We start from the raw sequence: 55,525 nt of genomic DNA on the forward strand, positions 1-55,525 counted from the left end.
CAGCGCCGATACCCAGTCGGGCGGGACAACGTGCTGGTGGACATCAATGCGTTGAACAGTTGACATATCAGATACCTCACAGAGTGTTATAACCAGTGCATTGCTAACTTTAAGGCGCCCCTATTCATTATACAAATTCATTAGTATCATCAATAAATGCCTTAAAAGCATAGGTTAGAATGCAGATCAGGTACCTGAAATATTTTGCCGCCGGATGGCATCTTGTCGTGCGCTGAACAGGCAGATGCGGGATCCGAAAAGCGATCTTCAGACGTGAAGGCCGGGAGCGGTATTTTACGAGGAGGCCTGGAGCATGCAGCGCAGGTTAAGATTGGCGAGTTGCTCCGCCGGGAGGTGGGCGGCACAGAAACAGGACGCTGTGGGATCTTTTCGGTTGAGGCATCGGGATCGGCGCCCGTCATGTTATGACGGGCGCCGATCCCGATGCCTCATTCACCCTGCCCGCTTATTTCGCCAGGCGCGGGAACAGCGACCTGCCGGTCAGCTGGTTGATCTGATCAAGTTCGCCGTCGCGGAAATCGGGGTAGCTATCCAGCATATGCGTAAAGGAGGTCCCCACCGAGGCCGGCGCGTAGGGAAAGTCGCTACCAAACAGCACGTGCCCCGGGTGGGCAAATGCCAGCAGAGACTTCAGCGCAACGTCGCTGCCGGACAGCGCCGTGTCGAAATAGAACGTCTTGAGATCTTCCAGAACCTGCGCTTTCGTCAGCTGCGGATCGAGTCCCGGCATCACTTCCGCGAAGCGGTAGCTGGCAAAGGGTACAAAGCCCCCGGCGTGGGAAAGGATCACCTTGATGTGCTTATAACGGCTCATCACACCGTTAGTCACCATATGCAGCGCCGTGCGCGTGGTGTCCATCGGATAGTCCACCAGCGGCCCGGGCAGACCGGGGATAACGTCCATCGGCGGCTTCGCCGGATGGATAAAAACGACGGCGCCCAGTTCGTCCAGCGCCTGCCACAGCGGCGCATAGCTCGCATCACCCAGATAAACGCCGCGGTAGTTGGTGAGCAGCACGACGCCATCGGCGTGCAGGTGCTCAAACGCGTAGCGCAGTTCCTCGAGCGAAGCCTCCATGTCCGGCAGCGGCAGGGTCACAAAGTTGCCAAAGCGCGTGGGGTGCTGGCTGACCAGTCCCGCCGTGTACTCATTGACCCGCCGCGCCATGTCGACCGCCGCCTTGCCGTGCCAGCCGGTGACGCCGGGCGCAGTCAGCGACAGAACGCCGGTGCGGATCTGCAGCGAATCCATAAAATCGATCGCGCTCTGCGGCGACCATGCGGGGCTTTTCCAGCCTGACGGATCGCCGCCGTGGGACGGCAGCGCCGATACCCAGTCGGGCGGGACAACGTGCTGGTGAACATCGATGCGTTGAACAGTTGACATATCAGATACCTCACAGAGTGTTATAACCGTTGCATTGCAAACCTTAAAGCGGTTTCATTCATTACACAAATTCATTAGTATCATCAATGAATGCCATAAAAGCATAGGTTAGAATGGAACTTAGACATCTCAAATATTTTGTCACCGTCGCCGAACTGCTGCACTTTGGCCGCGCGGCCGACAGGCTGCACATTGTCCAGTCGGCGCTGAGCAGGCAGATCCAGGATCTGGAGAGCGAACTTCAGACGCAGCTGCTGATTCGCGACAGCCGCAACGTGCGCCTCACCGAGGTCGGGGCGGTTTTTTATGAGGAAGCCAAGGCCATACTGAGCAAGCGCGATCGTGCGATACAGTTGGTGAGATCCCTCGCCCAGGGCTACAGAGGCCGCCTGAAGATCGGCTTTGTCGGCATGGCCGGAGCGTCAGGCGTGCTGCCGTCCTTTCTGACCTTTTTTCGCGCCCGGCATCCGCAGTTGCTCATCGAACTGATGGAAGCCGAGAACCATACCCAGCTCCGGCGTCTTGAGGAGGGCGAGCTGGACGTCGCGATCGTGACCTTCCCCGACAACGCCAGTAATATGACAGAGTGCCATCCCTTACAGGCTTCCCGCTGGGTAATGGGCATGAGCGCCGACGATCCGCTCAGTGCGCATCGCGAACTCACGGCCCCGCTGCTCCAGGACCGTGATTTCATCCTCTATGGCAATCCCGACGCGGAATCTGCGCAGCGGGCGCTGATTGCCTCTCTGCTGGGCGCCGAGCCCCATATCGTCAACTATGCTAACAGCACCCTCAGCACCCTGACGCTGCTTGCCGCCGGATACGGGATTGCCCTGGTGCCTGAAAGTATGCGCCAGGTCGGCGTTCCTGGCGTGATATTCCGCCCTCTGTGTGGATTAACCCAAACCGTTGACGTCAGCGCCTGCGTGCTGCGCAATAACACCTCACCGCAGGTTGCTCACTTTCTTTCGGCGCTGACCGCCTTCCGCGCAGCGGCAGCAGATTTATCCGTAATGGCCGAAAATGGGAGCCCCGACACGCGAGAAAGCAAATAATAGGCTAAGGTTTTGAACAGGTTGGCGCAGCAGCAGCGCTGTGCGATTAAAAGGAGAACAACCAATGACAAAACCTGCTTTGCGCCACGTTGCGCTTCTCTCTGCGCCTGCGGCACTTCATATTGCACTCGGCGGCCTCCTGCTTACCGCCGCGTTAGCCGCCCGGGCGGATGAAGCCCGAACGCCGCAGCCGCCGGATATTCTGCTGGGACCGCTGTTTAACGACGTGCAAAGCGCGAAGCTGTTCCCCGACCAGAAAACATTTGCCGATGCGGTGCCGAAAAGCGATCCGCTGATGATCCTCGCCGACTACCGAATGCAGCGCGGCCAGCGCAGCTTCGATCTGCGCCACTTCGTTGACGTCAACTTCAGCCTGCCGCAGGAGAAAGAAAAGTACGTCCCACCGAAAGATCAGAGCCTGCGCCAGCACATTGACGGACTCTGGCCGGTGCTGACCCGCACCACCGGCACGCCGGAGAAGTGGGATTCGCTGCTGGCGCTGCCGAAGCCCTACGTGGTCCCCGGCGGCCGCTTTCGCGAAGTCTACTACTGGGACAGCTACTTCACCATGCTCGGGCTCGCGGAGAGCGGACACTGGGATAACGTGGCGGATATGGTGGATAACTTCGCCTACGAGATCGATACCTGGGGCCACATTCCCAACGGCAACCGCAGCTACTATCTGAGCCGCTCGCAGCCGCCCTTCTTCGCCATGATGGTGGAGCTGCTGGCAACCCACGACGGCGACAGCGCGCTGAAAAAGTACCTGCCTCAGATGAAAAAAGAGCACGACTACTGGATGGCGGGCAGCGAGGGTCTGGAGAAAGATAGCGCGGTAGCGCGGGTTGTCAGAATGAGCGACGGCAGCCTGCTTAACCGCTACTGGGACGACCGGGACACGCCGCGCCCGGAGTCGTGGCTGGATGATATCACCACCGCCAAAAGTAACCCCGACCGCCGGGCCGCCGATATCTATCGCGATCTGCGCGCCGCCGCCGCGTCAGGCTGGGACTTCAGCTCGCGCTGGATGGACGATCCGCACAAGCTCAGCACCATCCGCACTACCAGCATCGTGCCGGTGGATCTTAACGCCCTGATGTTCCGGATGGAGAAGATAGTCGCCCGCGCCAGCAGCGCCGCCGGTGATAACGATAGCGCGCAGCGCTACGAGGGCTATGCCGCCGCCCGCCAGAAGGCGATGGAGAAGTATCTGTGGAATGAGAAAGCGGGCTGGTACGCCGACTACGATCTGAAAAATCACCGGGTGCGCGGCCAGCTGACCGCCGCCGCGCTGTTCCCGCTGTACGTCAACGCCGCGTCGAGCGCGCGGGCGGCGAAAATGGCCGCCGTCACCGAGTCGCAGCTGCTGAAGGCGGGCGGCATTGCCACCACCACCGTCAGCAGCGGCCAGCAGTGGGACCTGCCCAACGGCTGGGCGCCGCTGCAGTGGGTCGCCGCCGAGGGGCTGCAGAACTACGGCAATCAGAAAGTGGCGATGGAGGTCACCTGGCGCTTCCTCACCAACGTGCAGCACACCTATGACCGTGAGAAGAAGCTGGTTGAAAAGTATGATATCACCCGCACCGGGACCGGCGGCGGCGGCGGTGAATATCCGCTGCAGGACGGCTTCGGCTGGAGCAACGGCGTCACGCTGATGATGCTGGATAAGGTTTGTCCGAAAGAAAAGCCCTGCGACAATGTGCCGGATAGCCGCCCGGCTGAGGCCGCGGCACCCGCAACCGGAGCCGCTAAGTCGTGATCTGCTGCGGAGCAGCGCGACGGCTGCTCCGCTGCTCCCTCCCCGCCTCATTGATAGCAATAGTTACGTTCGATCTCGCAAAACGGCGTTTTTAGACTTGATTGATATAAAGCGAACAAGAATAATTCGTATTCTTTTTTGCGAAAAAGGATTTTTCCTTACCTTTATGACAGCCCGCGCAGGAGCGTGACTCGCTGTATCCGGAATGATGTTAATGATCCACGCCTGTAAACTTAAACGCGCGCCGCTGCTTTGTACCCTGGCGCTGGCATTCCCGCACGCGTCGTTCGCCGACGATACGCTGGTGGTGACCGCCGCCCCCGCATATACGGCCCTCTCCCCCACCCGTGGCTATACGGCAAAAACGTCCTCCGGGGCGACCAAAACCGACCGACCGCTGGTGGAAACGGCGCAGAGCATTTCGGTCGTTACCCGCCAGCAGATGGAAGACCAGGGCGCCGCCAACGTCGGCCAGGCCCTGAACTACACGCCCGGCGTTAACAGCGGCTTCGGCGGTGCTTCCAGCCGCTTTGACGCCATCTCGCTGCGCGGTTTTCACGGCGGCGACGTCGATAATATTTTCCTCGACGGCATGCGCCTGATGAGCGACGGCGGCAGCCACAACGTGCTGCAAATAGACCCCTGGTTTATCGAGCGCGTTGACGTGATCAAGGGCCCCTCTTCCGCGCCCTATGGCCAGAGCGTGCCCGGCGGGCTGGTCAACCTCACCTCAAAACGTCCGCAGTTCAAATCGGAAGGGCATCTGAGGGCCTTTGTCGGCAGCCAGGCGACCAAAGGGCTGGCGTTTGACTATACCGATGCCATCAACAGCCAGTGGGCGTACCGCATAACCGGCATCACCCGCAATACCAACACCCAGTACAGCGATACCCGCGAGGAGCGCTACGCCATCGCGCCTTCCCTGTTGTGGCAGCCGGATTCCGATACCAGCCTGCTGCTGCAGGCCTATTTGCAAAAAGATCCCTCCGGCGGCTACCACGGCTCGCTGCCGCTGGACGGCACGCGCTATAAGCACAACGGCCGTCGGTTGCACCGGGACGTAAACGAAGGCGACAGCGGCGACGGCTATCAGCGCCGGCAGCAGATCTACAGCTACGCATTCGATCACCAGTTTAATGACGTCTGGTCCCTACACTCCAGCGCCAGCTACAGCCACATTAATGCCAGCCTCGATCAGGTGTACCAGACCGGCTGGATCGGCAGCGGCAATACGCTGTCGCGCGGCTACAGCGGCTCCAGGGGCTCGCTGGACGGCTGGTCCACGGATAACCGGCTGCAGGCCGACTTCAGCACCGGCGCAGTGGGCCATACGGTGACTGTCGGCGGCGAATATCATCGCCTGCGCAACGATCTGTGGAGCGGCTGGGGCAGCGCGTCGCCGCTCGATCCGTGGAGCGGCTATACCGCCAGCCGGGGGCATACCGTGACCGGCAGCGACGACAACAACCGCCGCTACTACCAGACGGGGGCCTATCTGCAGGACGAGATGACGTGGAACCGCTGGCATCTCGACGTGGCCGGACGCTACGACCGCATCGTCTCCCGCCAGGTCAGCGATACCTACCATACCTCCAGCCGCCGGTCAGACGACCGCGTTAGCGGGCGCGGATCGCTGCTGTACGCCTTTGAAAACGGCTTTTCACCCTATTTCAGCTACAGCCAGGCGATCACGCCGGCGATGCTGCCCGGCGCTGACGGCACACTGCTCAAACCAACCACGTCGCAACAGGTCGAGGCGGGACTGAAGTATCAACCGCCGGGCACCGCCGATCTCTACAGCATTGCCGTTTACGATCTGACCCAGAAGGACGTGGCGACCCGCGATCCGAATATCGCTACCGCTACCTACATTCCCGCCGGCAAAGTGCGCTCTCAGGGCGTGGAGCTGGAGGCGCGCAACCAGCTCACGCCGCGCCTGAGCACTATCGCCGGCTATACCTGGAACCGCCTGCGCTTTCACGATACCGACGACGGTACTGCGCATAATACTCCGCAGCTTACGCCGAACCAGATGGCCTCCCTGTGGGCGCGCTATCAGTTTGATTACGGGCTCAGCGCCGGCGCGGGCGTGCGCTATATCGGCAGGCAGTGGGCCGATGATGCCAACAGCGAGCGGCTGCCGTCGGTGACGCTGTTTGATGCGATGGTGCGGGCGGACGCCGGCGCGTGGTCTCCGGCACTGAAGGGCGCCTGGCTGCAGGTGAATGCCAATAACCTCGGCGATCGCGAGTACGTCTCCGGCTGTTACGGTACCACTAACTGCTACCGGGGCGCGGAGCGCTCGGTGATGGCTACCGTAGGGTATGATTTCTGAGTCAGAACGCCGGGAGGCGCGGGCCTCCCGGCAGGGCATCAGTCGATAGCGTCCATCGCTTTCTGCACTTTCCAGATGTAGCGCGGCGCCTGGGAAGAGGGATGATTTTTGACGATGTAATCAAAGAACTCCTCCTTATCGAGGCCGTTGATCTCGCGGATGGCCTTTTTGCGATCGGAGGAGAAGGTGCGCAGCAGCGCCCCGGCGCCGTTGACGTAGGAGACCACCAGCGCGTACTGCATAACCTGCGGATCCTCAATGCCCGCCAGCGGGCCGTGCTCAAGGATACTGAAGTAGGCTGCGCCCATCGAGATATTGCGCTCGGGATTTTTCAGTTCGCTGGTAGAGGGCTGGCCGCGCCAGCCCATGTAGCGATAGACTTCGCGCCCGGCGGTCGAGGCCTTGAGCTGCATCAGACCAACGGCATTGGACTTACTCACCGCGTTGGGATTACCGCCGGACTCTACCGCAATGATGGCGGTGATAAAGCGCGGGCTCACGCCCCAGGCGGCGCCGGCTTTCTCGCTTATCGGCATCCACTGCATCGCGCGCTGAACGGGGATCGTGGGGTCGTACGGCGGATTTCTGTAATCATGCTTCGGTTTTGAGCTACAGCCGGCCAGCAGAACAAATAATATCACCAGGAATCTGAATTTCACGCCTTTATCCTTTTACTCAAGTGTGCCGTGCGTAATGACAATCAGTCATTGAGGCGGCATCATAACTGTTTCAAACTCATCAAGGAAATGCCATGTCTCTGATTCATCTGATAGCCCCCTCGGGTTACGCCATCAATCAGCAGGCGGCCCTTCGCGGCGTGGCGCGCCTCGAACAGGCGGGACATGCGGTAGAGAACCAGCGGGTCATCACCCGCCGTCAGCAGCGCTTTGCCGGCAGCGACGCCGAGCGCGCCGCCGATCTCAACGACCTCGCGCAGCTGGCGGGGCCGGATACCATCGTGATGCCGGTGCGCGGCGGCTACGGCGCCACCCGCCTGCTCGATCAGATCGACTGGCAGGCGCTGTGCCGCCGCCAGCAGCGCTCGCCGCTGCTCATCTGCGGCCACAGCGACTTCACCGCCGTGCAGATGGCGCTCCTGAGCCGCGGCAACGTCATCACCTTCAGCGGCCCGATGCTGACCGGCAACTTCGGCGCAGAGACGCTGAACGACTTTACGGTTGAGCACTTCTGGCGCGCCCTGCGCCATCCGCAGTTCACCGTGGAGTGGCAGAGCAGCGGTCCGCAGTGCGACGTCGAAGGCACGCTGTGGGGCGGCAATCTGGCGATGCTGACCTCGCTGGTCGGTACGCCGTGGCTGCCGCAGATCGACGGCGGCATTCTGGTGGTCGAGGACGTCAACGAGCATCCGTTCCGCGTCGAGCGCATGCTGCTGCAGCTCTTCCACGCCGGGATCTTAAGCCGCCAGCGCGCGCTGGTGCTGGGCAGCTTCAGCGGCGCGGAGCCAAACGACTACGATGCCGGATACGATTTGCCGACGGTCGCGGCGTACCTGCGCTCGCGGCTGGCGATCCCGGTGATCGACGGGCTGGATTTTGGCCACGAACAGCGCACCGTGACCCTGCCGCTGGGGGCCCGCGCCCGGCTGATAAATCAGCGCGAAGCGGCAACGCTGACCCTGAGCGGACATCCGGTGCTGGGGGAATAAAAAAGTTCGCTATCATGCTGATTAACCCGCTCTTTACTCACGCTTATGTGTTAACGTCATAACCCTCATATCACGCGAATAAAGGAGTCGTCGAACGTTGGATGCCGCGGCAATTATCAGTCTGTTTATTCTGGGCTCGGTGCTGGTCACCGGCAGCATTTTATTGAGCTCATTTTCATCCCGTCTCGGTATTCCGATTCTGGTGATATTTCTTGCCATCGGCATGCTGGCCGGCGTTGACGGCATCGGCGGGATCCCCTTCGATAACTATCCTTTCGCCTATATGGTCAGTAACCTCGCCCTGGCCGTGATCCTGCTCGACGGCGGGATGCGCACCCAGGCGAGCTCCTTTCGCGTGGCCCTCGGTCCGGCGCTGTCGCTGGCCACCGTCGGCGTACTGATCACCTCCGGCCTGACCGGCATGATGGCAGCGTGGCTGTTTCACCTCAGCCTGATCGAAGGGCTGCTGATCGGCGCGATCGTCGGTTCGACCGATGCGGCGGCGGTCTTCTCCCTGCTCGGCGGCAAGGGCCTCAATGAGCGCGTCGGCGCGACGCTGGAAATAGAGTCCGGCAGTAACGATCCGATGGCGGTGTTTCTGACCATCACGCTGATTGAGATGATCCAGTACAACCAGGCGCAGCTGAGCGCCGCTTTTGCGCTGGATATTATTCAGCAGTTCGGACTGGGTATCGCGATCGGCCTCGGCGGCGGCTGGCTGCTGCTGCGGATGATCAACCGCATTACGCTCCCGGCGGGTCTCTATCCGCTGCTGGCAGTCAGCGGCGGCATTCTGATTTTCGCCGTGACCACCACGCTTAACGGCAGCGGCATTCTGGCGGTTTACCTGTGCGGCTTCCTGCTAGGTAACCGGCCGATCCGCAACCGCTACGCCATCCTGCAAAACTTTGACGGCCTGGCGTGGCTGGCGCAGATCGCCATGTTCCTCGTGCTGGGGCTGCTGGTGACGCCGTCCGATCTGCTGCCGATTGCCGTTCCGGCCCTGCTGCTCTCAGGGTGGATGATCTTCGTCGCCCGCCCGCTGTCGGTGTTCGCCGGGCTGCTGCCCTTTAAGGGCTTCAACCTGCGGGAGCGCGTGTTTATCAGCTGGGTGGGCCTGCGCGGCGCGGTGCCGATCATCCTTGCGGTGTTCCCGATGATGGCCGGACTGGAGCACGCCAGGCTGTTCTTCAACGTCGCCTTCTTCGTGGTGCTGGTGTCCCTGCTGCTGCAGGGCACTTCGCTCTCTTGGGCGGCGAAAAAAGCCAAAGTGGTGGTGCCGCCGGTGGGCTGGCCGGTCTCCCGGGTGGGGCTGGATATTCATCCGGAAAACCCCTGGGAGCAGTTTATCTACCAGCTCAGCGCCGACAAGTGGTGCGTGGGCGCGGCGCTGCGCGATCTGCATATGCCGCGCGATACCCGCATCGCGGCGCTGTTTCGCGATAATGTGCTGCTGCATCCCTCCGGCAGCACCCGCCTGCGGGAGGGCGACGTGCTGTGCGTGATTGGCCGCGAGCGCGATCTGCCGATGCTCGGCAAGCTGTTCAGCCAGTCGCCGCCGGTGGCGCTGGACCAGCGCTTCTTTGGCGACTTTATCCTGGAGGCCAGCGCGAAGTTTTCCGACGTGGCGATGATTTACGGCCTCGACGGCGGTGAAGAGTACGCCAACAATACCCAGTCGCTGGGCGAGATTATTCAGCATCTGCTGGGCGCCGCGCCGGTCGTCGGCGATCAGGTTGAATTCGCCGGCATGGTGTGGACCGTGGCGGAGAAAGAGGACAACGCGGTGCTGAAAGTCGGCGTGCGCGTGGCCGATGAGGAGCCTGCCTGATCGCCCGCTAGGGCAGCAGCGTCAGGTCGAGCCAGCCGTCCGTGCGCACGCGCTGCCGCGGGTGGCTCTCCTGCCCGCTCAGCAGCGGCTCCAGCGTAAGGCTCAGCGTCAGCAGCCTGCCCCGCGCGGGCGCGCCGTGACGCAGAACGACAAAGCCCTCTCCGGGACGCAGCTGAAGGCGGCTGACGGCATCGCCCGTCCGGCTATCGCCCGCGATGATGCGCGCGAGCTGCACGTCGTCGCCGTCCAGCAGCGCCCGCTCAATGTGGATCCTCAGCGTACCGCCGCCCTCGCCCCAGCGAAATGCCGCCCCGCTCGCCGGGCCGTCGGCCCGCAGCCGCATCTCCTGCGCCAGCGTGCAGCTGACGCTCACCATTAGCCTCCGGACGCCCGGCGTCATTCCGCCTGCGGTGGGCCGTAGCTGCGCCGGGCTGCTGCGGCCAAAGTCGACCTGTCCGCCGCCGGCGCTCAGGCTGCACTCGGGCACAGTCGGCTGCGGGATGTCAGGCAGGGCGCCGCTTGCCGGGCTCAGCGCCAGCGCCAGGAGGTACGACATCATACGCAGGTTCATTCTCGCTCCTTACCGGCACAGGCCGGTGGTCGTCTCATACAAATCACGCTCACGGGCGGGGGCGTCCGGCAGCTTGTCGAGCCTGATGCGGCACTCACCCGGCGCCAGATCGACCGTCACCTCCATGCCCGGACGGGCGTCGGGCAAAAAGAGCGCGCCCTGCTCGTCCACCACGGTAATAAAATTGTCCTGCGCATCGTACACCGCCGCGCCGCGGGGCAGCGGCTGGCCGTTCGCGCGCCCTGCGCTCACCAGCACCCGGCGCGACGAAATGGTCTGAAAATCCACCCGGCTGACGGCGCCTCTGGCGGGCATCACTTCCTGCGTGCCGTTGACGACGTCCGCCCGCCGCCCGAGGCTGCGGGTGTCCACCTCAATCAGCGAGGTGCTCCAGCCGCTGAGCGAGGGCAATACCGCATAGCCGCCGCCGTCGGTCCACACCGGCCCGGCGGGCGTCTCCAGCCTGACGCCGCCTTTGTTGCCCACCCGCGCGATGCCGAACGTATCTCTGACCTGATACGGTGCGGGCGTGACGCCATGCCCGTGGGCGACGACGCTGCCCGAGGCCTGCAGCGACAGGCTGCGGCTGCTCGCAGAGTCGGCGGACAGGTTACCGGAGAGATCGCTCCAGCGAGTGACCGTGCTGAAAGCGCCGGTGGCCGCGCTGAGGCCGCGGCCCTGGTCGCGTTCGGCCGCCAGGCTCCAGCTGCGGTCCTGGCTGAGGCGCTGGTCGAGGCGCATCCCATAGCGGTTACCGCCGCGGCCGTGGTTCGCCGTGCTGCTGACCGTGGTGCTGTCGCCGAGGGGCATCTGCAGCGAAAGGTAGAGCCGGTCTTCCCGCCCGTAGCGGCCGCCGCTCTGCTGATGCGCCGCGTTGAGATTGAGGGACACGCGCCCGAACTGCCGCCCCCAGCTTATCTGCGCCCAGCCCGTCGGCGCACCGCGGGTCTGGGTGCTGCGCCCGGCCGCAACGCTGAGACTGCCGAGCAGCGCGTTTGCCCAGCTGACGCCCGCGCCGTACTGATCTCTGTTACGGGCGTAGTCGCCCCGCGCGCTGAACTGCTCTTCGCTGAATTCGCGATAGCCTGCCGCCTGATGCGAGCCGCTGAGGTTCACTGAGAGGCTGCCGCCGATCGGCTGCGTCAGAGTCAGGGCGTTGAGGAAGCCCCGGCGATCCCCGCGCCGGGCCCGCGCGAGGGTACTTTGCAGCGAGAGGCTCGTGCGCCAGGGAAGAACGCTCTCCAGGGTTGCGCCGAGCGCCTGATAGTTCTCCGCCCACAGTCCGCCAAGCTGCAGCGCCGCGCGCGGCGAGAGCTGAACGCCGCGCGCGGCGGTGGCCAGCAGCGGCTTTTTATCCGCCCCGCGCAGATCGTAGCGTCCGAGTCCCCAGCTGATGCCCGGCGTAATGACGGCGCCGTCGCGCGCGTAGGCGGCGGCGGACACCAGATAGCGCCGCACGCCGCCGTCGGCGCCCGTCACCGTGACGCTCAGATCGCTTCGCGTATTGAGCAGCGAAAAGCCGCTGAGGCTGAACGGCCCCGCGGGGACGGTGGTGTGAAACACCGGGACGCCCAGTTGGCGGATTTCCACCACGGAGGGGGTATCGGCCACGCCCGCGACGACCGCGCTACCGCTTTTGCCGTACAGCGCCTGTTCGGGGGTCATCTGCACGCCCAGCACCTGTCCGATACCGAACAGACCGCCGGAAAGCGGGATCTGTCCTAGCTGCAGCGTACTTTTCAGCCCGGTAAACGTCCGCCGGGCGTAGGCGTTCTGATAGTCGGTCTGCGCTTTTTGCCCGAAGCGATAGAGGTTTTGATTGCTGCGCACTATCCAGTCCCCGGCGTTAAAGCCCAGCTCCGTCTGGATCTGCCAGTAGTTCATCCTGCTGCCCGGCGCGCGGCTGCCCATAAGCTGGGCTGCGTAGTTCAGCAGCGCGGCCGTACCGTCGTGCTGCCAGCGGGCGTTATCCGTCCGCGGCTCCAGCGCCGACTGCGGCACCAGCAGCGTGAGCGTTGCGTCCGCGGGGCTGGGGATCGCCGACAGCTGCGGCCAGAAGGCGCGCAGGTCGCGGCAGGCATCTTCCCGCCCGCCGCTGGCATCGGGAAAACCGGCGGGGATCTTGAGGCCGGCCTGCCTGAGCAGCGCGGTATCCGGACAGAGGCGCCCCTGGCTGTCAAAGGTGACCTGCAGCCTGCCGCGCGATTCGCCGTTGACGAAAAGCGCCACCGCGCTGACGCCCGGCGGAAACCTCGCGGCCTGCCTGAACTGCCCCGCAAGCCCCGCATCGAGGCCCTGGGCGCTGAGCGCCTCGGCATCAAAAATAACGTCATCGGCGAAAGCGGGCTGTCCGGCCGCGGCAATCAGCGCCAGCGGCAATGCGGTGCATCGTAATCCTGGCAAGACGAGAGTGCGCACGTTCGCCTCCGCTACAGGTAAACGATCTGCAGCGCGCTCAGGCCGTCGAGGCCGATCGCGCGGTTCAGCTCCAGCTCAGCGGTTTTATTGATCGCGGCCTGGACGGTTAAGCGGGCGGTGAGCGTGGTAAATGCCGCCGGTACGGCACTCCCCTGACCGATGCTGCTGACTTTGGCGCCATCGCTGTACAGCCACACCGCGCTGTCCGTGGTCCAGACCGTACCGCCGTCGGTGGAGACCAGCCCCGTCAGGCCCGGCGGTATCTGACCATCAATGTTCACATCCTCAAGCCGCATAGCGTAAACGCCGGTTTTACTCGCCCCCGCCATGCCAAGACCGAAGAACTTGCCTTCACTCGCGGAGGCGATGGCAAAGGGCGCGGTGCGCGGGTTATCGGGCACCGCCAGCGAGTTTTTGCGCACATCGTTGACCCTGAACTGCACTTTGGCGGGCGCGGCGCAGGCAATAGCAAAAGTGAGGCTCTTTTTCTCCAGCAGCGTGAAGGTATTCGCCGATAGCCGTGCCGCCTTCAGCGTGCCGTAATCAAAGGTTGCGCCGCCGCCGATCTTCGGTTTGCAGGCGGAAGGGATGCTTTCACCGGTTATCTGAATATGAACACTGCGGCCAGCGGCCATCGTCTGCCCGGCCAGAAGCGCCAGCAGGGCCACTTTTGTAAGAGAGTTCATTGGCATCGTCCTTGTCAGCCCGTTGACATCAGCCCCTGCAGCAGGGGCTGATGTTGCCGTAGTACGCTAGAGGTAGACGACCTGAATCGTGGCCTGGCCGTCGAGATTGATGACGTGGGCCAGGTTGAGTTCAGAGGCCTTATTCACCACCGCCTGTATCGAAATGGTTCCGGAAAAGGACTTCACCGCCAGGGGAGCCTTCACGCCGGGGCTGGACACAGTGACCAGATGCTGAGGCAGCGAAGCCTGTCCCAGATCCAGATTTGGCCGCGAGACCCACGTTTTACCGCTATCCGCCGAGTGCAGGTAGCCTACGGCGGTATTGTCATCCGCGGTCACCTCCTTAATGATCGAGACATAGCCGCCTATTTTTTTCCCCTCTGCCGTCCCGAGGCCGAACACGGGCGTATTAGAGGCCACCGGCACGCCGAGCAGCACTTTCCCCACCGGCACCACGGCGCTCCCCGCCCGGGCATCAAAGGTTCTGAGCGCCACCCTGGTGGAGGCATCGCAGGTCAGGACAAAGCTCAAATCTTTCTGCGCCAGGATGGTATAGTCGTCAGTCCCGTGGACAACCTCGCTGGCAGGGATCGTGCCATAGTCAAAGACCGCGCCATCGCTGACGCTCGGCGTACAGCCGGCGGGAACAATGTGGCCGATGACTTTAATGTCCACGCTGTCTTGGGCCACAGCGCTCCCCGCCGCTGCCGCCAGGGCGGCGGCAATCAGCGCTATTTTCATCAATTGCATGTTTAACACCTTTATTATGCAGGCGTTGCCGTCAGCTATTCACGCCCGCCGACTGCCTCACAGATAGTAGAGCTGAATCGTCGATAGCCCGTCGAGGTTGACGGCTTTACTCAGATCCAGTTCAGCGCCTTTATTGATCACCGCCTGCACGTTGAGCGTGCCGGAAAGCGTCTTAAAGGCAACGGGCACCAGGTCGCCAGATTTGCTCCAGCTGTAGATGTTTTTGCCGCTACCGCCGAGCCAGGTATCGCTGAGCGTGGATTTAGCCCAGGTGTGGCCGCTGTCGCCGGACCAGATAGCATCAGTCGCCGTCGTTTCGCCGTCCAGCTTGACGCTGCGGCCAATGGTCATACCGTAGGCGCCGATGTCTTTACCGTCCGCCTGGCCAAGCCCCATCAGTTCTGTGGCCTCCGTTACGGAGACACCCAGCACCGATGAGCCTACGGGCCTTACGGCGCTGCCCGCGCGCGCGTCGGTGGAGCGCAGGGCAACTTTTGCCGGCGCGTCGCAGGTGATGGAGAAGTCCAGGCTTTTACTCTCCAGTACCGTAAACGCATCCGCTTTGAGGGTATCGGCTTTGATCGTCCCGTAATCTACCGTTGCACCGCCGCTCAGCGCCGGCTTGCAGGCCGCGGGTACGATCTGACCAATGACTTTAATATCAATGCTGTCGCTGTCCGCCATGACGGAGCCGGCCGAGGCGGCGAGGAGCGCCGCCAGCAGCGTTTTTTGAATTACTTTCATTTCAGTTCCTTGTTTGCATGTTTCACTGTATTACCGTCCGTTGGCAAAGGAGACGCGCCCCTTCTGCACTGAGGTAATTCTTTAATTCTTTAATTCGTTACTGCGACAGCGGCGCATCCCAGCTATTTACCGAATAGCCCCAGGTGGTTGCCGGCGAGATGCGCACCTGGCGGGTGCCGACAAGCGATTTACCCTCGGGCGCTGCCAGCGTCAGATTCTCGCCCGGTAATATATAGCTCTGCGGCAGGGTTAATATTATATTCCTCGGCAGAGTCTGCACATTTTGCGCCAGGCGAACAACATATGGCGAGTTATTAGCAACGACCAGATGATTATCTACCACTTTCCAGGTAAGGCGCTTCCAGGGGGATTCATCTCTGGGTAATCCTGCCGGGCGAATAATAACGGGAAGATTCTGACTGATGCTCATTCTGACTTCATTTTTATCTTTGCTGCGCGGCGGTATACCGCTAAAAATAACCCGGCGCAGGCGCTCCGTTTTTAACGGCGCGGACGCATGCAGCAGAAAACGCACCTTTTGCGTTTTGCCGCCCTCTACGCGAATGGCGGGCGGCGAGACCAGCAGCAGGGCTTCGTTATCCTGCCTGATAGACTGCAGCGTCGTGGTTAACAGCAGCGGATAGCGGTCGGTGTTGGTTACATTCATGGCGGCTTCGCCGTCAGACTCTTCAATCACCACCACGGAGGATTCCGGCACCATGCCGGTGGCCTCTGCCGAGAGAGGTATAGTAACGAACGCGCAGGCGATAAGTGTCCTGAGTGAAGCGGAGAATCCTTTCATATTATTCACTTTATTAGCGAGAGCACAGCGTGACTCCTCACCGCAATATGGCAGGCGGTGACATTCAAACAATAAACCCTGTCTGTTATTTCAGAAACACCGTATGCAGAAGCGGAGAATAGTCACCCTGAGCAATTTATTTACAGAGATACATTGGCAATGAATTTAATGATGATAAAACCCAACGTTCATAGCCGCAGCAAAAGTGAGCATATAATAAATACTGCGACATGACAAAGGATTTTATGTGCTATTTCCGCAACTCGCCTAATTCATTGCCCGGGATTAAGAAAAATACCCAGGATAAATATGAAAGATTTATCTGAGTTATTAAATTAAATAAATGGAGTGGTTATTAATAATACTTGACCGGGAAATATCTGATAAAGAAATGTCCCGGCGGTGATGGCAGGTTACTCTCCGCGATGCGGATGATTGATAATGTGGTCTTCCCAATCGCACACTTCTGACTCCTTGACGGCAATGTGGCGCACCGAGATGCGTTCGCCGTGCATCGCCGCTTTCGAGCCGGTAAGCAGCGGGTGCCACTGCGGCAGCGGTTTTCCCTCCGCCAGCAGGCGGTAGGCGCAGGTGTGCGGCAGCCACTCGAAAGTCGGCAGGTTCTCGCGGGTCAGCTTGATGCAGTCCGGCTCATACTCAAAGCGGCGTTCATAGTTGCGGCACTGGCAGGTTTTGATGTTCAGCTGCTTGCAGGCGACGTTAGTAAAGTAGATCTCGTCGCTGTCTTCATCCATCAGCTTATGCAGGCAGCACTGGCCGCATCCGTCGCACAGCGACTCCCACTCGGCGTCGGTCATCTGCTCAAGGGTCTTGCTTTGCCAGAAAGGGTTGTCGGTCATCGCTCTGTCCGCGTTAAAAAATGAAGGGCACCTTATAACGAGTCTGGCAGAGGGATGCAAGTTTTGCCGCCCAAATGAGCGGCAAGAGAGGCTTACAGTACGCGGGTGGAAAGTGCGTAGCGGCTGAAGCTGACTTCCAGCTCGTCGCCGCTGGCAAGCGGGCCGACACCTTCCGGGGTGCCGGTAAGGATAACGTCCCCGCTTTTAAGGGTGAAGAAGCGGCTCATATAGGCGATAAGCGGCACGATTTTATGGATCATGTCCGCGGTGCTGCCCTGCTGACGCACTTCGCCATTGATCTTAAGCGTAAGGGGCGTGTTCTGCGGGTCATCGTGGAATTCGGCGGCGGGAATAAAGCCGGAGATGGGGCAGGCGTTGTCGAAGCCCTTGGCCTTCTCCCACGGGCGGCCCGCCTTTTTCAGCTGCGCCTGCACGTCGCGCAGGGTCAGATCCAGCGCCACGCCGTAGCCAACGATAGCCTTATGGACGTGCTCTTCCGTGGCATGACGCAGCGTGCTGCCAATCAGCACCGCCAGCTCCACTTCATGGTGTACGGAGCCGAGGCCTTCCGGCAGCGCCAGCGGCTGGCGAATATCGCACAGCGCCGTTTCCGGTTTGATAAACAGCACCGGCTCTTCCGGCGTGGCGCTGCCCATTTCCTGAATATGCTTCGCGTAATTACTGCCCACGCAGACCACTTTATTGACCGGGTAATCAAGAAGCGCACCCTGCCAGTTATGATGCTGATACATGTTACACCCCAAATGTTGCGTTATTGTTCTCCGCTGCCCTGAAGATGCTGCTTTAATAAGTCCTCAGGAGGTGGCGGAAGCTGAAGATAATAGCCCTGCGCGACCAATGCCTCTTTGACCTTGTCGGGATCGGCATTGGCCAGCTTCTTACGACCGTCCAGCATCAGCGCCATGGCGAACTGCGGCTGGCCGAAGCTTTGCATTAACGCTTCCGGTACGCGGGAAAAATCGTCTTTTTTTTCGACATATAAATAGGTCTGGTCACGCTTGTTGCTACGATAAATTGCACAAAACATTACTTTTACTCTGAATTGGACGGTGGTTACTTGCCTCTCTATATCAGTGACTATAACATGCCCTGTAGTCTTCGGAATATCGCCGCAGCCGCGCGGCCGATAAATTGAAAATTGAGTAAGGCCAGGATGTCAAACACGCCAATCGAGCTTAAAGGCAGTAGCTTCACCTTATCAGTGGTTCATTTGCATGATGCAAATCCCGAGGTTATTCGTCAGGCGTTAGAAGATAAAATCGCCCAGGCTCCCGCTTTCTTGCGTCACGCGCCGGTGGTGGTGAATATTGGCGCCCTGGCCGATGTTGCGCAGTGGCAGCCCCTGGCGCAGGCCATTACTGCCACCGGGCTGCGGATTATGGGCGTTAGCGGCTGTAAAGATCCGGCGCTGAAAACAGAAATTGACCGGGCGGGCATACCCTTACTGACTGAAGGGAAAGAGAAAACCGCCCGCCCTGCTCCGGTCCCGGAGCCAGCACCTGAACCTGAACCAACTGTTACCCCCGTCACAAAAACGCGATTGATCGACACACCCGTACGCTCTGGACAGCGCATTTATGCGCCAAACTGTGATTTGATTGTGACAGGGCACGTCAGCGCGGGCGCAGAGCTCATTGCTGACGGCAACATTCATATTTATGGCATGATGCGTGGGCGCGCGCTTGCGGGCGCCGGCGGCGATAAAGAAGCACAAATTTTCTGTAGCCACCTGACGGCGGAGCTGGTCTCTATCGCAGGTACTTACTGGCTGAGCGATAACATCCCGGCCGACTATTATGGCAAAGCGGTGCGCCTGCGTCTTAGCGACGCCGCTCTGACAATTGAACCGTTAAACTAATCCCTTTTTAACAAGGAATTTCTATGGCACGCATTATTGTTGTGACTTCGGGTAAAGGGGGCGTAGGCAAGACTACCTCCAGCGCGGCCATCGCGACTGGTTTGGCCCAGAAGGGAAAGAAAACCGTCGTTATCGACTTCGATATTGGTCTGCGTAATCTGGACCTGATCATGGGCTGCGAACGTCGCGTGGTTTACGACTTCGTCAACGTGATTCAGGGTGACGCCACCCTGAATCAGGCGCTGATTAAAGACAAGCGCACCGACAATCTCTACATTCTTCCCGCTTCCCAGACCCGCGACAAAGATGCCCTGACCCGCGAAGGCGTCGAGAAAGTGCTCGACGAACTGAAGAAGATGGCGTTCGACTTTATCGTCTGCGACTCGCCGGCCGGCATCGAAACCGGTGCCCTGATGGCGCTGTACTTCGCCGATGAAGCGATTATCACCACCAACCCGGAAGTCTCTTCCGTGCGCGACTCCGACCGCATTCTCGGTATTCTGGCATCGAAATCACGCCGCGCCGAAAATGGCGAAGAGCCGATCAAAGAGCACCTGCTGCTGACCCGCTACAACCCGGGCCGCGTAAGCCGCGGCGACATGCTGAGCATGGAAGACGTGCTGGAAATTCTGCGCATTAAGCTGGTGGGCGTTATCCCCGAAGATCAGTCGGTGCTGCGCGCCTCCAACCAGGGCGAACCGGTTATTCTGGACGCTGAAGCCGACGCCGGCAAAGCCTATGCCGACACTGTCGATCGCCTGCTGGGCGAAGAACGCCCTTTCCGCTTCATAGAAGAAGAGAAGAAAGGATTCCTCAAACGCCTGTTCGGAGGATAAGTTATGGCCTTACTCGACTTTTTTCTCTCCCGAAAAAAGAGCACAGCCAACATCGCGAAAGAACGTTTACAGATTATCGTCGCGGAGCGTCGCCGCAGCGACGCCGAGCCGCACTACTTACCGCAGCTCAGAAAGGATATTCTGGATGTTATCTGCAAATACGTGCAGATTGATCCGGATATGGTGAGCGTTCAGCTTGAGCAGAAAGATGGCGACATCTCGATACTCGAACTTAACGTCACTCTCCCGGAAGCGGAAGAGTCGAAATCCTGAAAAAAAACCCTGGCGCGCCAGGGTTTTTTATTGCCGCTTAGCGGGGATAGTTGGCCAGCAGGGAATTAAGTCGCCCGGCCATCATTTCACCGCGCCAGCCGGAAATCAGCTCCGGCTGCGTAGCCTGCGGCTTGAGTCCCCAGTGGGCGTTGAGCAGCTGGTTTACCTGGCGGCGGGAGGCCAGCAGCTCGGCGCTGACGCCCTTCTCTTTGCTGACATCCTGCACCAGCACCTTGATCTCTTTAAACACTTTGCGATAGCCCGGCATATCCATCAGGTTCAGCAGCGGCTCCGGCAGAGCCTCCTCCGGGAGGGCTTTGGCTTTTTCGACCAGGCTCAGCAACGTTTTGCCGTGGAAGCGAATTTCGCTGCCCGACAGGCCGAGGCTGTCCAGCTCGCCCATGCTGCCCGGCATGTAGCGCGCCACGCTCCACAGATGCTCCTCGCGCACCACGAAGTTCACCGCCATGTCGCGCTCCCGCGCCTTGCGCAGCCGCCAGTCGGCCAGCAGCTGCAGGCAGGCCAGCTGGCGGGTGCGCAGCTGCCAGGCGTTAGTGATGTCGCGCCAGGCCTCGGCGGGATCGGCCACGTCCTGACGGCGCTGCTTCATCAGATTGCATTCGTCAAGCGCGGCGGGCAGCCAGCCGCTGGTGTCGGCTTCCGCCAGCAGCTTGCGGGCGATGGGCAGCAGATACCAGACGTCGGCCGCCGCATAGTCGCACTGGCGCTCGCTCAGCGGACGCGCCAGCCAGTCGGTGCGGGACTCGCTCTTGTCCAGCGCAATGCCGGTGTACTCTTCAACCATCGCCGCAAAGCCCCAGGACATCGGACGGCCGCAGAAGGCGGCGAGGATCTGGGTGTCGATCAGCGGATCGGGCAGCACGCCAAAGGCGTTGAGAAACACTTCAAGATCCTCGCTGCCCGCGTGCAGGTATTTGGTGACGTTCTTATTGACCAGCAGATCGCGCATCGGCGTCCAGTCGCCGATGGTCAGCGGATCGATAAGCACCACCGTTTCGCCGTCGAACATCTGGATCAGGCCAAGCTGCGGATAGTAGGTGCGGGTGCGGACAAACTCGGTGTCCAGCGCAATGGCGGGAACGCTGCTGGCCGCGTCACAGGCGGCTTTCAGGGCAGCGTCATCGGTTATCATCTGGTAATTCAATCTGCATTCTCACTGGTTTGCGCCCATAAAAAACGCCGGATCACCCGGCGTTTTTGGCGACTCACGCGTAGCTTCAGCCTTTATTGTCCACTTTAGCACGCGCTTCGTCACGCAGTTCTCGCCGTAAAATCTTGCCAACGTTCGATTTTGGCAGCTCATTGCGGAATTCAACCAGCTTCGGCACCTTGTAGCCGGTGAGCTGGCGGCGGCAGAAGGTGATCAGCGCCTCTTCGGTCAGCGAGGCGTCCTTTCTGACGACGAAGATCTTCACCGTTTCGCCGCTGTTCTCTGACGGCACGCCGACGGCGGCCACTTCCTGCACGCCGGGGTGTTCCATCACCACGTCTTCAATTTCGTTGGGATAGACGTTAAAGCCGGAGACAAGGATCATGTCCTTCTTGCGATCGACGATGCGCATGAAGCCTTCATCATCCATCACCGCGATATCGCCGGTGTGCAGCCAGCCGTCTTTAATAATTTCGTCGGTGGCGTCCGGGCGCTGCCAGTAGCCGAGCATTACCTGCGGCCCCTTGACGCACAGCTCGCCCGGCTGGCCGAACGGGACTTCATTATCATCATCGTCCACCATCTTAACCTCGGTGGACGGCACCGGCAGGCCGATGCTGCCGGTGTGGCGATCGACATCCAGCGGATTGACGCTCACCAGCGGCGCGCACTCGGTGAGGCCGTAGCCCTCCAGCAGATAGCGGCCGGTCAGCTTAACCCAGCGTTCGGCCACCGCGTGCTGGACCGGCATCCCGCCGCCTGCCGCCAGCCGCAGGGAGGAGAAATCAAGCTGGGCAAACTCTTTATTGTTCAGCAGAGCGTTAAACAGCGTATTGACGCCGGTGATCGCCGTGAAGGGGTATTTTGCCATCTCCTTCACCAGCCCAGGAATATCGCGCGGGTTGGTGATAAGCAGGTTGTGGCCGCCAATTTCCAGGAACAGCAGGCAGTTCATGGTCAGGGCGAAAATGTGATAGAGCGGCAGCGCGGTCACCACCAGTTCATGGCCGGGTTTGAACAGCGCGCCATAGGTGGCGTGCACCTGAGCAAGGTTAGCCAGCATATTGCGGTGGGTGAGCATCGCGCCTTTAGCCACGCCGGTGGTGCCGCCGGTATATTGCAGAAAAGCCAGGTCCTCCCGGACGACGTCCGGTCTGACGTACTGCATCCGGTAGCCCTGCTGCAGCGCGCGGCGAAATGAGATGGCGTCCGGCAGGTGATATTTCGGCACCATCCGCTTGATGTACTTGACGACGAAGTTGACCAGCGTGCCTTTTGCCGATGAGAGCTGATCGCCCATGCGGGTGAGGATCACGTGGCGCACCTGGGTTTTGGCCACCACTTTTTCCAGCGTATGGGCAAAGTTGGAGACGATAACGATGGCGCTGGCGCCGCTGTCGTTAAGCTGATGCTCCAGCTCGCGCGGGGTATACAGCGGGTTGACGTTCACCACCGTCATGCCGGCACGCAGAATGCCGAACAGCGCCACCGGATACTGCAGCAGGTTAGGCATCATCAGCGCCACGCGGTCGCCTTTTTTCAGCCCCAGGCCCTGCTGAAGATAGGCGGCAAAGGCGCGGCTGCGCTCCTCCAGCTTGCGAAACGTCATTACCTCGCCCATGTTGACGAACGCGGGCCGGTCGGCATAGCGGGTCGTTGCCTGTTCAAACAGATCTACCAGGGATTGATAACGGTCAGGATCGATCTCCGCCGGGACGCCGGCGGGATAGCGGTTTAGCCAAACCTTTTTCAACACATCACCTCTGAATTGAGAATTCGTCGTCATCACAACCCCATCAATAAACAAGTCGTTAACACTATATTAACTTATCCTACCAGTTTATTAATTAGTCGCATTTAAGGCTGAGAAGCACGTCACTATTTATTTTTGTTCTCCGCCGGCGATCCGGGCCGGCAAAAAGAAACAGCGGCCGGGCCGCTGTCTCTTAATCTTTTAATTCAATAAGTTACTCTACAACGACCGATTCCACGCGCGCGGGGCCCGGGCTGTACCAGCCGCCGCCGTAGCCCCATCCGCCGTAGCCCCAGCCGCGATGCCAGGGATAAGGACCCATGCCCCAGTAGGGATCCATGTAGCCCGGCGGGGTCATCACCTCCTGCACCACGCGCCAGCGTTTGTAGCCGATGACCTGCATCACCATGTAGCGGTAATCGGTGCTGCCGATTTTCCCCTGCTCGGTGCCGGTAATCGGCCCGACCACGGTGACCAGCTGGTTGCGAAAATCAACCGGATCGAGGAAGCCGCTGACGTCGGCGTAGATGCGTCCGCGCGACGGTGCGCCCAGCGCCGGGCGCGCGGAGGCGTCAAGCGGCACGGTGGCGATTTCCAGCCGGGTCTTGCCCTGCTCGTTTTTGACGCCGATGACCTTGCCGCCGAAGCGCGCTTCCTGCCCGACGTACAGCTGCGGCGCGGCCATCACGCGCACCAGATCCTGCTGCGGCGTCGGGCTGGTGCCGCGAATCGATTCCGGCACCGATGCGCACCCGCTTAATACTGCCATGACCAGTCCAGCCAGTAACCCGCGTACTACCTTTGTTTGACTCGCCATAAAGCGGCTCCTTTCAATCCCGAAGTTATACTATGTTATAACACTGAGATTCATTCCCGGCCCGGAAGTTTCTTCCACGCGACGGTATTACGCAAATAAACCGGCTCGGCGTTTTCCACCGCCACCGTGTCGCCCTGCGCCAGCAGCCGGCGGGCAATGGGCAGCATGTCCTCCGCCGCTGGCAGCGTGGTCTCGCCGTCGGCCAGTTCGGCAAGGCTGCCGCTGCTCATCTCCGGCCACGCCTGCCAGCCCGTGCCTACAGTAGCCCACTGGCCTTCAAGCTGCTTCAACCGCGCGTTAACGGCCTCCGGTTTCAGCACCGCTTCAGACGCTTCTCCACGCCAGGCGCCCGCATCGTCGCGGACGTACTCCGCCCAGTAGACTTCACCCATCCGCGCATCGATGGCGGCCAGCACCCGGGTGGCGCCGGTTTTCCGCCACGCGCCTTCGGCCATGGTCATCAGCGTGGAGACGCCGATCATCGGCAGCCCGGCGCCGAGGGCCAGCCCCTGGGCGATGCCGATACCGATGCGTACGCCGGTAAAGCTGCCCGGTCCCCGGCCGTAGGCCAGGGCATCAATCGAGGTCAGCGCCGCGCCGCCGGCGGCAAGAAGATCCTGCACCATCGGCAGAATGCGCTGAGTGTGTTCGCGGGGACAAAGCTCGAAGTGAGCAGAGACTGTACCGTCGCTCCACAGGGCCGCAGAACAGGCCTCCGTGGCGGTATCAATAGCCAGAATTCGCATAGGACGTCGCGCTCTCGCAGTAGCAGATCAACAAAATGGCGCGCATCTTAACACAATTCACCAAAGATTACTTATTGCTGAGCCCGGCGAGAAAGCGCACTGCGCGGCTGATGTCGCGAGTGCGCGGCGCCGGCGGCAGGCTGGCGACAAAGGTCGCCCCGTAGGGGCGCATCACCAGCCGATTATCGCAGATGACCAGCACGCCGCGATCGGTAACGTCGCGGATCAGGCGGCCGACGCCCTGCTTGAGGGTGATCACCGCATCCGGCAGCTGTACCTCGTCAAACGGATCGCCGCCGCGCAGGCGGCAGTCCTCCATCCGCGCCTTGAGCAGCGGATCTTCCGGCGAAGTGAACGGCAGCTTGTCGATAATCACCAGCGACAGCGCGTCGCCTCGCACGTCAACCCCCTCCCAGAAGCTGCTGGTGGCTACCAGCAGGGCGTTGCCGGCCTTCACGAACTGGGCCAGCAACTGACCTTTGCTGGTCTCGCCCTGCATCAGCACCGGCAGATCGAGTATGGCGCGAAACTGCTCCGCCAGCTCGCGCATCATGGCGTGCGATGTGCAGAGCATAAAGCAGCGGCCGTTGTTGGCCTCAATCATCGGCCGCAGCATGGTGGCCAGCTGGCGCGCGCCGCCGCGCTGGTTGGGCAGCGGCAGGTTGCGCGGCACGCAGAGCAGCGCCTGCTTTTCATAGTCAAAGGGGCTGGGTAGCAGCAGGGAGTTCGCCTCTTCGATACCCAGCCGGGCGGTGAAGTGACGCAGGTCGTCGTTCACCGACAGGGTGGCGGAGGTAAAAATCCAGCTGCCCTTTTTCCCGGCCATCACCTCCTGAAATTTGTCCGCCACCGTCAGCGGCGTCAGGGCGAGGGTGAAGTGGCGGGAGGTGCATTCGTACCAGTAGCTGTAGCCCGGCTGATTGATCTCCTTGAGGCGCTTGAGGCGCGCCCGGTAGAGCGTGGCCCGCTCGAAGGCGGCGTCAAGCAGCGGCGAGCGGCCGAGAGAGAGCTTCGCCACGTCGTAGCACAGCTCCAGGGCATCATCGAGCAGCAGCAGCGCCCGCTGAATACCGCTGTCCGCCAGCAGCTCGCGCAGGTTGCCGCGATAGCCCGGCTCCCCGAGCTGCAGGCGGAAATCCTGGGTGGCCTGCGCCAGCCGGTCGGCGCACTTCTGCAGCTGCTGGGTATCTTTAAGCTCGGTGCGGTAGGCAATGGTGATATCTTTCGCCATGTCCAGCAGCTGGCGGCTGGAGAGCGACTGGCCGAAATACTGGCTGGCGATATCCGGAAGCTGGTGGGCCTCGTCGAAAATCATCACCTCGGCCTCGGGGATCAGCTCCGCGAAGCCGCTCTCCTTCACCACCATGTCGGCGAGAAACAGATGGTGGTTGACCACCACCACGTCGGCATCCATCGCCTTTTTACGCGCCTTGACCACGAAGCACTCTTTATACAGCGGGCAGTCGCTGCCGAGGCAGTTGTCGTTGGTGCTGGTGACCAGCGGCCAGGCCTGGGAGTCTTCGGCAACGCTGACGCAGGTGCTGATATCGCCGTCGGTGGTCTGATTCGCCCAGCTGCGCAGCATAATCACGTCGCTCAGCGCGTTGACCGGCAGGTCGCCGCCGGCCAGCGCCTGCTGCTCCAGACGCTCCAGGCAGAGATAGTTGGAGCGCCCCTTCAGCAGCGCGGTTTTACCGGTGAACTTCAGCGCCTTCGCCACTGTCGGCAGATCGCGGGTGTAGAGCTGATCCTGCAGCGCCTTCGAGCCGGTGGAGATAATCACCTTTTTCTTTGCCCGCAGCGCCGGCGCCAGGTAGGCGTAGGTTTTCCCGGTGCCGGTGCCCGCTTCCACCACCAGCGGACGCGCTTCATCAATGGCCTCATTGACCGCCTTCGCCATCAGACGCTGCGGCTCGCGCGGCTTAAAACCGGGTATCGCTTTGGCTAACTGGCCATCTGTTGCAAAATCGTCCGTCACGCTTCCCCCTGGATATCTGGACAGTGATTATGTCAGCGCCGCTCACGTTGTACCAGCCAAAGTGGTGACGATGGTGCGGGTTTTATGGCACTCTTGCGCCTTTCGAATGGAACAGAGAGAGGAAACAGAAAATGACGATTACGCGCATTGATGCCGGCGCCCGCATGTCCGAAGTGGTGATTCATAACAATACCATCTATTACACCGCCGTTCCGGACAACCTGGACGCCGATGCATTTGAGCAGACCGCCAATACCCTGGCGCAGATTGAAGCGGAGCTGGAAAAGCACGGCAGCAGCAAGACGCGCATTCTCGACGCGACGATCTTTCTGGTCGACAAGGCCGACTTTGCGGCGATGAACAAAGCGTGGGACGCGTGGGTGGTGGCCGGGGAAGCGCCGGTGCGCTGCACGGTGCAGGCGGGGCTGATGAATCCGCGCTATAAGGTGGAGATTAAGGTAGTGGCCGCGCGCCAGGCGTGAGGCCGCGCTTGCCCCCTCATCCTAACCCTCTCCCCAGGGAGAGGGAACAGGCCGACCCGCCCTACTCCTCGTCATCCTCATCCTCAAACCGTGCCACAATCCGCTCGCCGGTATGGCTGGCGCGCAGCTCGTCCGCCACCTGTGAGATGGCCTGGCCGCTGCTCATGCCCTGGGCCATCAGTTCCTGAATGCGCTCAACCGCTTTCTGCTGCTGCTCGTGGCTCAGTGAAGGTAAACCTGCAAACATCGCTAACTCCTGCTACATTGTGGGCGCCTATTATTTCACGCCGCCTGCGGGTTAGCCAGCGGTGGCGCAACCCGGAACGAGGTCCATGTTGTCCCCTGCTGTTATTTCGCTGCCCTGGCAGGCCGATGCCGCCGAACGCTATTTTGCGCCGCTCGCCGGTACGCCGTGGGCGATGCTGCTGCACTCCGGCTTTGCCGACCATCCCCACAGCCGTTTTGATATCGTGGTCGCCGATCCGCAGGCCACGCTGGTCACCCGCGGCGCGCGCACGGAAATTACCGCCGGTGGCGTTACGCAGGTCTCGCCGGAGGATCCGCTCACTCTACTCAGACATCAGTTAGAGCAGCAGCAGCTGGCGGTGGACGCCAGCGAAAACCTTCCCTTTCAGGGCGGCGCGCTGGGCCTGTTCGGCTACGATCTTGGCCGCCGCTTTGAGTCACTGCCCGACTCGGCTGAGGCCGATATCGCTACCGCCGATATGGCGGTGGGGATCTACCGCTGGGCGCTGATTGTCGATCACCACCGGCAGCGCGTGACGCTGCTCAGCCATGACGATCCGCGCCAGAGGCTGGCGTGGCTGACGTCGCAAATTGCGGCTGCCAAAGCGCCGTTCGCCCTGACCTCTCCCTGGCAGTCGAACATGAGCCGGGAAGGCTACGGCGAGCGCTACCGCCGGGTGCAGGACTGGCTGCAGAGCGGCGACTGCTACCAGGTCAACCTGGCCCAGCGTTTTCAGGCGCAATATCGCGGCGACGAGTGGCAGGCGTTCACCCAGCTCAACCGGGCAAACCGCGCGCCGTTCAGCGCCTTCTTGCGCCTGCCCGACAGCGCGGTGATGAGCCTGTCGCCGGAGCGCTTTATCCTGCTGGATCGCGGCCACATCCAGACCCGACCGATTAAGGGCACCCTGCCTCGCCTCGACGACCCCGAAGCGGACGCGCGCCAGGCGGAGGATCTGAAGCACTCGCCGAAGGATCGGGCGGAAAACCTGATGATCGTCGATCTGATGCGCAATGATGTCGGCCGGGTGGCCACGCCCGGCAGCGTCAGGGTGCCTGAGCTGTTTGTGGTCGAGCCTTTCCCGGCGGTGCATCACCTGGTCAGCACCATCACCGCCGAGCTGCCGCCGGCCCTGCACGCCACCGACCTGCTGCGGGCGGCGTTTCCCGGCGGCTCGATTACCGGCGCGCCAAAAGTGCGCGCCATGCAGATCATCGACGAGCTGGAGCCGCACCGGCGCAACGCGTGGTGCGGCTCTATCGGCTATATCAGCTTCTGCGGCAATATGGACACCAGTATTACTATCCGCACGCTGACCGCCAGCGGCGGCCAGATCTACTGCTCCGCCGGCGGCGGCATCGTCGCCGACAGCGATGAAGAAGCGGAGTATCAGGAAACCTTCGCGAAAGTTAACCGCATTTTGCAGCAGCTGGAGCAGTAACCATGGCGTACCCGGATTTTTCCCTCAACGAATTTATCGCCCGCTTCCAGCTGATGCGCCCGCAGCCTGCGCCAGCGGCGCACAATCGACGCCAGGCCGCGGTGCTGTTGCCCATCGTCCGCCGCCCGGAGCCGGGGCTGCTGCTGACCCGCCGCTCGCCGCAGTTGCGCAAACATGCGGGCCAGGTGGCTTTTCCCGGCGGCGCGGTTGACGCAACCGACGCCTCGCTGATTGCCGCCGCTCTCAGGGAGGCCGAGGAAGAGGTCGCCATTCCGCCCTCATCAGTGGAGATCCTGGGCGTACTGCCGCCGGTGGACAGCGTGACCGGCTTTCAGGTAACGCCGGTGGTGGGCGTGATCCCGCCGGACCTGCATTACCGCGCCAGCGAAGACGAGGTCGCCGCGGTGTTTGAAATGCCGCTGGCGGAGGCCCTGCGCCTGAGCCGCTACCATCCGCTGGATATTTACCGCCGCGGTAACTCGCACCGGGTCTGGCTCTCCTGGTATCAGCATTACTTCGTCTGGGGGATGACCGCGGGTATTATTCGTGAGCTGGCGTTACAAATCGGCATCAGGCCTTAGCTATACTCGTCCCAGCGTTTGTGCATTTCGCCGCCCGGCATTAGTTAACCCGCGGTAATGCATTAGTTTAATTCATGTGAATAGTTAAGCTGCCCGCCGTGTTCCCTCTTACACTATGCGCAGTTATAACATCGTTGCCGGTATGCCCCGGCAGCCCTGTCAGGAGCGTTAACGTGATTAGTATATTCGACATGTTCAAGGTAGGGATCGGTCCCTCCTCTTCCCATACTGTTGGTCCGATGAAGGCCGGGAAGCAGTTCGTCGATGATCTGGTCGATATGGGGCTGATTGATGACGTGACCCGCGTGGCGGTAGACGTCTACGGATCGCTCTCATTAACCGGTAAGGGTCACCATACCGATATCGCCATTATCATGGGTCTCGCCGGAAATATGCCGGATACCGTTGAGATAGACGCCATTCCGGCGTTTATCCGCGATGTCGAAAACCGCGGCCGCCTGCTGCTCGCCCACGGCCGCCGCGAAGTGGACTTCCCTCCTGACAACGGGATGCGCTTTCACAGCGATAACCTGCCCCTGCACGAGAACGGCATGACCATTCACGCCTGGGCCGGCGAGCAGGAAGTGCACTGCAAAACCTACTACTCGGTCGGCGGCGGCTTTATCGTTGACGCCGAACACTTCGGCCAGGACCTGACCGGCGACGTTAGCGTGCCTTATCCCTTCGCGTCGGCGAAAGAGATGCTCGGCTACTGCAAAGAGACCGGTCTCTCGCTTTCCGGCATGGTGATGCAAAACGAGCTGGCGCTGCATACGAAGCAGGAGATTGCCGACTACTTCGCCAACGTCTGGCAGACGATGCAGGCCTGTATCGATCGCGGCCTGAATACCGAAGGCGTGCTGCCCGGCCCGCTGCGGGTGCCGCGCCGCGCCGCGGCGCTGCGCCGGATGCTGGTAAGCCAGGACAAAACCTCCAGCGATCCGATGGCGGTGGTGGACTGGGTCAATATGTTCGCCCTGGCCGTTAACGAAGAGAACGCCGCCGGTGGCCGGGTGGTAACCGCCCCGACGAACGGCGCCTGCGGCATCGTGCCGGCGGTGCTGGCCTACGTGAACCAGTTTATTGAACCGGTGACGCCGGATATTTACACCCGCTACTTTATGGCCGCCGGCGCTATCGGCGCGCTGTATAAGATGAACGCCTCCATTTCGGGCGCCGAAGTGGGCTGCCAGGGTGAAGTCGGCGTAGCCTGCTCAATGGCCGCCGCCGGGCTGGCGGAGCTGCTGGGCGCCAGCCCCGAGCAGGTGTGCGTAGCCGCGGAAATCGGCATGGAGCACAACCTGGGCCTGACCTGCGACCCGGTTGCCGGGCAGGTGCAGGTACCGTGCATTGAGCGCAACGCTATCGCCTCCGTGAAGGCGATCAACGCCGCGCGCATGGCGATGCGCCGCACCAGCGAGCCGCGCGTCTCTCTTGATAAGGTCATTGAGACGATGTATGAAACCGGCAAAGATATGAATGCCAAATACCGGGAAACATCCCGGGGCGGACTTGCCATAAAGGTGCAGTGCGACTAAATTTTTTCTCTTCCGGCCCGCCTCTCGCAGACGGGCTTTTTTTTCCGTCCAGCGCTACACTTGCTCTATAAGCAACAGCGGACCGGCTAGCGCGCGCTGGAGTAAGCGTCATTCATGCAAACAGCATCCCTGGTCATCAAACAATACCGCCGCAGACGGATCGCCCTGTGCCTGGCCGTCGCCCTGATCACGCTCCTGCTCTCCTTCGGCCAGCGATTTATTTCGCAGCGTAACTTAAATCAGCAGCGCATTAATAGCTTTACGGCGCACACCGTAGAGACGCTGGATAAGGTGATGAGTCCGCTGGAAGAGAGCCGCGGGGCCCTGCTCCGGCTGGTGGGGCAACCTTGTGATGAGGTCAACGCCGAGCTGCGCCGGCAGTCCGCCGTGCTGCAAACTCTGCGCTCCATCTCGCTGGTCAGGCAGGGTATTATTTACTGCTCAAGCGTGCTGGGCAGCCGTCACGTATCGCTCAACGCCCTGCAGCCGCAGCTGCCGACGCCGCGGCCCAGCCTGATCCTGACCACTGACCATACGTTCCTTAAGGGCTCTCCGCTGCTGCTTCAGTGGTTTCCGGCCACCGCCGACGGCCAGGACGGCGTACTGCTGGGTATTAATATTCACCTGCTGGGCACGCTGCTGCTCGAACCGCAGCCGCCGCTGATTCAGCAGGTTATTCTCTCGGTGAATGGCCGGAACTATACCGATCCTGACGGCGTTTTGCAGGAGAGTGCGCAACAGGGCGCGAAGGGGCTGGTCACCCGCCATTCAGCGCGGTTTCCCTTCAGCATCAGCGTGAAAACCCCCGGCGCCACCCGGCTTGCCCTGGCGTGGCTGCCGACTCAGACGCCGCTGGTCGCACTGATTACGCTGCTGTTCACCGCTATCGCCTGGGTCAGTACGGCGGGGCGCATGAGTTTCTCTCGCGAGATAAACCTCGGGATCGTCGGCCGCGAATTTGAGCTTTTTTGTCAGCCGCAGATAGACGCCCGCACCCGCCGCTGCGCCGGCGTTGAAATTCTGCTGCGCTGGCAGAACCCGCGGCTGGGCCGCATTTCGCCGGACGTATTTATTCCGGTCGCGGAGAATAACAGCCAAATCGCGCCCCTGACCCGCTACGTGATTGCTGAAACGGTACGTTCGATTGATCTCTTCCCCGACAGCGCCGATTTTCATATCAGCATCAACGTCGCCGCCAGCCACTTCCTGAAGGGAGAGCTGCTCGATGATATTAATACCCTGTGGTTTAGCCAGCCGTGCCGCCAGCAGCTGGTGCTGGAGCTGACCGAGCGCGACGGCCTGCAGGGCGTTGATTACCGGGTCGTGCACGAACTCCACCGCAAAGGGGCCCTGCTCGCTATTGACGACTTCGGTACCGGCAGCAGCTCGCTGCTGTGGCTGGAGCAGCTCCATCCCGACATACTCAAAATCGATAAGTCATTCACCGGCGCCATCGGAACCGATGCGGTGAACTCTACGGTGACGGATATGATTATTGCGCTGGGGCAGCGCCTCAATATCGGGCTGGTGGCGGAAGGGGTTGAAACGCCGGAGCAGGCGGACTACCTGCGCCAGCGCGGAGTGCATATCCTGCAGGGCTATCTCTATGCCGAACCGATGCCGGTGGCGGACTTTCCGCGCTGGCTGGCGGAAAGCACACCACCGGCAGTGGATCACTCCTCTTCGTCGTCGTAAGGCGAAGGTTCTTTCACGACGCGAACTAAATCGACCCGATAGTCGTTGGCCTCAACAATGGTGACGATCAGCGGCGCGATATTCAGCACGTCGCCCCGGCGGGGAATGTGGCCGTTTTCCGCAATCACCAGTCCGGCGACGGTGGCTACGTTCTGCTCCTCGTCGACCAGTCCGTCAAGAGCCAGCACCTGCTGCAGCGCGTGCAGGTCCGTGGAGCCTTTTACCAGCCAGCCGTCGCCGTCCACCACGATTTCCGGCGTTTCGTCGGCATCGGGGAACTCGCCGGCGATCGCTTCCAGCACGTCCAGCGGCGTGACCAGCCCCTGCACCACGCCAAACTCGTTAGTGACGATGACGAAGCTGCCCCGGGCCCGGCGCAGCACGCCGAGCAGATTAATCGGATCCAGCGTTTCCGGCACCACGATCGCCGGCGACTCGGCGGCAATCGCCGCAACATCCTCATCGGCCTCAAGGGCGACCAGCAGCTCTTTCGCCCGCACGATGCCGATAATCTCATCCAGCTCGCCCCGGCAGACCGGAAACAGGCTGTGCGGCGAAGAGAGCAGCTGTTCGCGGATCGCCGATTTACCCAGGGTAGCATCCACCCAGCTTATCTCGCCGCGCGGCGTCATCATGCTGCGCAGGGAGCGGGAAGCCAGGGTCAGCACGCCATTAATCATATAGCGCTCTTCATCGGCGAAGGCGCCTTCCGGCACCGGCACCGCAGCGGAACTCTCCGCCTCGTGCCCACTTGCGCTCTGCCTGCGGCCGCCCATCAGGCGCAGGATAGCGTCGGCGGTGCGGGCGCGCAGCGGCTGGCTGGACTGGTGGCGAATGAAGTTGCGGCGGGCTATCTGATTAAACAGCTCAATAATTATCGAGAAGCCGATGGCCGCATAGAGGTAGCCCTTCGGAATATGGAAACCGAAGCCTTCCGCCACCAGGCTCAGGCCGATCATCAGCAGGAAGCTCAGGCACAGCACGACCACCGTCGGATGCTGGTTGACGAAATTGGTCAGCGGCTTCGACGCCAGCAGCATCATACCCATCGCTATCACCACCGCCGCCATCATGACCGGCAGATGGTTCACCATACCCACGGCGGTGATCACCGCATCCAGCGAGAAGACGGCGTCCAGAACCACAATCTGCAGCACCACAACCCAGAAGCTGGCATAGCCTTTGCCGTGGCCGCCATCGTGCTGCTTATTCTCGAGCCGCTCGTGCAGCTCCGTGGTGGCCTTGAACAGCAGGAAGATACCGCCCAGCAGCATGATCAGGTCGCGGCCCGAAAACGCGTAGTCACCAACGCTGAACAGCGGCTTGGTCAGCGTTACCATCCAGGAAATAACGGAAAGCAGCCCCAGTCGCATGACCAGCGCCAGCGACAGGCCGATAAGGCGCGCCTTGTCGCGCTGCTTTGGCGGCAGCTTGTCGGCAAGAATGGCAATAAATACCAGGTTGTCGATACCAAGAACGATTTCCAGCACGACCAGGGTCAGCAGGCCTGCCCAGATAGAGGGATCCATTAACAGTTCCATGTTGCGCTCCGGCTATCAGAATGAAATGCGTCGGCATGACGAGAGGGGAGGTAAACGCGTGTTGAGATGGCCGGGGGCCAAAGGCTGAAATGGCGTCGATGACGGTCCATATTGCGGGCTACGCCCTGTACTCCTGTCTAGTTAAACGGAAGCTAAACATAACAGAGAGAGAGACGAAACGGCAAAAATTTACCGCACTTTGCACTCTGCTGCAGATTTTTTGCGCCCCAAAATTATTGCTTACAGATGAGTAATTTACCGACCTTCATCACATTAATTATTTTTTCACTATCTAAAATAATTCGCGGTTGTGTGATTTTTTATTTCTAACCCTCGTCTGAATCGATTCGGTTCATGATACATCCGCCTGACGGATGTCACGATAATAAAGGAGGTAGCAAGTGACGATTGCTATTGTAATAGGCACACATGGTTGGGCGGCAGAACAGCTGCTGAAAACAGCTGAAATGCTCCTCGGCGAGCAGGAAAACGTCGGCTGGATCGACTTCGTTCCCGGCGAGAATGCGGAGACGCTGATCGAGAAGTACACCGCACAGCTGGAGAAACTGGATACCAGCAAAGGCGTGCTGTTTCTGGTCGATACCTGGGGCGGTAGCCCGTTCAACGCCGCAAGCCGGATGGTCGTCGATAAAGAGAACTATGAAGTGGTCGCCGGCGTCAACATCCCGATGCTGGTTGAGACCTTCATGGGCCGCGATGATAACCCCAGCTTCGACGAACTGGTGGCGCTGGCGGTTGAGACCGGACGCGAAGGCGTAAAAGCGCTGAAAGCGAAGCCCGCAGAGAAAGCGGCCCCGGCAGCACCCGCCGCGCCGAAAGCGGCGGCCCCCGCCAGACCGATGGGCCCGAATGACTATATGGTTATTGGCCTGGCGCGCATCGACGACCGCCTGATCCACGGCCAGGTGGCGACCCGCTGGACCAAAGAGACCAACGTTTCGCGCATCATCGTCGTCAGCGACGAAGTCGCCGCCGACAAGGTGCGCAAAACGCTGCTCACTCAGGTCGCACCGCCGGGCGTCACCGCCCACGTGGTCGATATTGCCAAAATGATCCGCGTCTACAACAACCCGCAGTACGCCGGCGAGCGCGTGATGCTGCTGTTCACTAACCCGACGGACGTTGAGCGCATCGTGGAACAGGGTGTGAAAATCACCTCCGTGAACATCGGCGGCATGGCCTTCCACCAGGGTAAAACCCAGGTCAATAACGCGATTTCCGTTGACCAGAAAGACATTGAAGCCTTCCGGAAGCTGAACGCTCGCGGTATTGAGCTTGAGGCGCGGAAAGTCTCTACCGATCAAAAACTCAAAATGATGGACCTGATCGCTAAGGTTGAAAAATAAAGCAGCCTGGCGGGTTTTGATTACTCATCGTTAAGTCTTACGTTACAGGAGAAGTACAATGGAGATTACCACTCTTCAGATTGTGCTGGTGTTCGTCGTCGCGTGTATCGCGGGTATGGAATCCGTACTCGATGAATTTCAGTTTCACCGTCCGCTGGTGGCGTGTACCTTAATCGGTGCCGTACTCGGCGATATGAAAACCGGCATCATCATCGGCGGTACGCTGGAGATGATTGCCCTTGGCTGGATGAACATCGGTGCCGCCGTTGCGCCGGATGCCGCCCTCGCCTCCATCATTTCAACCGTGCTGGTCATCGCCGGACACCAGAGCATCGGCGCAGGTATCGCGCTGGCTATCCCGCTGGCGGCGGCCGGTCAGGTACTGACTATCATCGTGCGCACCATCACCGTGGCATTCCAGCACGCGGCGGATAAGGCAGCGGAGAAAGGCAACCTCACGACCCTTTCCTGGCTGCACGTCTCCTCGCTGTTCCTGCAGGCTATGCGTATCGCCATCCCGGCAGTCATCGTGGCTGTCTCCGTCGGCACCAGCGAAGTGCAGAACATGCTCAACGCCATTCCGGAAGTGGTAACCAGCGGTCTGAACATCGCCGGCGGCATGATCGTGGTGGTCGGTTACGCGATGGTCATCAACATGATGCGCGCGGGCTACCTGATGCCGTTCTTCTACCTGGGCTTCGTGACCGCCGCCTTCACCAACTTTAACCTGGTCGGTCTGGGCGTGATTGGTGCCGTTATGGCCATTCTCTACATCCAGCTGAGCCCGAAATACAACCGCGTGGCGGGTGCCCCGGCGCAGGCTGCTGCTAACGATCTCGACAACCAACTGGACTAACGGGTGAGCAACATGGTTGATATGACTAAAACTACCTCGGTGAAAAAACTCACTCCGGGCGATATTCGCGGCGTGTTCATCCGCTCCAACCTGTTTCAGGGCTCGTGGAACTTTGAACGTATGCAGGCGCTGGGCTTCTGCTTCTCAATGGTCCCGGCGATTAAGCGCCTCTATCCGGAGAACAACGAAGCGCGCCGTCAGGCTATCAAGCGCCACCTGGAGTTCTTTAACACCCATCCTTACGTTGCGGCGCCGGTGCTCGGCGTAACGCTGGCGATGGAAGAGCAGCGCGCCAACGGCGCGGAGATCGACGACGGCGCCATCAACGGCATCAAAGTCGGCCTGATGGGCCCGCTGGCGGGCGTCGGCGACCCAATTTTCTGGGGCACGGTGCGTCCGGTCTTCGCCGCCCTCGGCGCGGGGATTGCCATGAGCGGCAGCCTGCTCGGCCCGCTGCTGTTCTTTATCCTGTTTAACCTTGTGCGCCTGGCGACCCGCTACTACGGCGTGGCCTACGGCTACCGCAAAGGGGTCGATATCGTTTCCGATATGGGCGGCGGCTTCCTGCAGAAGCTGACGGAGGGGGCGTCGATTCTCGGCCTCTTCGTCATGGGGGCGCTGGTCAACAAGTGGACGCACGTTAACATCCCGCTGGTGGTTTCCACTATCACCGGTCAGGATGGCCAGACCCGCGTCACCACCGTACAGACTATCCTCGACCAGCTGATGCCGGGCCTGGTGCCGCTGCTGCTGACCTTTGCCTGCATGTGGCTGCTGCGCAAGAAAGTCAACCCGCTGTGGATCATCGTGGGCTTCTTCGTCATCGGTATCGCCGGCTACGCCGTCGGCCTGCTGGGCCTGTAATCACACATCCGTATCCGCCGGGGGCAAATGCTCCCGGCTTTTTTATTTCCGGAGGCCCTATGTCGCTTACCGACTGGCTGCTGATAGCCTTTATCGCCGCCCTGCTGGCATTCGCCATCTACGATCAGTTCATCCTGCCGCGCCTTAAAGGCCCGGTGCTGCTGGCCACGCCCCTGCTGCGCCGCGGCCGGGTGGACGGCATTATTTTTGTCGGCCTGGTGGCCATTCTTATCTGGCAGAACATCGTCAACCGCGGTCAGCCGATCACCACGTGGTTATTATGTGCGCTGGCCCTGATGGGACTTTATCTGTTCTGGATCCGCATCCCGAAGATTGTCTTTAAATCCAGCGGCCTGTTTTTCGCCGGAGCATGGATTGCCTATTCCCGGATTAAAGCTATGAATTTATCTGAAGACGGCGTGCTGGTAATGCAATTAGAACAGAGGCGGCTGCTTATCCGCGTACGGAATATAAACGATCTGGAAAGAATTTATAAATTACTCATTTCAACTCAATGAGTTACAAACATACCTTGTGCTATATTTGCCGCTGTTTTATACAGTTTATAATATAGCACGGGCTATATTACCCGACCTGATCCCTCATATTTATTAACGTTTTTATTACCATTATTTTTAAATGAAAATCGTTATCAATTAGAGAAATAAATAATATCCCTTGAACATTGTTTTATATTCTAAAATTATGTTAAGGTTGCGCTCGTCGTTGGGGAGTAGCCGATTTCCACACCGGAGATGTACGCGTCAACATACTCGTTGCAAAACGTGGCGCGTACGGACTGTCACTGACAGTCAGGCGAGACCATAGACACACTGCCGCATTACGCCTGAGCGGGCGTATATTTACTGGGGGCAGCGGTGTGTCGTATGGATATTTCCCCGGTCTGGATATGCCATGAACCTCTCAGCTACCCTGCTTCTTGCCTTTGGAATGTCGATGGACGCGTTCGCCGTCTCCATCAGCAAAGGGGCTGCGCTGCATAAACCCAAATTCTCTGAAGCCCTGCGCACCGGACTCATTTTCGGCGCGGTTGAAGCGACGACGCCGCTGATCGGCTGGGCGCTGGGGATGCTCGCCAGCCAGTTCGTGCTGGCGTGGAATCACTGGATTGCCTTTGCGCTGCTGGTATTTCTCGGCGGCCGGATGCTGATTGAAGGCTGGCGCGCCGATGATGATGAAGAGCAAACGCCGCCCCGCCGCCACGGCTTCTGGCTGCTGGTGACAACCGCCATCGCCACCAGCCTTGACGCGATGGCCGTCGGCGTCGGCCTCGCTTTTCTGCAGGTCAATATCATTCTCACCGCGCTGACCATCGGCTGCGCCACGCTTATCATGACCACGCTGGGCATTATGGTCGGGCGCTTTATTGGCCCGCTGCTCGGCAAGCGGGCCGAAATTCTCGGCGGTATCGTGCTGATCGGCATCGGCGTGCAGATCCTCTGGAGCCACTTCGCCGGCTAACCCTCCCGCTGCCAGACCTGGATCAGAAAGTCGGTCTGGCAGGCAAAATGTTCCTGCTGAGTCAGACCTTCCCACACCTGCGGCTTGGCCCGCCACGCAAACGGCGTCATCTGCAGTAGCGCCACCGCTTCCTTACCGCTCAGCTGCATCGGATACGCCAGCGCCTGCTGCGCGACGCGCGCAAATCCCGCCAGCTGCTCCCGGTTTTCGTCGTGCAGGCGGATCTCATCGTAAATCAGCCCCTTCAGCTCCATCAGATGCCGCGGTCCCGGCGTGACGGTAATGACCAGACCACCGGGCTTCACCACCCGCTCCAGCTCCTGCGGGTTGCAGGGGGCGTAGATGCGCACCACGGCATCCATGCAGGCGTCCTCAAAAGGCAGCCGCTGGCTGGAGGCGACGCAGAACTGCACCTGCGGATAGCGCTTAGCGCCGTAGCGGACGGCCACTTTCGCGACGTCAAGGCCAAAGGTCCGGGGAGCGATGGCGGCGAAGGCGTGGGTGTAGTACCCCTCGCCGCAGCCGATGTCGAGGATCTGCCGCGCGCCGGCCTCCTGTAAAATACCGCAAACGGCGTCGCGCAGCGGACGATAGTGCCCGGCGTCGAGAAAGGCGCGCCGGGCCTGCATCATCTCCGGGCTGTCACCCGGATCCCTCGAGCGCTTGTGCTGCACCGGCAGCAGGTTAACGTACCCCTCCTTCGCGACATCAAACTGATGGCGCTGCGGGCAGTGATAGCTATTTTGCTGCCGGGTGAGCGGCGCGTGGCAGAGGGGACAACTCCAGGACATGGAAACTCCGGTAGGATGCAAAGGGCGAAAGTGTACCGCTATTCGCCCTCCGGTGAAACCGCTACAGCGCCGGGGCCCCTTCACCGCTGCGGTGCATGACGATAAGGTTATCGGAGCCGGGCGCGATGCCGTCGGGCAGCACATTTTCGAGGCGCAGCACGTCGCCCATGATCTGGCTGAATACCGGCGCCGACACGGCGCCGCCGTAATAGTCGCCGTTCTGCGGATTATTGATCACCACCGCCAGCGCAAACTGCGGCCTGCTGGCCGGCGCCACGCCCGCCGTGTAGGCAATATATTTGTTCACGTATTTACCGTCCGGACCAATTTTTTTGGCAGTCCCGGTTTTTACCGCCACGCGATAGTCGCGTACCGCGGCTTTAATGCCGCCGCCGCCCGGCAGAGCCACGCTCTCCAGCATATGCTCAACCTGGTGGACAATGGCGGGCGACATCACCTGGTGCCCCACCACCGGCGGATCGATCCGGGTTATCGACAGCGGGCGGGAAACGCCGTAGCCGCCGATGGTGGCATAGACGTGGGCAAGCTGCAGGGGCGTGACCATCAAACCGTAGCCAAAGGCGAAGGTGGCTCTGTCCAGCTGGCTCCAGAAGCGGCGTTCGGGCAGGAAGCCCTGACTTTCGCCGGTCAGCCCCAGCCCCGTCGGCTGGCCGAAACCGAAGGCCCGGTAAGTGTCGAGCAGCCGCTGGATGGGCATCGCCAGCGACAGGCGCGACACGCCGGTATCACTCGATTTTTGCAGAATGCCGGTCAGGGTCAGCTCCGGATAGTAGCCGACGTCACGAATGCGGTGGCCGTCGAGCATGTAGGGATGGGTATCGACCACGCTGTCCGGCTGCACAATGCCCTGCTGCAGGGCGGTCATGATAACCATCGGCTTAACGGTGGAGCCTGGCTCGAAGGTGTCGCTGATGGCCCGGTTGCGGAAATCATCGAGCGTGGCATTTTCGCGATTGTTAGGATTGAAGTCGGGATAGCTTGCCATCGACAGGATCTCGCCGGTGTCGATTTTAATCAGCACCGCGGCGCCGGCGTCGGCTTTATTCCAGCGTACGGCATTGTCCAGCGCATCCTCGGTAACGGTCTGCAGGCGCTCGTCGATACTGAGCTGCAAATTATGCGCCGGCACCGGGGCGATTTCGGTCAGATTTTCAATCACCCGCCCGTAGCGGTCCTTGCGCACCCGCCGCAGGCCCGGCTTGCCCTGCAGCTGGGCGTTGAAGCTTTTTTCGACGCCTTCGATACCCTGATCGTCGATATTGGTAAAACCGATCAGGTTGGCCGCGACGTGACCGGCGGGATAGAAGCGCCGGGACTCTTCTCTGAGATTGATACCGGGCAGGTGCAGCTTATTAATCCACGCGGCCTGCTGGGGATCGACCTGGCGGGCCAGGTAGAGGAAGCGGCCGTGGGGATGCTGGCCAATGCGCGCCTGCAGATCGCTCAGCGACAGGTGCAGCGTCTCGGCCAGCGCCCGCCAGCGCGCGTCGAAGCCCACGCCGCCCTTTGATAGCAGGGTTTGCGGATCGACCCATACCGCATTAACCGGAACGCTGACCGCCAGCGGCCTGCCCTCGCGGTCGGTGATCATGCCCCTGGGCACGTCAATAGGCTCTTCGCGCAGGGAGCGCATATCCTCCTGCTTCACCAGATTGTCCGGCGCCACGATCTGCAGCCAGCCGACGCGGGCCAGCAGCAGGCCCAGGCAGCAGAGAATAGCAATACAAAGTAGTCCAAAGCGGACGGGGGGAAAGTTAAAGCGATGGTTTTGCACTCCGGCTCCCGGATTTTTATGATTACAACCCGATGATTTAACGCGAAAAAACGAGGCAAGAGGTGCTAAACAATGCTAATAACACGGCAATTTTGCAACAAAGCGCAACAGGCGGGAAACACAGACACAGTTTGCAACGGATAATAAAAAGCCCCGCGTTTAGCGAGGCTTTATGGCTGATGTCAAATTGACTCAGTGGATTCGAATCAGATAGCCGTTACGTTAACAGCTGCCGGGCCTTTCTGGCCGTCCTGGATTTCGAATTCAACGTTCTGGCCTTCAGCCAGAGTTTTGAAGCCATTACCCTGGATGGCAGAGAAGTGTACGAACACGTCTTTGCTGCCGTCAGCCGGAGTAATGAAGCCAAAACCTTTAGACTCGTTGAACCACTTAACCTGACCTTTAATCTTTGCCATTTGCAAAATTCCTTTGAATGTTTTCTTTGCCCGCGGGCGCATACATAGCTAAAACAGAGACATGACTGCATGAGGCACTAATAAAAGGTTCGGCAGAGAAGCGGTATTCAACGACAACGTGTTTACTCAGAACTTCTTTACTGATAATGCCACACATAAACAGAACTGTACCTCGTTTAACCCAAAACGTGTTATCACACACAATGTTTACGATCGCAAGCCATTTTTAAATATGTCTCGATCGGTCGCACAAATCACACATACGAAAGTGGCCGGCTGCGCAATTATGCGTGTTAACAGCGCCCTTGCCCCACGGGCGGCGCACCGCGCGACAAGGATTCTGCAACTTTTTTACCATAGCTCAATAAGTTCCGTTCGTCCACGTTATCACAGGTTGTACCAGATGATTTTCTAATCTTAGAATATTTTTTGCATAACTATGCGCATATTAATTCACGATTAGTTTCGTCGCTGCCGACAATAAACACCTGCATTTATTAATAGTAATACTGGAAAATAATGAAGAACTGATGACATTTTATGGCTAAAGCGGCAATAAAAACGTTTCGCTGACGCCAAAAACGATAGTCGGCGGCAAAATGTTAAATCCGGAAGCGTGAAGTGCGGCGATGAGAATGGCGGTTATAAAGAAGCTGTCGCTATATTTTATATAAAAGTGTTCTGACCAGGCTCCCGGCGGCACCGCCAGCGGGAGCCTTTCACTTAGCGCTCGGCCACCAGGCGGATAAAATCATCCCCTTCGTCATCCTGCTGCGCTTTTTTTGACGCCTGCACCGGCTCTTCACGCTCCGGCTCGTTTGCCTCGCACAGGCGACGCAGCAGCGTGGTTTGCCGCTTCTGCTGATCGAGCAGCGCTTCCAGCAGCTCGATTTGCTCATTGGCCCGCGAGCTTGCCCGATGCACAAAAAACCAGACGATCAGCCCCACGACGGCAACCAGCAGCAAGACCGCCAGCGAGACCAGATTCAACATGCCGGAATTCATCAAATCAACCATTTCACCACCTCAAATAGAAGGTGCCATTCTACCACCCGGCCTGGAGAAGAAAATCACCGCCGTGAAAAATTACCTACCACGGAATAAACTTGTTCACCGTGCAGATGCCGCTGAAAAACTGAACGTCCTGATCGCACATTACGTTGATCATCTGCGTCCACAGCAGCAGGCAGGCGATCAGCAGAACGACGACCAGAATGATACGCGGTAATTTTTTCACTCAATACTCCGGGCAACAGTAACTGATTCAAAAGATAGCACGCGAAGCTTAAACTTAAGCTCACCAGAAACAACATGCTCAACTTTAGGAATCATCAACTTGTCCTCAGCAACCTCATCCTTAATCTGAAGAGATGAAACCACCGTATTGAGGATGATATGCATTTCTTACTTCGTACGCTTATTGTGCTGGCCATCGCCTGGCTGGCGCTATTGCTGAGCGGTTACGGCGTGCTGTTCGCTAGCCACCAGAACGCGGCCGGCCTCGGCCTGCAGTGCAAATACCTCACCGCCAGAGGCACCAGCACCGCGCAGTACGTCCATTCCGATAGCGGGATCATCGGCACCAGCAGTTGCCCGCTCCTGCGCAAAGTTCAGACCGTAGTAGATGACTGAACCAGAACGGCAAAACGCCGCAGCAGCGGCGTTTTTTTATCGTCAGGCGCCTCAGAAAGGATAATCGTTATATCCCATCTGCTCGGAGATTTTGCGTGCCGCGGTGTGCAGCATGGCAACGTATTCCTGCAGACGCTCCTCTGAAAAGCGCAGGGTCGGGAAAGAGATACTCAGCCCGGCCGTCACCACGCCGAAGCGATCGAAAACCGGCACGCCGATGCAGCGCAGGCCCTCTTCCTGCTCTTCGTTATCTTCCCCGTAGCCCTGTTCGCGCACCCGATCCAGCACCGGCAGAAGATCGGCCGTGCTGACGATGGTGCGGGAAGTGCTGCGCTTGTACTCCACCTGAGAGAGGATCTGCTCCACTTCGGCGCGATCGCGCCACGCCAGCAGCACTTTGCCGATGGCGGTGCTGTAAAGCGGATTGCGGCGACCCACGCGGGAGTACATGCGCAGGTTATACATCGAATCGATTTTGTGGATGTAGACAATGCTGTCTTCGTCCAGCGCTCCAAGGTGAATCGTCTCTTTCGTCAGCCGCGACAGCTCACGCATCTGGATGTCCGCACTGCGGATAAGATCGATATTCTGCAGCGCCCTTGCGCCCAGCTCGAACAGCTTAAGGGTCAGCGAGTACTTCTCTGATTCGCCCTCCTGGGCGACATAGCCCAGCGACTTCATTGTCTGCAAAAAGCGGTACACGGTGCTTTTTGACATCATGACGCGCTGCGACAGCTCGGTAATTCCTATCTCGCGCTCTTCCCCCAGCGCCTGAAGAATGCCAAAGACCTTCAGGACAGAAGAGACGGAATCAGGCTGTTTATCTAAATCTGCGACTGCCATTTATCACCTCACCGCATCTTGTTTTATAAAATTCAGAACTGGTTTTTATTATAATTTCGCCCGCCGCCAGCCGCAACGGCTGTCGCCCTCTGAAAGCGCTAATATGCGACACTGACAGGCTCTTTTGGCAAAAAAAAGCGCCTCACGGGAGGCGCTCGGGAAACCAGCGGGCTTATTTAAGATATTCGCCGCTGCGCAGGGCTTCAATGCGCTTATCCAGCGGCGGGTGAGTCATAAACAGCTCGCTCAGCGACTTAGATTTGCCGTTGATGCAAAACGCCATCATGCTGCTCTCTTCCTGCGGCTCGTAGCTGGTTTTCAGGCGCTGCAGGGCGGCAATCATCTTTTCGCGGCCCACCAGGCGGGCGGAGCCGGCATCGGCGTGGAATTCGCGGTGGCGGGAGAACCACATGGCGATGATGCTCGCCAGAATCCCGAACACCAGCTCTAGCACCGTCGCCACGGCGAAATAGATCAGCGGGTTACCGCTGCTGCTTTCCCCTTCGTCGCGGTTGCCGCCGAGAAACCCGGCCGCCAGCTGCGCGATGATGCGCGAGATGAAGATAACAAAGGTGTTCACCACGCCCTGAATCAGGGTCATGGTAACCATGTCGCCGTTGGCGACGTGGCTGATTTCGTGGGCAATAACCGCCTCAGCCTCGTCGCGGCTCATATTTTGTAAAAGCCCGGTGCTGACCGCTACCAGCGAGGCGTCGCGCCGCGCGCCGGTAGCAAAGGCGTTGATATCCGGCGCATGGTAGATGGCCACCTGCGGCATGGCGATCCCCGCCTGGCGCGACTGCGCGGCGACGGTATCCATCAGCCAGCGCTCGGTTTCGTTACGCGGCTGCTCAATAACCTCGCCGCCCACCGACTTCAGCGCCATCCATTTTGACATCAGCAGCGACACAATAGAGCCGCCGAAACCAAACAGCGCCGCCATAATAAGCAGCCCCGTTACGCTGCTCGACTGAATCCCCGTCAGGCTCAGTACCAGCCCGAATACGACCATTACCGCCAGGTTGGTCACCAGGAAAAGCGCGATTCGCATCATAATTATCTTTTAACCTCGATTTAACAAAACGCACTATGCGATTACCCAATCGTATGGGCGTGGCGGGGATTTTCAACGATCGAAGGGCGCTAAGTCACGAGAAAAACACAACTTTACACTTTGTATCATCTCGCTGACGCAGCAATAACAGAGGTAAAAAAAACAGGCACAATTTCTTGTGCCTGTTGCGGGTTATTTCGCCGGAGCGGGCGTCGCCGCCGGCGATGCTTTTTCCATGTTCGCCAGGTCGAGGGCGATATGGACCGTTTCATCAAGATAAGGATCCGGCTCTTTGTAATCCTTCGGCAAATCATCCAGCTTCTTCAGCGGCGGCTTGCCTTCGCGCTTGTAGCGGTCATTGATACGCGCCAGGCGGATTGCGTCGTCCTCATCGTTCTCTTTCAGCCGCTGGGCGTAGTTGAGCGATACCGCGTTGCGCTGCGCCTTCAGGGCATTGAAGCGGGCGATATCTTTGATGATGTACTGGAACTCCGGATCTTTGGCGATACGGTCGCTGTGCAGCTTCAGCAGCTGCGGCTCGAACGGCTTAAGATCGCCCGACTTGACGTAGGTCGCCGCATTGATGCTGTCCCACGGCAGGGCGTTGTCTTCATACTTCTCGCCGGTTTCCGTATCTTCGCTCGCCGTCGGCATCAGCAGATCCGGCGTGACGCCTTTACGCTGCGTGCTGCCGCCGTTGATGCGGTAGAACTTCTGGATGGTGTACTGCACCGAACCCAGCGCCGGCCAGTCGGGGCGCAGCATCTGATCGTAGATGCGGTTCAGGGAGCGGTACTGCTGTACCGTACCTTTACCAAAGGTCGGCTCGCCGACAATCAGCGCCCGGCCATAGTCCTGCATTGCCGCGGCGAAAATTTCCGACGCGGAGGCGCTGAAGCGGTCAACCAGCACCACCAGCGGGCCTTTGTAGTAAACCACGCCGTCGGTGTCGCTGTCTTCGCGCACCTTGCCGTTGTTATCGCGCACCTGCACCACCGGCCCGGAAGGAATAAACAGTCCGGAGAGGGAGACCGCTTCGGTCAGCGCGCCGCCGCCGTTGCTGCGCAGGTCGATAACGATACTGCGAACGTTCTGTTTTTCCAGCTTCTGCAGCTGGGCCTTAACGTCATCGGTCAGCCCGACGTAGAAGCCCGGAATATCGAGTACGCCGACCTTCTCGCCGTTGACGGTTTTCACCGACATCTTCACGGCGCGGTCTTCCAGGCGAATGCGCTCGCGGGTCAGGGTCACGAAGCGAGTTTTTGAGCCTTTGCCGGCCGGCAGCACTTCGAGGCGAACTTTGCTGCCTTTCGGTCCTTTAATCAGCGCCACCACGTCATCCAGCCGCCAGCCGATCACATCCACCATCGGCTTGCCGGTCTGCCCTACGCCGACGATGCGATCGCCGACGCTGATGGCTTTACTTTTCGCCGCCGGACCGCCGGCCACCAGCGAGTTGATCACCGTGTAGTCATCGTCCATCTGCAGCACCGCGCCGATCCCCTCAAGCGAGAGGCTCATCTCGGTATTGAACTGTTCAGTATTGCGCGGCGAAAGATAGTTGGTGTGCGGGTCGATTTCGTGCGCAAAGGCGGTCATCGCCAGCGAGAACACGTCTTCGCTGTTGGTCTGCGCCAGGCGGCGGATGGCGAACTTGTAGCGGCGCTGGAGGGTGTCGCGGATCTCTTTGTCCGTTTTGCCGGTCAGCTTCAGGCTCAGCTCGTCAAATTTGACCTTGCCGTCCCACAGAGCGTTGAGCTCCGCCTCATCCTTCGGCCACGGCGATTTTCTGCGGTCGAGGTTGAAGGTGTCTTTACCGGTAAAGTCCATCGGGCGATCGAGCACCTTCAGCGCGTATTCATAGCGCTCAAAGCGGCGCTTCTGCGCGAGGTTGTAGAGGTCGTAAAACAGGTTAAGCTTGCCGCTGCGCAGCTCATCGCCAACCTCGCTCTTGCGCGGTTCATACTGCGCAACGTCGCTTGCCAGCAGCACGTTGTGGCTGTAATCGAGCAGGTTAAGGTAGCGATCGAAAATCTTTGCCGAGAACGCCTCGTCGAGGCTGAACTGACGATAGTGGGAACGGGTAAAGCGAGACGTTACCCGCTCGCTTACCGTTGCGTGCTGAGGCTCTTCCTTTAAGACCGGAATTTGCGAAGCCTCAGTAATATTGGTAATGCTGTCTACCGCGACAGACTGGCCCGCCATTAACAGCATGCCAGCGAGCGCGGTGACCTTAAAGAATCTGTTCATGCCTGGCCCGGCCTCCGTTTCAGAACACCAGATGTTCTGCGCGTACAATCATTGACATACCAGAAGTCAGCTGTACACGAACGCCATCTTTGGTGATCTCCAGTACAGTGGCATCCATTGCGTTGTTGCCCGCTTTTACTTTCAGAGACTGGCCAACGGATAATTCGGACACATCTGAGACCGGAGTGAATTTCTCTTCACGTTCCGGACGCGGCGCTTTGGCGGCGGCGGGTCTCTCGCTGTTGCGCGGTTTGCGCTGCTCGCTGCCTTCAGGCTTGCGGCGCGGCTGCGGACGCGGTTTACGCTCGCGACGCGGCGCACCTTCCTGCTCGCCGGCGGCAGCGGCGGCTTCACGCCTCTTCGCCTGCTGCTCGGCGCGCTGGGCCTGCACGCGGGCTTTGGCCTCTTCCAGCTGCTGGCGGGCATGCTGAACGTGCTGTTCATCCAGTTCGCCGCAGGCATTACCGTCCAGATCAACGCGGGTCGCGCCGGCTTTGATACCGTACAGGTAGCGCCAGCTGGAGGTATAAAGACGTAAAGCAGAGCGCAGCTGAGTTTTGCTGAGATTCATCTCACCCTCAACGCGCGCCACCAGATCCTGAAAAATACCAATTTTCAGCGGGCGCGCTTCGCCTTCAGCACTAAAACAGTGGGGAAAGCGTTCGGCCAGAAAAGCGATAACTTCTTTACTGCTATTCAACTTAGGTTGATTTTCCATGAAATTTCCTGATTACAACGGACGTAGCCAACTTTCCGCAGGCATGAACAGGCGCCATTATAATGACGCCATCGGTAATTGCTACGTTATCCGTTGATTATCCTGCGACAGGCTGAAAGAATTTATGATAATCGGTCCCCGCAAGCAGCGCTTCAAGCTGGCTGACCAGCTGGCAAAGCCCCTGCTCATCCTCAGCACTAAACCGCGAATACGCGGTGCTGTCGATGTCAAGAACGCCAATGACTTGCCCATTTACGACAAGCGGCAGCACAATTTCAGCGTTGCTGGCGGCATCGCAGGCGATGTGGCCATCGAAGGCGTGAACGTCATCGACGCGCTGCACCTTGCGGCTGGCGGCGGCGGTACCGCACACACCGCGCCCGACGGGAATGCGCACGCAGGCAATTTTGCCCTGGAACGGCCCCAGTACCAGCGTATCCCCTTCGAGCAGATAAAACCCCGCCCAGTTGACGTCGCTCAGACGTTCGTAGAGCAGCGCGCTGGTATTAGAGAGTGTGGCTAAAAAACTGGTTTCACCTGCCATTAATGCCTGAAAATCGCGGTTAAGCTCCGCGTAAAATGCTATTTTGCTCATTTTATATTCACTTGTTACTGTCGTTAACTACCACTACACAGCGTAATAAAATAATCATTAATTACGCGTAGGCTCAAGTTGATTTCATTCATGTTAAGATAGCGTTATACATCCATTTTAAAAACCACTAAATGGCACGAAGAGCGACTCAAATAACGCCGGGTAAAAAAATTACGATTCACGCCATCCGTGAACCCCTCGCCCTGCCTGCCTATCACCGCTGCCCGGAGTGCGACACCCTGTTCAGACTGCCGCCGGTGAAAACGCACCAGCTGGCGCGCTGTCCCTGCTGCAATGCGAAAATTCGCAGCGGCCGCGACTGGTCGCTGACCCGGCTCGGGGCCATGGCCATCACCATGCTGCTGCTGATGCCCTTCGCCTGGAGCGAACCGCTGCTGCACCTGGATCTGTTCGGTATGCAGCTTAACGCCAGCCTGCTGCAGGGGATCTGGCAGATGACCGATCAGGGCGATCCTATCCCCGCCGCCATGGTGTTTTTCTGCACGGTCGGCGCGCCGCTGGTGCTGGTGATGGCGATTGCCTATCTCTGGCTCGGCAATATCCTCGGCATGAACCTGCGTCCGGTCCTTATCATGCTGGAGAAGCTTAAAGAGTGGGTCATGCTCGATATTTACCTGGTGGGCATTGGCGTCGCCTCTATCAAGGTTCAGGACTACGCCTTCCTGCAGCCGGGCATCGGCCTGATTGCCTTCGTCTCGCTGGTGCTGCTGAGTATTCTGACCCTGATTCACCTTAACGTTGAGCAGCTGTGGGACCGCTTCTATCCCCAGCGCCCTGCCCTGCGTCCGGACCCCGGCCTGCAGGTCTGCCTTGGCTGCTATCACACGGGGTTTGCCGACGCCCGGGGCCGCTGCCGCCGCTGCCATATCCCGCTGCGCCACCGCCAGCCCTACAGCCTGCAGAAGAGCTGGGCCGCACTCATCGCCTCGCTGATTTTTCTGTTTCCGGCCAACATGCTGCCTATCTCAATCATCTACGTGAACGGCGCCCGCCAGGACGACACGATCCTCTCCGGCATCATGTCGCTTGCCAGTAGCAATATCGCCGTTGCCGCCGTGGTGTTTATCGCCAGTATCCTGGTGCCGTTTACCAAAGTGCTGGTGCTGCTGACGCTGCTTATCTCTATTCATTTTAAGTGCGAACAGGGGCTGAAAACGCGTATTCTGCTGCTGCGGATCGTCACCTGGATTGGCCGCTGGTCAATGCTCGACCTGTTCGTGATGGCGCTGACGATGTCGCTTATCAATCGCGACCAGCTGCTTGCTTTTACTATGGGGCCCGCCGCGTTCTATTTCGGCGCAGCGGTAATATTGACTATTCTTGCTGTTGAATGGCTGGACAGCCGCTTACTTTGGGACGCACATGAGTCAGGAAACGCCCGCTTCACCGACTGAAGCGCGAATTAAAACCAAACGCCGTATTTCGCCTTTCTGGCTGCTGCCGATAATCGCTCTGCTGATTGCTGGCTGGCTAATCTGGACCACCTATGAGGATCGCGGCACCACCGTCACCATCGACTTCATGTCCGCTGACGGCATCGTCCCTGGCCGAACTCCGGTTCGCTATCAGGGCGTGGAAGTCGGCACCGTGCAGGAGATCAGCCTCAGCAAGGATCTCAATAAAATTGAGGTTAAGGTCAGCATTAAAAACAGCATGAAGGACGCGCTGCGCGATCAAACGCAGTTCTGGCTGGTGACGCCCAAAGCCTCTCTGGCAGGCGTTTCGGGGCTTGATGCGCTGGTGGGCGGTAACTATATCGGCATGATGCCCGGGGAAGGTAAAGAGCAGGATCACTTTACGGCACTGGATACTCAGCCCCGTTTCCACCTCAATAACGGCGAATTGATGATCCATCTGCACGCGGCCGACCTCGGCTCCCTGAGCAGCGGTTCGCTGGTCTACTTCCGCAAGATCCCGGTAGGCCGGGTGTATGACTACTCCATCAACACCAATCACCAGGGCGTGACTATCGATCTGCTGATTGAACGCCGCTTCACTAACCTGGTGAAAAAAGGCAGCCGCTTCTGGAACGTGTCTGGCGTGAAGGCCGATGTCGGCTTCGGCGGGGCGAAAGTACAGCTTGAAAGCCTGGCGGCGCTGGTTAACGGCGCCATCGCCTTTGACTCGCCGGCGGACTCTAAACCGGCAGATCAGAACGACGATTTCGGGCTGTATGAGGATCTGGCGCACAGCCAGCGCGGGGTGATAGTGAAGCTCGATCTGCCGGGCGGCGATGGGCTGAAGGCGGGTTCCACCGCGCTGATGTATCAGGGTCTGGAAGTCGGCCAACTGACCAAGGTTAACCTCAATCCCGGCGGTACGGTAACCGGCGAAATGACCGTCGATCCGAGCGTCGTCAGCCTGCTGCGGGAGAATACCCGCATCGAGCTGCGCAATCCGAAGATCTCGCTGGACAACGCCAACCTCAGCTCGCTGCTGACCGGCAGCACCTTTGAGCTGGTGCCCGGCGACGGCGAGCCGCGCGACCATTTCGTGGTCGTGCCGGCCGATAAAACCCTGCTCCAGCAGCCGGGGGTCATCACCTTTACGCTGACCGCGCCGGACTCCTACGGCATTGACGGCGGACAGCCGATCATCCTGCACGGCGTCAAAGTTGGCCAGATCCTTGAGCGTAAGCTGGGCGCCAGCGGGGTAACGTTCTCGGCGGCGATAGATCCGCAGTACCGGGATCTGCTCCACGGCGACAGTAAGTTCGTGGTCAACAGCCGGGTAGACGTTAAGGTTGGTCTCGACGGCGTCGAGTTCCTCGGCGCCAGCGCCAGCGAGTGGCTCAGCGGCGGTATCCGCATTCTGCCGGGCAAGAGCGGCGCCATGAAGGATTCCTATCCGCTGTACGCCAATCTGGAGAAGGCGCTGGAGAACAGTATCGGCGACCTGCCGACCACCACCCTGACGCTTACGGCCAGCTCGCTGCCGGACGTGCAGGCGGGCTCGGTGGTGCTGTACCGCAAATTTGAGGTGGGTGAAGTCATTACCGTCCGTCCGCGGACCAATGCCTTCGATATCGATCTGCACATTAAGCCGGAGTATCGCCAGCTGCTGAAGCCCGACAGCGTCTTCTGGGCCGAGGGCGGCGCGAAAGTGCAGCTCAACGGCGCCGGGCTGACGGTACAGGCCTCGCCGCTCGCCCGCGCGCTGAAGGGCGCCATCAGCTTTGACAGCCTCAGCGGCGCCAACCAGCGCAAGGGCGATAAGCGCATTCTCTATCCGTCAGAGACCGCGGCGCGCGCCGTCGGCGGGCAGATAACGCTCCACGCCTTTGACGCCGGCAAGCTGGCGGCGGGGATGCCTATCCGCTATCTGGGGATCGACATCGGCCAGGTCCAGAGCCTGGAACTTATCACCAACCGCAATGAGGTGCAGGCCAAAGCGGTACTCTATCCGGAGTATGTCCAGACCTTCGCCCGCGCCGGAACGCGCTTCTCGGTGGTGACGCCGCAGATCTCCGCCGCCGGGGTCGAGCATCTGGATACCCTGCTGCAGCCCTATATCAACGTCGAGCAGGGCCGTAAGGGCGCGCCGAAACGCGATTTTGAGCTGCAGGAAGCGACCATTACCGACTCCCGCTATCTCGATGGCCTGAGCATCGTGGTCGAAGCGCCGGAAGCCGGTTCGCTGAGCATCGGCACGCCGGTACTGTTCAGGGGCATCGAAGTCGGTACGGTAACCGGCCTGCAGCTCGGCTCGCTCTCCGATCGCGTGATGGTTGCCCTGCGCATCAGCCAGCGCTACCAGCACCTGGTGCGCAATAACTCGGTGTTCTGGCTGGCCTCCGGCTACTCGCTGGACTTCGGCATCATCGGTGGGGTAGTGAAAACCGGCACCTTCAATCAGTTCATTCGCGGCGGTATCGCCTTCGCCACGCCGCCGGGCACGCCGCTGGCCCCCAAGGCCCAGGAGGGGAAACACTTCCTGCTGCAGGATGCCGAACCGAAAGAGTGGCGCACCTGGGGTACCGCCCTGCCGCGCTAGCCCCGTCGACGCCGGCTTCTTGCTGCCGGCGTCGATGTGCTAAACTGCGCGCCTCTTTCTGTAAACGTATTTTGTGAACGTGGTGCGCTTCGTGGCTTATCTTCCCGACCCTTTTCTCGACCTGATGCGTGCGGCCATGCCGCCGCATCTCTCCTTTGACGACTTCCTCGCCGCCTGCGGCCGCCCGCTGCGCCGCAGCATTCGGGTTAACACGCTGAAGATCTCAGTCGCCGACTTTCTGCAGCTGGTGGCCCCCTACGGCTGGCAGCTGACGCCGGTGCCGTGGTGCGAAGAGGGATTCTGGATCGAGCGCGAGAACGAAGACGCGCTGGCGCTGGGCAGCGCCGCAGAGCACCTCAGCGGTCTGTTTTATATTCAGGAAGCCAGCTCAATGCTGCCGGTCGCCGCCCTGTTTGCCGACGACAACCGGCCCCGCCGGGTGATGGACGTCGCGGCGGCGCCCGGCTCCAAGACCACGCAGATTGCCGCCCGGATGGGCAACGCCGGGCTGATCCTCGCTAACGAATTTTCCGCCAGCCGGGTGAAGGTGCTCCACGCCAACATCAGCCGCTGCGGCGTCAGCAACGTCGCCCTGACCCACTTTGACGGTCGGGTATTCGGCCCCGCGCTGCCGGAGGCGTTCGACGCTATCCTGCTCGACGCCCCCTGCTCCGGCGAAGGCGTAGTGCGTAAAGATCCCGATGCGCTGAAAAACTGGTCGCCGGAGAGCAATCGCGAGATTGCCGACACCCAGAAGGCGCTGATCGACAGCGCCTTTCACGCCCTGCGCCCCGGCGGGACGCTGGTCTACTCCACCTGCACCCTCAACCGGGAAGAGAATGAAGAGGTGCTGGCGTGGCTGCTGGCCCGCTATCCGCAGGCGGCTGAGATAGCGCCGCTGGACAACCTGTTTCCCGACGCCGGGCGGGCGCTGACCCCGGAGGGATTTCTGCACGTCTTTCCGCAGATTTACGACTGCGAAGGCTTCTTCGTGGCCCGCCTGCGCAAAACCGCCTCCGTGCCGCCGCTGCCGGCCCCCGGCTATAAGGTGGGTAAATTCCCGTTCACGCCGATGAAGGGCCGGGAGGCCGCCGCCGTTGAGCAGGCCGCCGCGGCCGTCGGCCTGCAGTGGAGCAACGACCTGCGCCTGTGGCAGCGCGACAAAGAGATCTGGCTTTTCCCCGAAGATATTGACGCCCTGGCGGGCAAAGTGCGCTTTTCGCGCATCGGCATTCGGCTGGCAGAGTGCTACAACAAGGGCTACCGCTGGCAGCATGAAGCGGTCATCGCCCTGCCCTTCCGCCCCGAGTTCGCCTTCGAGCTGAGCGAAAGCGATGCCGCTGAATGGTACCGCGGTCGCGACGTCTGGCCCGAGCCCGCCCCGGCGCAAAGTGAAGTTATCGTGACCTTTCAGGGACATCCTCTGGGGCTGGCCAAGCGCGTCGGCTCCCGGCTGAAGAACAGCTATCCGCGCGAGCTGGTCCGCGACGGAAAGCTGTTCACAGAAATGTCGTGATATAGTTCAAAAATTGCGCACTTTTTTACTGGAAATTATTTCCGTTTTGTCTAGGATGTAGTTGTGACGACCTACTGGTCGTACCACGCCCAGCAGACAACGGAGAGCACTATGGCTAAAACCAGCGTACGTATCGGCGCCTTCGAAATTGACGACGCCGAGCTGCACAGCGAGCAGCAAGGGGAGCGCACGTTAAGCATTCCCTGTAAATCCGATCCCGACCTGTGTATGCAGTTAGACGGCTGGGATGCCGAAACCAGCATCCTCGCCTTCCTCAATGGAGAAAAATCTGTCCTTTACCGCCAGCACTACGATCGCCAGTCCGATGCCTGGGTCATGCGCCTGGCCTGACTCAAGATGAACCCGCCCGCAGGCGGGTTATTTATTCCCTGCCCTGCCGTTTTCACCTACACTCACTTCAGGCTTTATGGTTTGAGGAAGAGATGTACGCTCTGGTTCTGTTTATCTGCTATCTCGACGGCGGCTGCGAGGACATCGTGCTGGATGTCTACAACAGCGAAACGCAGTGCATCCACGCAATGGACGTTCAGCGGCTACGCTACGGCGGCTGCTACCCGGTGGAAGATTACATCGACAGCTTCTGGCGCCCGGCGCAGGAATTCAGCGATTTTTAGGCGATAGCATTAACTGCAATTGCACCGCCTTGTCCAGTTTCGCTATTATTCTTGGTTATTCTGGCGTAAACAGAAAGAGTGGGTAATGAGCAAAACTGAAACAGCATTGATAGTTCTGGTTATGCTGATCCTCGCTTTTGGCATCTGGTTTATCTTCAGCGGCGCTATCTGGTCCTTCGTCAGCTACTTTGAAACTCTCCTTTATCCCGAATTACACACGCCGAAATAGTTATCTCCCGCCCCCCAAATCCGAGAAATGCCGCATTAATTGCGTAAAAGAAATGTTAAAGCGTTTTTTCCTGTGGTATAACGGATGGCAACGGAATACAGAGGTCAGGTTATTGTCAGAGGAGCTGATGATAACGGGCTGATTTCCCTTTAAATAAAAAGAGACCGAATACGAGTCCTGTATTCGGTCCAGGGAAATGGCTCTTGGGAGAGAGCCGTGCGCTAAAAGTTGGCATTGATGAAGGCTCAATCGCCTTGCCTTATAAGAATAGATGACCGTGGCAGGTTTTCCAGTCCGCAGCCCCTGCGAACGCAAAAAAACCGTGAGCTTAACGGCGAAAGAATAAAAAACCGCAGATTTTCCTCAACGGAAACTGCGGTTTTTTTTATTGTCCTGGCTGCGCTAATGCATTAAGTCAGCAGAGCTTTTCCGCTTTGGCGATAAACGGCGCGAGGCTCATCTTCGCCCCCGGATGCTGCGGATCGTCGATCTGGATCACAGACAGCGGCTGGGCGGAGGTTTTGCCTTCTTTCACTTCCTGCTCCGCCACGCCGTTTAGCGGATATTGCACCAGGGTGCTGGGATTAATCACGTACAGGGCGTTG

The 55,525-nt window shown here is 59.8% G+C and carries 56 protein-coding genes and 1 riboswitch (1 of these 57 cut by a window edge); of the genes, 25 read left to right on the forward strand and 31 right to left on the reverse strand.

Going from position 1 to position 55,525, the window contains the following annotated elements; genetic code table 11:
* Window positions 1-466: 466 nt before the first annotated feature.
* Window positions 467-1,408 carry an amidohydrolase family protein gene (locus tag ENGE1_RS05710; RefSeq protein WP_064360564.1) on the reverse strand — a complete coding sequence of 314 codons (942 nt, stop codon included), beginning with the start codon at window positions 1,406-1,408 and terminating at the stop codon, window positions 467-469.
* A gap of 113 nt (window positions 1,409-1,521) precedes the next feature.
* Here ENGE1_RS05710 and ENGE1_RS05715 point away from each other — a divergent pair, with 113 nt between their 5' ends.
* The 3 genes from ENGE1_RS05715 to ENGE1_RS05725 all read left to right on the forward strand — a co-directional run bounded on the left by ENGE1_RS05715 (window position 1,522) and on the right by ENGE1_RS05725 (window position 6,557).
* Window positions 1,522-2,463: a LysR substrate-binding domain-containing protein gene (locus tag ENGE1_RS05715; protein ID WP_053075567.1), complete on the forward strand. Its 942-nt coding sequence runs from the start codon at window positions 1,522-1,524 to the stop codon at window positions 2,461-2,463.
* 64 nt (window positions 2,464-2,527) lie between these two features.
* A complete protein-coding gene (gene treA / locus ENGE1_RS05720) occupies window positions 2,528-4,222 on the forward strand; it encodes an alpha,alpha-trehalase TreA (protein ID WP_048252931.1) in 1,695 nt (564 codons plus the stop codon).
* Window positions 4,223-4,436: 214 nt separating this feature from the next.
* Entirely contained in the window at window positions 4,437-6,557 is a 2,121-nt protein-coding gene (locus tag ENGE1_RS05725; protein ID WP_048252930.1) for a TonB-dependent siderophore receptor, read from the forward strand.
* 38 nt (window positions 6,558-6,595) lie between these two features.
* On the opposite strand, the gene emtA is transcribed toward ENGE1_RS05725, so the two are convergent.
* Complete coding sequence (gene emtA, locus ENGE1_RS05730; protein WP_045289516.1) at window positions 6,596-7,216, reverse strand: membrane-bound lytic murein transglycosylase EmtA; 621 nt, start codon at window positions 7,214-7,216, stop codon at window positions 6,596-6,598.
* A 92-nt stretch (window positions 7,217-7,308) separates the two neighbouring features.
* On the opposite strand from emtA, the gene ldcA reads away from it, so the two are divergent.
* A complete protein-coding gene (gene ldcA, locus ENGE1_RS05735; protein ID WP_048252929.1) occupies window positions 7,309-8,223 on the forward strand; it encodes a muramoyltetrapeptide carboxypeptidase in 915 nt (304 codons plus the stop codon).
* Between the two features lie 97 nt (window positions 8,224-8,320).
* Window positions 8,321-10,054 carry a potassium/proton antiporter gene (locus ENGE1_RS05740; protein ID WP_048252928.1) on the forward strand — a complete coding sequence of 578 codons (1,734 nt, stop codon included), beginning with the start codon at window positions 8,321-8,323 and terminating at the stop codon, window positions 10,052-10,054.
* Window positions 10,055-10,061: 7 nt separating this feature from the next.
* Here the strand turns inward: ENGE1_RS05740 and ENGE1_RS05745 are convergent, their stop codons facing one another.
* From ENGE1_RS05745 to ENGE1_RS05785, 9 genes are all read right to left on the reverse strand, one after another.
* Complete coding sequence (locus tag ENGE1_RS05745) at window positions 10,062-10,625, reverse strand: DUF1120 domain-containing protein (protein ID WP_048252927.1); 564 nt, start codon at window positions 10,623-10,625, stop codon at window positions 10,062-10,064.
* A gap of 9 nt (window positions 10,626-10,634) precedes the next feature.
* On the reverse strand, window positions 10,635-13,043 hold the full coding sequence (locus ENGE1_RS05750) for a fimbria/pilus outer membrane usher protein (RefSeq protein WP_080965685.1): 2,409 nt from the start codon (window positions 13,041-13,043) through the stop codon (window positions 10,635-10,637).
* Window positions 13,044-13,054: 11 nt separating this feature from the next.
* A complete protein-coding gene (locus ENGE1_RS05755; protein ID WP_048252925.1) occupies window positions 13,055-13,729 on the reverse strand; it encodes a DUF1120 domain-containing protein in 675 nt (224 codons plus the stop codon).
* A 66-nt stretch (window positions 13,730-13,795) separates the two neighbouring features.
* Window positions 13,796-14,479 (reverse strand): DUF1120 domain-containing protein, encoded by a 684-nt coding sequence (locus ENGE1_RS05760; RefSeq protein ID WP_080732664.1) that lies wholly within the window; start codon window positions 14,477-14,479, stop codon window positions 13,796-13,798.
* A gap of 57 nt (window positions 14,480-14,536) precedes the next feature.
* Window positions 14,537-15,223: a DUF1120 domain-containing protein gene (locus tag ENGE1_RS05765; RefSeq protein WP_043083440.1), complete on the reverse strand. Its 687-nt coding sequence runs from the start codon at window positions 15,221-15,223 to the stop codon at window positions 14,537-14,539.
* Between the two features lie 97 nt (window positions 15,224-15,320).
* Window positions 15,321-16,025, reverse strand: a complete 705-nt coding sequence (locus tag ENGE1_RS05770) for a fimbria/pilus chaperone family protein (RefSeq protein ID WP_072065264.1) — start codon at window positions 16,023-16,025, stop codon at window positions 15,321-15,323.
* A gap of 413 nt (window positions 16,026-16,438) precedes the next feature.
* Window positions 16,439-16,885: a YcgN family cysteine cluster protein gene (locus ENGE1_RS05775; protein WP_043083438.1), complete on the reverse strand. Its 447-nt coding sequence runs from the start codon at window positions 16,883-16,885 to the stop codon at window positions 16,439-16,441.
* A 92-nt stretch (window positions 16,886-16,977) separates the two neighbouring features.
* The gene (locus ENGE1_RS05780; RefSeq protein ID WP_048252924.1) at window positions 16,978-17,637 is read right to left on the reverse strand and encodes a fumarylacetoacetate hydrolase family protein; all 660 of its coding nucleotides are present in this window, start codon (window positions 17,635-17,637) and stop codon (window positions 16,978-16,980) included.
* A 20-nt stretch (window positions 17,638-17,657) separates the two neighbouring features.
* Entirely contained in the window at window positions 17,658-17,933 is a 276-nt protein-coding gene (locus ENGE1_RS05785; protein ID WP_043083435.1) for a YcgL domain-containing protein, read from the reverse strand.
* A 126-nt stretch (window positions 17,934-18,059) separates the two neighbouring features.
* Between ENGE1_RS05785 and minC the strand changes: the two genes are divergently transcribed.
* Genes minC through minE form a run of 3 tightly spaced genes read left to right on the forward strand, consistent with a single transcriptional unit; the run spans window position 18,060 to window position 19,873 of the window.
* Window positions 18,060-18,764 carry a septum site-determining protein MinC gene (minC, locus tag ENGE1_RS05790; protein ID WP_048252923.1) on the forward strand — a complete coding sequence of 235 codons (705 nt, stop codon included), beginning with the start codon at window positions 18,060-18,062 and terminating at the stop codon, window positions 18,762-18,764.
* Between the two features lie 23 nt (window positions 18,765-18,787).
* Window positions 18,788-19,600, forward strand: a complete 813-nt coding sequence (gene minD / locus ENGE1_RS05795; RefSeq protein ID WP_043083432.1) for a septum site-determining protein MinD — start codon at window positions 18,788-18,790, stop codon at window positions 19,598-19,600.
* A 3-nt stretch (window positions 19,601-19,603) separates the two neighbouring features.
* Complete coding sequence (minE, locus tag ENGE1_RS05800; protein ID WP_043083431.1) at window positions 19,604-19,873, forward strand: cell division topological specificity factor MinE; 270 nt, start codon at window positions 19,604-19,606, stop codon at window positions 19,871-19,873.
* A 37-nt stretch (window positions 19,874-19,910) separates the two neighbouring features.
* On the opposite strand, the gene rnd is transcribed toward minE, so the two are convergent.
* The 5 genes from rnd to ENGE1_RS05825 all read right to left on the reverse strand — a co-directional run bounded on the left by rnd (window position 19,911) and on the right by ENGE1_RS05825 (window position 26,338).
* Window positions 19,911-21,026, reverse strand: coding sequence for a ribonuclease D (gene rnd / locus ENGE1_RS05805; protein WP_162268885.1), 1,116 nt, complete (start codon window positions 21,024-21,026; stop codon window positions 19,911-19,913).
* Window positions 21,027-21,111: 85 nt separating this feature from the next.
* Window positions 21,112-22,797, reverse strand: a complete 1,686-nt coding sequence (gene fadD, locus ENGE1_RS05810; RefSeq protein ID WP_146144450.1) for a long-chain-fatty-acid--CoA ligase FadD — start codon at window positions 22,795-22,797, stop codon at window positions 21,112-21,114.
* Between the two features lie 214 nt (window positions 22,798-23,011).
* A complete protein-coding gene (locus tag ENGE1_RS05815; protein WP_043083426.1) occupies window positions 23,012-23,614 on the reverse strand; it encodes a Slp family lipoprotein in 603 nt (200 codons plus the stop codon).
* Between the two features lie 50 nt (window positions 23,615-23,664).
* Entirely contained in the window at window positions 23,665-24,360 is a 696-nt protein-coding gene (tsaB, locus tag ENGE1_RS05820; RefSeq protein WP_048252920.1) for a tRNA (adenosine(37)-N6)-threonylcarbamoyltransferase complex dimerization subunit type 1 TsaB, read from the reverse strand.
* 67 nt (window positions 24,361-24,427) lie between these two features.
* Window positions 24,428-26,338, reverse strand: coding sequence for an ATP-dependent DNA helicase (locus ENGE1_RS05825; RefSeq protein WP_048252919.1), 1,911 nt, complete (start codon window positions 26,336-26,338; stop codon window positions 24,428-24,430).
* A gap of 131 nt (window positions 26,339-26,469) precedes the next feature.
* Between ENGE1_RS05825 and ENGE1_RS05830 the strand changes: the two genes are divergently transcribed.
* The gene (locus tag ENGE1_RS05830) at window positions 26,470-26,820 is read left to right on the forward strand and encodes a RidA family protein (RefSeq protein WP_048252918.1); all 351 of its coding nucleotides are present in this window, start codon (window positions 26,470-26,472) and stop codon (window positions 26,818-26,820) included.
* A gap of 61 nt (window positions 26,821-26,881) precedes the next feature.
* Here ENGE1_RS05830 and ENGE1_RS05835 read toward each other — a convergent pair whose 3' ends face one another.
* On the reverse strand, window positions 26,882-27,067 hold the full coding sequence (locus tag ENGE1_RS05835) for a YoaH family protein (RefSeq protein ID WP_043083416.1): 186 nt from the start codon (window positions 27,065-27,067) through the stop codon (window positions 26,882-26,884).
* 85 nt (window positions 27,068-27,152) lie between these two features.
* Here ENGE1_RS05835 and pabB point away from each other — a divergent pair, with 85 nt between their 5' ends.
* The 4 genes from pabB (at window position 27,153) to ENGE1_RS05855 (ending at window position 32,322) form a co-directional block, all read left to right on the forward strand.
* Window positions 27,153-28,508: an aminodeoxychorismate synthase component 1 gene (gene pabB / locus ENGE1_RS05840; RefSeq protein WP_048252917.1), complete on the forward strand. Its 1,356-nt coding sequence runs from the start codon at window positions 27,153-27,155 to the stop codon at window positions 28,506-28,508.
* A 2-nt stretch (window positions 28,509-28,510) separates the two neighbouring features.
* Window positions 28,511-29,089, forward strand: coding sequence for a CoA pyrophosphatase (locus tag ENGE1_RS05845; protein ID WP_043083413.1), 579 nt, complete (start codon window positions 28,511-28,513; stop codon window positions 29,087-29,089).
* Window positions 29,090-29,262: 173 nt separating this feature from the next.
* Window positions 29,263-30,627 (forward strand): L-serine ammonia-lyase, encoded by a 1,365-nt coding sequence (gene sdaA / locus ENGE1_RS05850; RefSeq protein WP_043083412.1) that lies wholly within the window; start codon window positions 29,263-29,265, stop codon window positions 30,625-30,627.
* A 114-nt stretch (window positions 30,628-30,741) separates the two neighbouring features.
* A complete protein-coding gene (locus ENGE1_RS05855; protein WP_048252916.1) occupies window positions 30,742-32,322 on the forward strand; it encodes an EAL domain-containing protein in 1,581 nt (526 codons plus the stop codon).
* On the opposite strand, the gene yoaE is transcribed toward ENGE1_RS05855, so the two are convergent.
* Window positions 32,301-33,863: a CNNM family cation transport protein YoaE gene (yoaE, locus tag ENGE1_RS05860; protein WP_048277912.1), complete on the reverse strand. Its 1,563-nt coding sequence runs from the start codon at window positions 33,861-33,863 to the stop codon at window positions 32,301-32,303. The genes ENGE1_RS05855 and yoaE overlap by 22 nt on opposite strands.
* Before the next feature lie 401 nt (window positions 33,864-34,264).
* Here yoaE and manX point away from each other — a divergent pair, with 401 nt between their 5' ends.
* The 5 genes from manX to mntP all read left to right on the forward strand — a co-directional run bounded on the left by manX (window position 34,265) and on the right by mntP (window position 38,432).
* Window positions 34,265-35,230, forward strand: a complete 966-nt coding sequence (gene manX / locus ENGE1_RS05865) for a PTS mannose transporter subunit IIAB (protein ID WP_048252914.1) — start codon at window positions 34,265-34,267, stop codon at window positions 35,228-35,230.
* Between the two features lie 58 nt (window positions 35,231-35,288).
* Entirely contained in the window at window positions 35,289-36,086 is a 798-nt protein-coding gene (locus tag ENGE1_RS05870) for a PTS mannose/fructose/sorbose transporter subunit IIC (RefSeq protein WP_043083405.1), read from the forward strand.
* Between the two features lie 12 nt (window positions 36,087-36,098).
* On the forward strand, window positions 36,099-36,950 hold the full coding sequence (locus ENGE1_RS05875; protein WP_045289555.1) for a PTS mannose transporter subunit IID: 852 nt from the start codon (window positions 36,099-36,101) through the stop codon (window positions 36,948-36,950).
* A 59-nt stretch (window positions 36,951-37,009) separates the two neighbouring features.
* Window positions 37,010-37,468 (forward strand): DUF986 family protein, encoded by a 459-nt coding sequence (locus ENGE1_RS05880; RefSeq protein ID WP_043083403.1) that lies wholly within the window; start codon window positions 37,010-37,012, stop codon window positions 37,466-37,468.
* Window positions 37,469-37,666: 198 nt separating this feature from the next.
* Window positions 37,667-37,856: riboswitch (yybP-ykoY riboswitch) on the forward strand.
* A gap of 9 nt (window positions 37,857-37,865) precedes the next feature.
* Window positions 37,866-38,432 carry a manganese efflux pump MntP gene (gene mntP / locus ENGE1_RS05885; RefSeq protein WP_048252913.1) on the forward strand — a complete coding sequence of 189 codons (567 nt, stop codon included), beginning with the start codon at window positions 37,866-37,868 and terminating at the stop codon, window positions 38,430-38,432.
* Here the strand turns inward: mntP and rlmA are convergent.
* The 7 genes from rlmA to ENGE1_RS28360 form a co-directional block, all read right to left on the reverse strand.
* Window positions 38,429-39,223, reverse strand: coding sequence for a 23S rRNA (guanine(745)-N(1))-methyltransferase (rlmA, locus tag ENGE1_RS05890; RefSeq protein ID WP_048252912.1), 795 nt, complete (start codon window positions 39,221-39,223; stop codon window positions 38,429-38,431). The two genes, mntP and rlmA, sit on opposite strands and share 4 nt — an antisense overlap.
* 61 nt (window positions 39,224-39,284) lie before the next feature.
* Window positions 39,285-41,018 (reverse strand): peptidoglycan glycosyltransferase FtsI, encoded by a 1,734-nt coding sequence (gene ftsI / locus ENGE1_RS05895; protein ID WP_048252911.1) that lies wholly within the window; start codon window positions 41,016-41,018, stop codon window positions 39,285-39,287.
* A 206-nt stretch (window positions 41,019-41,224) separates the two neighbouring features.
* Window positions 41,225-41,434, reverse strand: coding sequence for a transcription antiterminator/RNA stability regulator CspE (gene cspE, locus ENGE1_RS05900; protein WP_001062678.1), 210 nt, complete (start codon window positions 41,432-41,434; stop codon window positions 41,225-41,227).
* On the reverse strand, window positions 41,421-41,591 hold the full coding sequence (locus ENGE1_RS26790; RefSeq protein WP_071883376.1) for a DUF2627 domain-containing protein: 171 nt from the start codon (window positions 41,589-41,591) through the stop codon (window positions 41,421-41,423). Before ENGE1_RS26790 ends, cspE begins: the two co-directional genes overlap by 14 nt.
* A 566-nt stretch (window positions 41,592-42,157) precedes the next feature.
* A complete protein-coding gene (locus tag ENGE1_RS05905; RefSeq protein WP_043083387.1) occupies window positions 42,158-42,451 on the reverse strand; it encodes a YebO family protein in 294 nt (97 codons plus the stop codon).
* A 73-nt stretch (window positions 42,452-42,524) separates the two neighbouring features.
* Entirely contained in the window at window positions 42,525-42,671 is a 147-nt protein-coding gene (gene mgrB, locus ENGE1_RS05910; RefSeq protein ID WP_043083386.1) for a PhoP/PhoQ regulator MgrB, read from the reverse strand.
* Complete coding sequence (locus ENGE1_RS28360; protein ID WP_155410492.1) at window positions 42,668-42,835, reverse strand: hypothetical protein; 168 nt, start codon at window positions 42,833-42,835, stop codon at window positions 42,668-42,670. The genes mgrB and ENGE1_RS28360 overlap by 4 nt, the downstream gene beginning before the upstream one ends.
* On the opposite strand from ENGE1_RS28360, the gene ENGE1_RS05915 reads away from it, so the two are divergent.
* Window positions 42,830-43,066, forward strand: a complete 237-nt coding sequence (locus ENGE1_RS05915) for a YobH family protein (protein ID WP_043083384.1) — start codon at window positions 42,830-42,832, stop codon at window positions 43,064-43,066. The two genes, ENGE1_RS28360 and ENGE1_RS05915, sit on opposite strands and share 6 nt — an antisense overlap.
* Window positions 43,067-43,117: 51 nt before the next feature.
* Here the strand turns inward: ENGE1_RS05915 and kdgR are convergent, their stop codons facing one another.
* From kdgR to ENGE1_RS05940, 5 genes are all read right to left on the reverse strand, one after another.
* Window positions 43,118-43,909, reverse strand: coding sequence for a DNA-binding transcriptional regulator KdgR (kdgR, locus tag ENGE1_RS05920; RefSeq protein WP_045289159.1), 792 nt, complete (start codon window positions 43,907-43,909; stop codon window positions 43,118-43,120).
* 172 nt (window positions 43,910-44,081) lie between these two features.
* Window positions 44,082-44,963, reverse strand: coding sequence for a protease HtpX (gene htpX / locus ENGE1_RS05925; protein ID WP_048252910.1), 882 nt, complete (start codon window positions 44,961-44,963; stop codon window positions 44,082-44,084).
* A gap of 192 nt (window positions 44,964-45,155) precedes the next feature.
* Window positions 45,156-47,213: a carboxy terminal-processing peptidase gene (prc, locus tag ENGE1_RS05930; protein ID WP_048252909.1), complete on the reverse strand. Its 2,058-nt coding sequence runs from the start codon at window positions 47,211-47,213 to the stop codon at window positions 45,156-45,158.
* Between the two features lie 19 nt (window positions 47,214-47,232).
* Window positions 47,233-47,931: an RNA chaperone ProQ gene (gene proQ / locus ENGE1_RS05935; RefSeq protein ID WP_043083378.1), complete on the reverse strand. Its 699-nt coding sequence runs from the start codon at window positions 47,929-47,931 to the stop codon at window positions 47,233-47,235.
* A gap of 97 nt (window positions 47,932-48,028) precedes the next feature.
* A complete protein-coding gene (locus tag ENGE1_RS05940; protein ID WP_045289163.1) occupies window positions 48,029-48,526 on the reverse strand; it encodes a GAF domain-containing protein in 498 nt (165 codons plus the stop codon).
* Between the two features lie 131 nt (window positions 48,527-48,657).
* On the opposite strand from ENGE1_RS05940, the gene yebS reads away from it, so the two are divergent.
* From yebS to ENGE1_RS05970, 6 genes are all read left to right on the forward strand, one after another.
* Entirely contained in the window at window positions 48,658-49,941 is a 1,284-nt protein-coding gene (gene yebS / locus ENGE1_RS05945) for a membrane integrity lipid transport subunit YebS (RefSeq protein WP_043083375.1), read from the forward strand.
* On the forward strand, window positions 49,910-52,540 hold the full coding sequence (locus ENGE1_RS05950; RefSeq protein WP_043083373.1) for a PqiB family protein: 2,631 nt from the start codon (window positions 49,910-49,912) through the stop codon (window positions 52,538-52,540). Before yebS ends, ENGE1_RS05950 begins: the two co-directional genes overlap by 32 nt.
* Before the next feature lie 91 nt (window positions 52,541-52,631).
* On the forward strand, window positions 52,632-54,056 hold the full coding sequence (gene rsmF, locus ENGE1_RS05955; protein ID WP_225823407.1) for a 16S rRNA (cytosine(1407)-C(5))-methyltransferase RsmF: 1,425 nt from the start codon (window positions 52,632-52,634) through the stop codon (window positions 54,054-54,056).
* Between the two features lie 111 nt (window positions 54,057-54,167).
* The gene (locus tag ENGE1_RS05960) at window positions 54,168-54,407 is read left to right on the forward strand and encodes a YebV family protein (RefSeq protein ID WP_043083371.1); all 240 of its coding nucleotides are present in this window, start codon (window positions 54,168-54,170) and stop codon (window positions 54,405-54,407) included.
* A 92-nt stretch (window positions 54,408-54,499) separates the two neighbouring features.
* Complete coding sequence (locus tag ENGE1_RS05965) at window positions 54,500-54,691, forward strand: YdfD/YebW family protein (protein ID WP_043083370.1); 192 nt, start codon at window positions 54,500-54,502, stop codon at window positions 54,689-54,691.
* An 85-nt stretch (window positions 54,692-54,776) separates the two neighbouring features.
* Window positions 54,777-54,920: an Ecr family regulatory small membrane protein gene (locus ENGE1_RS05970; RefSeq protein WP_144244730.1), complete on the forward strand. Its 144-nt coding sequence runs from the start codon at window positions 54,777-54,779 to the stop codon at window positions 54,918-54,920.
* Between the two features lie 415 nt (window positions 54,921-55,335).
* On the opposite strand, the gene ENGE1_RS05975 is transcribed toward ENGE1_RS05970, so the two are convergent.
* A protein-coding gene (locus tag ENGE1_RS05975; RefSeq protein WP_043083367.1) for a YebY family protein crosses the window boundary here: on the reverse strand, window positions 55,336-55,525 show its 3' portion. 149 nt of this gene lie beyond the right edge of the window; the window shows 190 of its 339 coding nt (coding positions 150-339); its start codon lies off the right edge, out of view — the gene reads right to left on this strand; the stop codon is at window positions 55,336-55,338.

Source organism: Pluralibacter gergoviae ATCC 33028 = NBRC 105706 (genome assembly GCF_001598855.1).
Taxonomy (GTDB): domain Bacteria; phylum Pseudomonadota; class Gammaproteobacteria; order Enterobacterales; family Enterobacteriaceae; genus Pluralibacter; species Pluralibacter gergoviae.

Excerpts from the sequence above, each read along its gene's own strand:
- ENGE1_RS05780 (WP_048252924.1), bottom strand. The coding sequence starts at position 17,637 with ATGTATCAGCATCATAACTGGCAGGGTGCGCTTCTTGATTACCCGGTC.
- mntP (WP_048252913.1), top strand. The coding sequence starts at position 37,866 with ATGAACCTCTCAGCTACCCTGCTTCTTGCCTTTGGAATGTCGATGGAC.
- ENGE1_RS26790 (WP_071883376.1), bottom strand. The coding sequence starts at position 41,591 with ATGTGTGGCATTATCAGTAAAGAAGTTCTGAGTAAACACGTTGTCGTT.
- ENGE1_RS05745 (WP_048252927.1), bottom strand. The coding sequence starts at position 10,625 with ATGAACCTGCGTATGATGTCGTACCTCCTGGCGCTGGCGCTGAGCCCG.
- ENGE1_RS05870 (WP_043083405.1), top strand. The coding sequence starts at position 35,289 with ATGGAGATTACCACTCTTCAGATTGTGCTGGTGTTCGTCGTCGCGTGT.
- ENGE1_RS05960 (WP_043083371.1), top strand. The coding sequence starts at position 54,168 with ATGGCTAAAACCAGCGTACGTATCGGCGCCTTCGAAATTGACGACGCC.
- ldcA (WP_048252929.1), top strand. The coding sequence starts at position 7,309 with ATGTCTCTGATTCATCTGATAGCCCCCTCGGGTTACGCCATCAATCAG.
- ENGE1_RS05765 (WP_043083440.1), bottom strand. The coding sequence starts at position 15,223 with ATGAAAGTAATTCAAAAAACGCTGCTGGCGGCGCTCCTCGCCGCCTCG.
- ENGE1_RS05835 (WP_043083416.1), bottom strand. The coding sequence starts at position 27,067 with ATGTTTGCAGGTTTACCTTCACTGAGCCACGAGCAGCAGCAGAAAGCG.
- ENGE1_RS05950 (WP_043083373.1), top strand. The coding sequence starts at position 49,910 with ATGAGTCAGGAAACGCCCGCTTCACCGACTGAAGCGCGAATTAAAACC.
- ENGE1_RS05785 (WP_043083435.1), bottom strand. The coding sequence starts at position 17,933 with ATGTTTTGTGCAATTTATCGTAGCAACAAGCGTGACCAGACCTATTTA.
- proQ (WP_043083378.1), bottom strand. The coding sequence starts at position 47,931 with ATGGAAAATCAACCTAAGTTGAATAGCAGTAAAGAAGTTATCGCTTTT.
- ENGE1_RS05880 (WP_043083403.1), top strand. The coding sequence starts at position 37,010 with ATGTCGCTTACCGACTGGCTGCTGATAGCCTTTATCGCCGCCCTGCTG.
- ENGE1_RS05710 (WP_064360564.1), bottom strand. The coding sequence starts at position 1,408 with ATGTCAACTGTTCAACGCATCGATGTTCACCAGCACGTTGTCCCGCCC.
- ENGE1_RS05855 (WP_048252916.1), top strand. The coding sequence starts at position 30,742 with ATGCAAACAGCATCCCTGGTCATCAAACAATACCGCCGCAGACGGATC.
- ENGE1_RS05830 (WP_048252918.1), top strand. The coding sequence starts at position 26,470 with ATGACGATTACGCGCATTGATGCCGGCGCCCGCATGTCCGAAGTGGTG.
- ENGE1_RS05905 (WP_043083387.1), bottom strand. The coding sequence starts at position 42,451 with ATGGTTGATTTGATGAATTCCGGCATGTTGAATCTGGTCTCGCTGGCG.
- ENGE1_RS05755 (WP_048252925.1), bottom strand. The coding sequence starts at position 13,729 with ATGAACTCTCTTACAAAAGTGGCCCTGCTGGCGCTTCTGGCCGGGCAG.
- ENGE1_RS05845 (WP_043083413.1), top strand. The coding sequence starts at position 28,511 with ATGGCGTACCCGGATTTTTCCCTCAACGAATTTATCGCCCGCTTCCAG.
- minD (WP_043083432.1), top strand. The coding sequence starts at position 18,788 with ATGGCACGCATTATTGTTGTGACTTCGGGTAAAGGGGGCGTAGGCAAG.
- cspE (WP_001062678.1), bottom strand. The coding sequence starts at position 41,434 with ATGGCAAAGATTAAAGGTCAGGTTAAGTGGTTCAACGAGTCTAAAGGT.
- ENGE1_RS05940 (WP_045289163.1), bottom strand. The coding sequence starts at position 48,526 with ATGAGCAAAATAGCATTTTACGCGGAGCTTAACCGCGATTTTCAGGCA.
- htpX (WP_048252910.1), bottom strand. The coding sequence starts at position 44,963 with ATGATGCGAATCGCGCTTTTCCTGGTGACCAACCTGGCGGTAATGGTC.
- ENGE1_RS05775 (WP_043083438.1), bottom strand. The coding sequence starts at position 16,885 with ATGACCGACAACCCTTTCTGGCAAAGCAAGACCCTTGAGCAGATGACC.
- tsaB (WP_048252920.1), bottom strand. The coding sequence starts at position 24,360 with ATGCGAATTCTGGCTATTGATACCGCCACGGAGGCCTGTTCTGCGGCC.
- ENGE1_RS05875 (WP_045289555.1), top strand. The coding sequence starts at position 36,099 with ATGGTTGATATGACTAAAACTACCTCGGTGAAAAAACTCACTCCGGGC.
- ENGE1_RS05760 (WP_080732664.1), bottom strand. The coding sequence starts at position 14,479 with ATGCAATTGATGAAAATAGCGCTGATTGCCGCCGCCCTGGCGGCAGCG.
- minC (WP_048252923.1), top strand. The coding sequence starts at position 18,060 with ATGTCAAACACGCCAATCGAGCTTAAAGGCAGTAGCTTCACCTTATCA.
- prc (WP_048252909.1), bottom strand. The coding sequence starts at position 47,213 with ATGAACAGATTCTTTAAGGTCACCGCGCTCGCTGGCATGCTGTTAATG.
- yebS (WP_043083375.1), top strand. The coding sequence starts at position 48,658 with ATGGCACGAAGAGCGACTCAAATAACGCCGGGTAAAAAAATTACGATT.
- ENGE1_RS05915 (WP_043083384.1), top strand. The coding sequence starts at position 42,830 with ATGCATTTCTTACTTCGTACGCTTATTGTGCTGGCCATCGCCTGGCTG.
- rnd (WP_162268885.1), bottom strand. The coding sequence starts at position 21,026 with ATGATAACCGATGACGCTGCCCTGAAAGCCGCCTGTGACGCGGCCAGC.
- yoaE (WP_048277912.1), bottom strand. The coding sequence starts at position 33,863 with ATGGAACTGTTAATGGATCCCTCTATCTGGGCAGGCCTGCTGACCCTG.
- rlmA (WP_048252912.1), bottom strand. The coding sequence starts at position 39,223 with ATGTCCTGGAGTTGTCCCCTCTGCCACGCGCCGCTCACCCGGCAGCAA.
- ENGE1_RS05965 (WP_043083370.1), top strand. The coding sequence starts at position 54,500 with ATGTACGCTCTGGTTCTGTTTATCTGCTATCTCGACGGCGGCTGCGAG.
- ENGE1_RS05725 (WP_048252930.1), top strand. The coding sequence starts at position 4,437 with ATGATCCACGCCTGTAAACTTAAACGCGCGCCGCTGCTTTGTACCCTG.
- ENGE1_RS05770 (WP_072065264.1), bottom strand. The coding sequence starts at position 16,025 with ATGAAAGGATTCTCCGCTTCACTCAGGACACTTATCGCCTGCGCGTTC.
- pabB (WP_048252917.1), top strand. The coding sequence starts at position 27,153 with ATGTTGTCCCCTGCTGTTATTTCGCTGCCCTGGCAGGCCGATGCCGCC.
- kdgR (WP_045289159.1), bottom strand. The coding sequence starts at position 43,909 with ATGGCAGTCGCAGATTTAGATAAACAGCCTGATTCCGTCTCTTCTGTC.
- ENGE1_RS05715 (WP_053075567.1), top strand. The coding sequence starts at position 1,522 with ATGGAACTTAGACATCTCAAATATTTTGTCACCGTCGCCGAACTGCTG.
- ENGE1_RS05970 (WP_144244730.1), top strand. The coding sequence starts at position 54,777 with ATGAGCAAAACTGAAACAGCATTGATAGTTCTGGTTATGCTGATCCTC.
- ENGE1_RS28360 (WP_155410492.1), bottom strand. The coding sequence starts at position 42,835 with ATGCATATCATCCTCAATACGGTGGTTTCATCTCTTCAGATTAAGGAT.
- ENGE1_RS05815 (WP_043083426.1), bottom strand. The coding sequence starts at position 23,614 with ATGGCGAGTCAAACAAAGGTAGTACGCGGGTTACTGGCTGGACTGGTC.
- minE (WP_043083431.1), top strand. The coding sequence starts at position 19,604 with ATGGCCTTACTCGACTTTTTTCTCTCCCGAAAAAAGAGCACAGCCAAC.
- treA (WP_048252931.1), top strand. The coding sequence starts at position 2,528 with ATGACAAAACCTGCTTTGCGCCACGTTGCGCTTCTCTCTGCGCCTGCG.